39 protein-coding genes and 3 pseudogenes are annotated in these 46639 nt (G+C 67.0%); 22 read left to right on the top strand and 20 right to left on the bottom strand.

Annotation, left to right across the window (positions count from 1 at the left end; all coding sequences use genetic code 11):
* Positions 1–1417, bottom strand: a 1417-nt coding sequence (locus A5636_RS27575) for a PE family protein (protein ID WP_155763726.1), incomplete at its 3' end; no start/stop codon positions are given.
* A gap of 222 nt (positions 1418–1639) precedes the next feature.
* Between A5636_RS27575 and A5636_RS09750 the strand changes: the two are divergent.
* Both A5636_RS09750 and A5636_RS09745 read left to right on the top strand, forming a co-directional pair.
* Positions 1640–2135: pseudogene (locus A5636_RS09750) on the top strand (adenosine deaminase); the annotation flags it as partial.
* Positions 2136–2481: 346 nt separating this feature from the next.
* On the top strand, positions 2482–2994 hold the full coding sequence (locus tag A5636_RS09745; RefSeq protein ID WP_172827198.1) for a PE family protein: 513 nt from the start codon (positions 2482–2484) through the stop codon (positions 2992–2994).
* Between the two features lie 925 nt (positions 2995–3919).
* Here the strand turns inward: A5636_RS09745 and A5636_RS09740 are convergent.
* From A5636_RS09740 to A5636_RS09730, 3 genes are all read right to left on the bottom strand, one after another.
* Positions 3920–4528 (bottom strand): PE family protein, encoded by a 609-nt coding sequence (locus A5636_RS09740; RefSeq protein ID WP_065158434.1) that lies wholly within the window; start codon positions 4526–4528, stop codon positions 3920–3922.
* Between the two features lie 66 nt (positions 4529–4594).
* Positions 4595–5917 (bottom strand): protein export chaperone SatS, encoded by a 1323-nt coding sequence (gene satS, locus A5636_RS09735; protein ID WP_065158433.1) that lies wholly within the window; start codon positions 5915–5917, stop codon positions 4595–4597.
* A gap of 33 nt (positions 5918–5950) precedes the next feature.
* Positions 5951–6805, bottom strand: coding sequence for an alkaline phosphatase family protein (locus tag A5636_RS09730; RefSeq protein ID WP_081287706.1), 855 nt, complete (start codon positions 6803–6805; stop codon positions 5951–5953).
* An 81-nt stretch (positions 6806–6886) separates the two neighbouring features.
* Here A5636_RS09730 and upp point away from each other — a divergent pair, with 81 nt between their 5' ends.
* Positions 6887–7510 carry a uracil phosphoribosyltransferase gene (upp, locus tag A5636_RS09725; protein WP_065158432.1) on the top strand — a complete coding sequence of 208 codons (624 nt, stop codon included), beginning with the start codon at positions 6887–6889 and terminating at the stop codon, positions 7508–7510.
* Between the two features lies 1 nt (position 7511).
* Here upp and A5636_RS09720 read toward each other — a convergent pair whose 3' ends face one another.
* Together A5636_RS09720 and A5636_RS09715 are read right to left on the bottom strand one after the other, a co-directional pair.
* On the bottom strand, positions 7512–9077 hold the full coding sequence (locus A5636_RS09720) for a phospho-sugar mutase (protein ID WP_065158431.1): 1566 nt from the start codon (positions 9075–9077) through the stop codon (positions 7512–7514).
* Positions 9074–9883, bottom strand: coding sequence for a purine-nucleoside phosphorylase (locus tag A5636_RS09715; RefSeq protein ID WP_065158430.1), 810 nt, complete (start codon positions 9881–9883; stop codon positions 9074–9076). The genes A5636_RS09720 and A5636_RS09715 overlap by 4 nt, the downstream gene beginning before the upstream one ends.
* A 34-nt stretch (positions 9884–9917) precedes the next feature.
* Here A5636_RS09715 and A5636_RS09710 point away from each other — a divergent pair, with 34 nt between their 5' ends.
* Together A5636_RS09710 and A5636_RS09705 are read left to right on the top strand one after the other, a co-directional pair.
* Positions 9918–11099, top strand: a complete 1182-nt coding sequence (locus A5636_RS09710) for a M20 family metallopeptidase (protein ID WP_065158429.1) — start codon at positions 9918–9920, stop codon at positions 11097–11099.
* Positions 11096–12265: a M20 family metallopeptidase gene (locus A5636_RS09705; RefSeq protein WP_065158428.1), complete on the top strand. Its 1170-nt coding sequence runs from the start codon at positions 11096–11098 to the stop codon at positions 12263–12265. Before A5636_RS09710 ends, A5636_RS09705 begins: the two co-directional genes overlap by 4 nt.
* A 1311-nt stretch (positions 12266–13576) precedes the next feature.
* On the opposite strand, the gene A5636_RS09700 is transcribed toward A5636_RS09705, so the two are convergent.
* A complete protein-coding gene (locus A5636_RS09700; RefSeq protein WP_065158427.1) occupies positions 13577–14056 on the bottom strand; it encodes a gamma-glutamylcyclotransferase in 480 nt (159 codons plus the stop codon).
* 57 nt (positions 14057–14113) lie between these two features.
* Between A5636_RS09700 and A5636_RS09695 the strand changes: the two are divergent.
* From A5636_RS09695 to A5636_RS09680, 4 genes and pseudogenes are all read left to right on the top strand, one after another.
* Positions 14114–15606, top strand: a pseudogene (locus A5636_RS09695) (NAD(P)H-quinone dehydrogenase); the annotation flags it as partial.
* Between the two features lie 18 nt (positions 15607–15624).
* Entirely contained in the window at positions 15625–17364 is a 1740-nt protein-coding gene (locus A5636_RS09690) for a glycerol-3-phosphate dehydrogenase/oxidase (protein WP_065158425.1), read from the top strand.
* 7 nt (positions 17365–17371) lie between these two features.
* A complete protein-coding gene (locus tag A5636_RS09685) occupies positions 17372–18238 on the top strand; it encodes a pseudouridine synthase (RefSeq protein ID WP_065158424.1) in 867 nt (288 codons plus the stop codon).
* Entirely contained in the window at positions 18235–21138 is a 2904-nt protein-coding gene (locus A5636_RS09680) for an arylsulfatase (RefSeq protein ID WP_065158423.1), read from the top strand. The genes A5636_RS09685 and A5636_RS09680 overlap by 4 nt, the downstream gene beginning before the upstream one ends.
* On the opposite strand, the gene A5636_RS09675 is transcribed toward A5636_RS09680, so the two are convergent.
* Positions 21135–21470 carry a DUF732 domain-containing protein gene (locus A5636_RS09675; protein ID WP_065158422.1) on the bottom strand — a complete coding sequence of 112 codons (336 nt, stop codon included), beginning with the start codon at positions 21468–21470 and terminating at the stop codon, positions 21135–21137. The two genes, A5636_RS09680 and A5636_RS09675, sit on opposite strands and share 4 nt — an antisense overlap.
* Positions 21471–21766: 296 nt before the next feature.
* On the opposite strand from A5636_RS09675, the gene pstS reads away from it, so the two are divergent.
* The 3 genes from pstS (at position 21767) to A5636_RS09660 (ending at position 25105) form a co-directional block, all read left to right on the top strand.
* A complete protein-coding gene (gene pstS, locus A5636_RS09670) occupies positions 21767–22879 on the top strand; it encodes a phosphate ABC transporter substrate-binding protein PstS (protein WP_065158421.1) in 1113 nt (370 codons plus the stop codon).
* A 120-nt stretch (positions 22880–22999) separates the two neighbouring features.
* Positions 23000–24160 (top strand): PPE family protein, encoded by a 1161-nt coding sequence (locus A5636_RS09665; RefSeq protein ID WP_065158420.1) that lies wholly within the window; start codon positions 23000–23002, stop codon positions 24158–24160.
* A gap of 27 nt (positions 24161–24187) precedes the next feature.
* The gene (locus A5636_RS09660) at positions 24188–25105 is read left to right on the top strand and encodes an extracellular catalytic domain type 1 short-chain-length polyhydroxyalkanoate depolymerase (protein ID WP_065158419.1); all 918 of its coding nucleotides are present in this window, start codon (positions 24188–24190) and stop codon (positions 25103–25105) included.
* A gap of 12 nt (positions 25106–25117) precedes the next feature.
* On the opposite strand, the gene nei2 is transcribed toward A5636_RS09660, so the two are convergent.
* Genes nei2 through A5636_RS09645 form a run of 3 tightly spaced genes read right to left on the bottom strand, consistent with a single transcriptional unit; the run spans position 25118 to position 31174 of the window.
* Positions 25118–25885: an endonuclease VIII Nei2 gene (gene nei2, locus A5636_RS09655; RefSeq protein WP_065158418.1), complete on the bottom strand. Its 768-nt coding sequence runs from the start codon at positions 25883–25885 to the stop codon at positions 25118–25120.
* Positions 25886–25887: 2 nt separating this feature from the next.
* On the bottom strand, positions 25888–30456 hold the full coding sequence (locus A5636_RS09650) for an ATP-dependent helicase (RefSeq protein ID WP_065158417.1): 4569 nt from the start codon (positions 30454–30456) through the stop codon (positions 25888–25890).
* 40 nt (positions 30457–30496) lie between these two features.
* The gene (locus A5636_RS09645; protein ID WP_065158416.1) at positions 30497–31174 is read right to left on the bottom strand and encodes a TetR/AcrR family transcriptional regulator; all 678 of its coding nucleotides are present in this window, start codon (positions 31172–31174) and stop codon (positions 30497–30499) included.
* Between the two features lie 174 nt (positions 31175–31348).
* Between A5636_RS09645 and A5636_RS09640 the strand changes: the two genes are divergently transcribed.
* The 4 genes from A5636_RS09640 (at position 31349) to A5636_RS09625 (ending at position 33834) form a co-directional block, all read left to right on the top strand.
* Complete coding sequence (locus A5636_RS09640) at positions 31349–31732, top strand: hypothetical protein (RefSeq protein WP_065158415.1); 384 nt, start codon at positions 31349–31351, stop codon at positions 31730–31732.
* A gap of 121 nt (positions 31733–31853) precedes the next feature.
* The gene (gene usfY / locus A5636_RS09635) at positions 31854–32165 is read left to right on the top strand and encodes a protein UsfY (RefSeq protein ID WP_065158414.1); all 312 of its coding nucleotides are present in this window, start codon (positions 31854–31856) and stop codon (positions 32163–32165) included.
* A gap of 435 nt (positions 32166–32600) precedes the next feature.
* Positions 32601–33038: an ATP-binding protein gene (locus tag A5636_RS09630; RefSeq protein ID WP_065158438.1), complete on the top strand. Its 438-nt coding sequence runs from the start codon at positions 32601–32603 to the stop codon at positions 33036–33038.
* Positions 33039–33045: 7 nt separating this feature from the next.
* The gene (locus A5636_RS09625; protein ID WP_065158413.1) at positions 33046–33834 is read left to right on the top strand and encodes an RNA polymerase sigma factor SigF; all 789 of its coding nucleotides are present in this window, start codon (positions 33046–33048) and stop codon (positions 33832–33834) included.
* Here the strand turns inward: A5636_RS09625 and A5636_RS09620 are convergent.
* From A5636_RS09620 to A5636_RS09585, 8 genes and pseudogenes are all read right to left on the bottom strand, one after another.
* Positions 33805–34212, bottom strand: a complete 408-nt coding sequence (locus tag A5636_RS09620; protein ID WP_065158437.1) for an STAS domain-containing protein — start codon at positions 34210–34212, stop codon at positions 33805–33807. The two genes, A5636_RS09625 and A5636_RS09620, sit on opposite strands and share 30 nt — an antisense overlap.
* A 185-nt stretch (positions 34213–34397) precedes the next feature.
* On the bottom strand, positions 34398–36182 hold the full coding sequence (locus A5636_RS09615; RefSeq protein WP_253900549.1) for an acetyl/propionyl/methylcrotonyl-CoA carboxylase subunit alpha: 1785 nt from the start codon (positions 36180–36182) through the stop codon (positions 34398–34400).
* 106 nt (positions 36183–36288) lie between these two features.
* A complete protein-coding gene (locus tag A5636_RS09610) occupies positions 36289–36708 on the bottom strand; it encodes a SufE family protein (protein WP_065158411.1) in 420 nt (139 codons plus the stop codon).
* Entirely contained in the window at positions 36705–37598 is an 894-nt protein-coding gene (locus A5636_RS09605; protein WP_065158410.1) for a sulfurtransferase, read from the bottom strand. Before A5636_RS09605 ends, A5636_RS09610 begins: the two co-directional genes overlap by 4 nt.
* A 14-nt stretch (positions 37599–37612) precedes the next feature.
* The gene (locus A5636_RS09600; protein WP_065158409.1) at positions 37613–38101 is read right to left on the bottom strand and encodes a pyridoxamine 5'-phosphate oxidase family protein; all 489 of its coding nucleotides are present in this window, start codon (positions 38099–38101) and stop codon (positions 37613–37615) included.
* A 9-nt stretch (positions 38102–38110) separates the two neighbouring features.
* Positions 38111–38767: a Maf family protein gene (locus A5636_RS09595; protein ID WP_065158408.1), complete on the bottom strand. Its 657-nt coding sequence runs from the start codon at positions 38765–38767 to the stop codon at positions 38111–38113.
* Positions 38764–39136 (bottom strand): annotated as a pseudogene (locus A5636_RS25375) (acyl-CoA carboxylase subunit epsilon); the annotation flags it as partial. The gene A5636_RS09595 and the pseudogene A5636_RS25375, both read right to left, overlap by 4 nt.
* Before the next feature lie 24 nt (positions 39137–39160).
* Positions 39161–40801 (bottom strand): acyl-CoA carboxylase subunit beta, encoded by a 1641-nt coding sequence (locus A5636_RS09585; protein ID WP_065158406.1) that lies wholly within the window; start codon positions 40799–40801, stop codon positions 39161–39163.
* Between the two features lie 73 nt (positions 40802–40874).
* On the opposite strand from A5636_RS09585, the gene A5636_RS09580 reads away from it, so the two are divergent.
* The 3 genes from A5636_RS09580 to A5636_RS09570 are packed head-to-tail and all read left to right on the top strand — an operon-like array spanning position 40875 to position 43861.
* Positions 40875–42455 carry an FAD-binding protein gene (locus tag A5636_RS09580; protein WP_065158405.1) on the top strand — a complete coding sequence of 527 codons (1581 nt, stop codon included), beginning with the start codon at positions 40875–40877 and terminating at the stop codon, positions 42453–42455.
* 9 nt (positions 42456–42464) lie between these two features.
* Positions 42465–43292 (top strand): biotin--[acetyl-CoA-carboxylase] ligase, encoded by an 828-nt coding sequence (locus tag A5636_RS09575; RefSeq protein WP_065158404.1) that lies wholly within the window; start codon positions 42465–42467, stop codon positions 43290–43292.
* A 41-nt stretch (positions 43293–43333) separates the two neighbouring features.
* Positions 43334–43861, top strand: a complete 528-nt coding sequence (locus A5636_RS09570; protein WP_065158403.1) for a PH domain-containing protein — start codon at positions 43334–43336, stop codon at positions 43859–43861.
* On the opposite strand, the gene A5636_RS09565 is transcribed toward A5636_RS09570, so the two are convergent.
* Positions 43807–44490: a GtrA family protein gene (locus tag A5636_RS09565; RefSeq protein WP_065158402.1), complete on the bottom strand. Its 684-nt coding sequence runs from the start codon at positions 44488–44490 to the stop codon at positions 43807–43809. The two genes, A5636_RS09570 and A5636_RS09565, sit on opposite strands and share 55 nt — an antisense overlap.
* Positions 44491–44589: 99 nt before the next feature.
* On the opposite strand from A5636_RS09565, the gene A5636_RS09560 reads away from it, so the two are divergent.
* The 3 genes from A5636_RS09560 to A5636_RS09550 form a co-directional block, all read left to right on the top strand.
* Positions 44590–45855: a 5-(carboxyamino)imidazole ribonucleotide synthase gene (locus A5636_RS09560; RefSeq protein ID WP_172827197.1), complete on the top strand. Its 1266-nt coding sequence runs from the start codon at positions 44590–44592 to the stop codon at positions 45853–45855.
* A 49-nt stretch (positions 45856–45904) separates the two neighbouring features.
* Positions 45905–46420: a 5-(carboxyamino)imidazole ribonucleotide mutase gene (gene purE, locus A5636_RS09555; RefSeq protein ID WP_065158401.1), complete on the top strand. Its 516-nt coding sequence runs from the start codon at positions 45905–45907 to the stop codon at positions 46418–46420.
* 22 nt (positions 46421–46442) lie between these two features.
* Positions 46443–46639 (top strand): acyl-CoA dehydrogenase family protein (locus tag A5636_RS09550; RefSeq protein WP_172827196.1); only part of this gene is annotated, 197 nt, incomplete at its 3' end.

Genomic DNA, 46639 nt, shown 5'->3' with positions numbered 1-46639 from the left:
CGGCACCACCAGCACCCCCCGCTCCACCAGTAATGAAGCCATGGTTGTCAATGCCGACTAAAGTATCGCCGACGCTGCCGGGGCTGGTGCTGTCACCGGTGATCGTGCTACCGGCGCCGCCGTGGCTGGCGGCCCCGCCGGCGCCACCAGCTCCACCGTCACCCCACAGGAGTCCGCCGGTACCACCGGCACCCCCCACACCGCCGGCACCACCAGCACCCCCCGCTCCACCAGTGATTATGGAGCCAGACGTGTTGAAAATGCCCCTGGGAGAATCGTCGACGACGCCGCTGCTGTCACCGGCGATCGTGCTACCGGCGCCGCCATGGCTGGCGGCCCCGCCGGCGCCACCAGCTCCGCCGTCACCCCACAGGAGTCCGCCGGTACCGCCGGCACCTCCCGCACCGCCGGCACCACCAGCACCCCCCGCTCCACCAGTGATGAAGCTGGAGTTGTTAATGCCGGCTATAAAATTGCCGGTGGCGATGCTGCCGTCGCCGGTGCCGGTGATCGTGCCACCGGCGCCGCCATGGCTGGCGGCCCCGCCGGCGCCACCAACTCCGCCGTCACCCCACAACAGTCCGCCGGTACCACCGGCACCTCCGGCACCGCCGGCGCCACCAGCACCCCCTGCTCCACCGGTGATGGGACCGTAGTAGTTGTTAATGCCGTACTCGGCGCCGCTGCCGGTGATGGTGCCGCCGGCGCCACCTACGCCACCAACGCCACCGACACCGCCAGCGCCACCATGACCCCACAACAGCCCGCCGTTGCCGCCGGCGCCGCCAGCACCACCGATCCCGCCGGCACCACCAGCGCCAGCAACCACCGTGCCATTAACGACAGACACTATGACGACATCGGTGCCGGCGACGCCCGCTGCTCCTGCAGCGCCCCCACCCCCGACGCCACCATTGCCGATCAGGCCTGCCGCACCACCTGCACCGCCAGCGCGCCCGGCCGCGGTGCTGGCCCCGCCATTGCCGCCGTTGCCGAACAGCAAACCCCCCGCACCACCAGCAGTCCCAATGCCCTCAGCGTTGGTAAACCCATCCGCGCCATCCCCGTACAACGGCCGCCCCAACACCGACAGGAACGGAGCGTTGATCGCAGCATGAAGGCTCTCCAGAGAAGCCGCTGCACTGGTCTCGGCAACGGCATAACGTTGTGCGCCCGCGCTGAGCAATCCGACGAACTCCCGATGAAAAGTCAACGCCTGCACATTGAGCGCTTGGAACGCCGCCCCGTGCAGCCTGAACAGGTCCGCGATCGCCACGGACACCTCATCAGCAGCCGCGGCAGCCACCGCAGTCGTCGGAACACCGGCCCCCGCTGCAGCCCGATCAATCCCCGAGGCGATACCAGCCAAATCCGCCGCCGCGCTAGTGACAAACTCCGGCGTAATCATCAACGACATCACGAACCCCTGCCAAACCGATGTGGCCAACTCATCATCGACGCCCTACGCCGCCGCCGACGTGGCGCACATGCTGCCACGCCAATAACTGACCTGTCAGTCAATTACACAGACTCATACAATTGGCGCCGCGGTTCGGGGAAGCGCGGCCCTGTCCGGGCTGATGCCCTCCATCGGCACCGTTGGGGACGCCTTCGATAACGCTCTGACCGAAATAACGACATGCGAGACCGCAACGCGCGCTTCACGATTCATGTTGGCGAGGCCTTCGGGCTACCGTCCATTAACGTGGCGATCGCGTTCTGCGGTGCAGACCGGCTGGGTCACGGGGTACGCATCGACGACGACATCATTTGGGCCGGACGGTGTCGCTTCTCTGGGCAGGCTCGCAGCGGTATTGCGGGACAAGCGAATTCCGCTGGAGTTGTGCCCCAGCTCGAATGTGCAGACCGGCGCGGTGAACAGCATCGCCGAGCGCCCGTTCGACCTGCTGGCCCGCAGCCGCTTCCGGGTAACGGTGAACACCGACAACCGGCTGATGAGTGATACGACGATGAGCCAGGAGATGCAGCGGCTGGTTGAAGCGTTCGGCTACGGGTGGAGCGATCTGGAACGTTTCACGATCAATGCGATGAAGTCGGCGTTCATCCCGTTCCTCGAACGGCTGGAGATCATCGACGAGGTGATCAAGCCGCGCTACGCGGTGCTGATCGGCTGAGTGTCAGCGATACTACGTAGCGACACTGGGCGCCTCTGAGTTCGCCTACGACTTGGTCGCTGGAGAATTACGCATTCCAACCGATGGTTGCCGCGGTCAGCAAGAGCACAGTCGAAGTGTTCAATCTGGCGTTCCCGAGGAGCTCGACATGAAGTATTTGACCCGCAACCCAGCCCCGTCCACCCGGCGCAACCGTTCACCCGAGCGGGTGGCACGGCCCAGGCGCCACTCCTTTCTGGACGACTCCTGCATGTCCCGTGCGATGAACCGTCGTTGGTGCTGACCCGCCTGGAGAAGTTCGCGAATACCGAAGCGTCATTCGACCGAATGGGGGATGGTATTGGACATGTCGGACGTGATGGTGACGCCGGAATCGATGCAGGCGGCGGCAACGGAATTGGCGGCCATCGGTTCGCATCTCGACGCCGCGCACCTCCAAGCGGCGGCCCCCACCCTGGCCATTGCGCCCGCAGCCGCCGACGAGGTTTCGTCGGGCATCGCGCAGCTCTTCTGCCGCGACGCCGAGGAATATCAGCAGCTCGCCGGGCAGGTGGCAGCATTCCATGAGCAGTTCGAACAGCGCCTGACCAGCGGCGCAGCTGCCTATGCCAGCGCCGAAACCGGCAATGCCGCGCACCTGCAGGACTTCGTCACGTCGCCGGGTGCACCGGGCAGCGCCGCCGCGTCCCTGTTCGGACTGACATTTCCCACCACGCTCGAGGAAATAACCGCCCCGTTGTTGGGTGCCCTTCTCACGATTCTCGTCGGGCCGCCGCTTTTACTGTTTCTCGCCGGTCTCGTCTATTTCGCCCCCGGCATTTTGCAGGGGTTGGCCGGCCTCGCGAATGGCATGGGTTAGCGCCGGGTCACTGCCAAGCCAGCGCGGACCGATACCTATCCCGAGCCGTCTCGACAGTCGCCGATGCGCCGCATCGGTGCAGAATGTGCCGCCTGGGCGCCCAACATGCCGCGTCTATTTCGGCTGCGTAGTCGCCGACTCAAGACTTGAACGGTTCGCTAGGGGCCGCAGCAAATGAAGCAGCTTCCGTCGGGCAGGCGCGGCGGGCAGGGGTGGTCGTTGTGGTACGGCACGCATCTGTTTCCATCCCACACGGGCGCACTGCGGGGGCATCCTTGCGGCGGCGGCGGATCTGCGGTTGCCACCGGAGCAGCGAACAACAACGCGAAGGCGGTCACCGTAACTCCGATACCGATTCTTGAGAGTCGTTTCCTCATTCAGTTCCTATCGTGGTGGCGTTGCCCCGGCGCCCCGCGGGTTCGCGGGACTCCTAGGCAGGAGTAGTCGGATCGGTTGCGGGTTCCACTGGTGCGTGATGTCCGAGAACTGCTGCAGTTCAAAGGAATATCCACTAAACATAGGTGTGTTGACGGGACCGTTCGTCGTCGTGGGACGGCCCGCTCAACGTACAAAACGTTCACTCAACTTCGCAACCAAAATGCAAGCCTCTAGCCGGTCAACGCCGCATCAGAGAGGGCCTGCTACCTGGTTTCCGCGGGCTGCCTCGCCCTGCCGGAAGCGCATGACCTTTGCCCGCCTCTGAGCGACAACGGCGCCGGCAGCGACACTCGATGGTCGGTTGTCGCTCAGAGAATGCCGCGTCTGCGGAAGGGCATGACCTTTGCCCGCCTCTGGGCGACAACGGCGCCGGCAGCGACACTCGATGGTCGGTTGTCGCTCAGAGGCGGGCAAATACCTGTGTCTTCCCAGCGCGTACCTGTGTCGTCCTAGCGCGCACCTGTGTCTTCCCAGCGCGTCCAAAAACTTAGAGCGGTAACACCGAACTCAAGAACGCCAGCGGCAGCCAAATGGCCAGCGCAAGAAAAATGGGCGGCAACAGGATCGGGAACAGCAAGTAGTAGGCCCCCGCGGCTACCTGAAAAAACAGCGTCGTCACATTGGCCACCAGCGGATCGAACGAGGGGAGGCCGGCGGCCGCGGTCCCCAAGGCAGAAGCGTTCGCGATCCCCAACGCAGAAGCGTCGGCGGCTGCGGTCCCCAACGCAGAAGCGGCCGCGGTCAGGTAAGCGTCGGCGGCTGCGGTCCCCAGCGTAGAAGCGTTGGCGGCGTCGACGCCGCCATAGGAGCGAGCGGCCAACGCCAGGTGCTCGACGAATTGCTGGAGGTAGGCCGCCCCGTGTCCGGCCGTCCGCTGATATTCGCGGGCCTGCTGGGAAAACAGCTGCGCTACAGCGCCCGACACTTCGTCGGCTGCAGCGGGTAGCACGTTGCTGGTGGGCCCGGCCGCGGTCATCCGGGCCACGGCGAGAGTACGGTCAATCGTCGCCAAATCCGTTGCGGCCGCGGCGATCAGCTCCGGTACCGCTACAACGGCTGCTACACCGGCGGACATGTCGTCATCGAACAGTGCCACGCCGGCCCTGGCAAGCGTGGCGGACGAGCTGTGCCGAGACTGACACCTGCCCGAGACGCCGTCGTCCTACTCGCGCCGCAGCCGGCTATCCACGAAGGCTTCCAGCTTCTCCCAAGCCCGCACCGCGGACGCATACGGTCCGGTGGGCTTGCTAGCCGATTCGGGCTCCAGCACGTACGCGATCAGCTTGCCCAGCGGCTTGCTCGGCTCCAGCGCCTTGTCGACGGTCCGTTCCTCGGAGTAGTCGCCGATGTCGCGCAACAGTTCGACCGCGAGGTCGAGTTGCTCGCGATCCACGGCCTCCGGCCCGTCTGCGAAGTCGTCGGCCAGCCCGCTGAGCACGTAGACGTTCTCGTCGGTGATATCGACTTTCAGTGACCCGTCGGTGGCGGCGGTGCGGATGTCGGCGTAGGTGGCCAACTCGGACAAGTCATGGTCGTGCTCGTCGGCGAGGTAGCGGGCCAGCGCCCGCTCAGAGCTGAACACGCTGATCCGGCCGTTGCGACCCAGGAAGATGGGACGGTCGTCGAGGTAGCACCGCAGCGTGTAGAAGGTGCCCGATCCCGTCATGATCCGGATGGGATCGATACCCACCTCTACCCAGAAGTCCTCGTCGCTGCCGAGCACGACGGTGTCGCCTTCCGCGCGGTCCTCTCCGTCTTCGGAGTCCTCATCGTCAGACTCGTCAGACTCCGCAGCGGACGCCTCGTCGACGACTTCGTCGGCATCATCGGAGGCATCGTCGGCTCCTTCGACTTCGGCGGCCGCGTCCTCCTCTTCCTCTTCTTCGACCTCTTCCTCGAGTTCCTCGGCGGCCTTCGCGGCCAGTTTTTCATCGACCGCGGGGATGGTGGCGATGCCGTCGATGGCCTCGACCACGTCGTCCCAGCTGCGACCGATTATCTCGGCGATCGCGTTCCAGCGCTTCTGACCAGCCCTGCCGCTGAAATGGTCGATGCCGCCGGAGACGGTCCCCAGGCTGGGATTGCCATTGAAGAACTTCGAGATCGGCGCCAACTCGCACACCGATCCGATGGACGACACAATCGCCAGCGTTGCGGCCAGCGCGGTCACCGACTTCTCGGTCGGCTTCTCGGCCACCAACTCCTCGACCGCCACCAGGTCGAAATGCTTGTCTTCGGCCGGGTCCAGCTTGTGGGCGTGCACCTCGGTGATCTCATTCCACGCCGGGTGGTCGACCAGATCGTGCTCACCGCCGCCGCGCACGAACGCAGCAAGGTCGGCGACACTCTCGAAAACGTAGAGGTCCTCGTCCTTGCCCAGGAACGCTTCCCACTCGTCCCCGGAGTCACGCCAGCGGGGCGCCCACAGCGTGTAGCGGTCGCCCTCAGACAGGCTCAAGCGGATCGGCACGAGGTCAGCAGCCATGCGGCACACAATAGCGACCCGGACCGTTCGCGCTTATCCGCCCCAAATACTCGAGATGACGGGAGCATTGGCCGCGTAGCCGGTTTTGGGTAGTCCGTACATCTCTTCCAGCGTGGCGAGCAGGTTGTAGTGGTTGATGGTCTCGTTCGATGTGCCGGGCAACACGTGCGCCCCGTAGAACACCGTCGGGATCTGGTTGCGGGGTCCGCCGTCGTCCTCGTCCCAGGTGACGATCAGCAGGCTGTTGTTGGCTTTCGCCCAGTTCGCATAGGGCGTCATCTGGCGGTTCAGCCAGGCGTCGCCCTGGGCGATGGATCCGTCGTGCATGTTGTTGTCGTTGTTGGGGATGACGAACGAGACCGTCGGCAAGCTCGCATAGTTCGCAGGACTGGGGAACGCCGAGAACGGCACGGACACCGTTGGCGGCACATTCGTGAAGTTGACCCAGGGCACGTGCTTGCGGCCGTACTTGCCCGCACTGCACACCGTCGACCCCACCGCGGGCAGGTCCTCGGAGAAGCCACCGAAGGTGCGGCCCGATGCCAGCAGTTCCGAAGCCAGGTTGGGCGCGGCGCCGGCGTTCACCGGGCAGCTGTCCTTGGTCACGCCGAACGTGCTGCCGGCGAATAACGCCAGGTAGTTCGGTTCGCTGGGATGGGTTTCGGCGAACGACTGTGCCATCATCGCTCCGCCCGCAGCCAGCGCGTTGATGAACGGTGCTTGCTTGCTGCCGATGATGTTGGCCTGCGAGCGGTTCTCCTCGACCACGATCACCACGTGGGCATAGGCAGGCAGCGCCGCCGCGGCCCGGACGGGCGGGACCGGCAGCGCACTCAGCGCCGCCAACGCGCAGAAAAAGCTGGTCAGATATCGTCGCAACCCCTGCACGCCCGGAGTATATGGCTGGGATTTGCCGGTTGCCCGGACGAAAACGCGCGGGTGAACCCGATCGTTATATAGGGTCGCGCCGTGGACGTCCACGTCATCGACCACCCGCTGGCGGCGGTCCGGTTGACCGCGCTGCGCGACGAGCGGACCGACAACGCCGTGTTCCGGGCCGCGCTGCGTGAATTGACGTTGATGCTGGTCTACGAGGCCACTCGCGACGCGCCTATCGTGCCCGTGCCCATCCGCACGCCAGTCGCCGAGACCACGGGGTCGCGCCTGGCCAGCCCGCCCCTGCTGGTGCCGGTGCTGCGGGCCGGGTTGGGGATGGTGACCGAGGCGCACGCCGTACTACCCGGGGCGCACGTCGGCTTCGTCGGTGTCGCGCGCGACGAGGAGACCGCCCGCCCGGTGCCTTATCTGGCGTCGTTACCCGACGATCTGGCAACAATGCCGGTCATGATCCTCGATCCGATGCTGGCCACCGGCGGATCGATGACCCACACCATCGGCCTGCTCCAAGAGCGAGGAGCCACCGACATCACCATGCTGTGCGTAGTGGCGGCGCCGGAAGGCATCGCCGCGGTGCAGGAAGCCGCGCCGAACGCGCGACTGTTCACCGCGGCCGTCGACGACGGGCTCAACGAGATCGCCTACATCGTGCCGGGCCTCGGCGACGCCGGCGACCGTCAGTTCGGGCCGCGCTGACTCACCACTGACTAATCGCAGCGACGAGTTCATCGCGCCGGTGGCGGGCGCGCTGCCGCGCTGAGTCCACGTCAGCTGTCGGCGCGCACCGAATTTCCAAGTAGCACTTGAGCTTCGGTTCGGTGCCGGATGGTCGCACTACCACCCGCATCGACGTGGCGTCGTCGCCGCCGGTGAAAAGCAGCGCATCGGTGATATCGGTGACTGTTGCGGTGAAGCCGCCCAGCCGCCCCGGCGGGTTGTCGCGCAGCCGGCTCATCAGCGCGACGGCCTCGTCGACGCTGGCGACGCGACGCGGCACCGCGGCGACTTCGTGCACGCCGTAGCGCCGGGCGAGGTCGTCGAGCAGTTCGGGCACCGGACGGCCCCGCAGGGCGGCCACCAGATCGCAGAACAACACTGCGGCGCTGATGCCGTCCTTGTCCCGCACAGCGGCCGGGTCGACGCAGTGACCGATCGCTTCTTCATACGCGTAGACCAGCGTCCCGGGTTCCTTCGCGTCCGCGCGCGCCAGCCACTTGAAGCCGGTCAGCGTCTCGACATGGTTTGCGCCGTGGTGTGCCGCGATCGCGGCAAGCATGCGCGAAGACACCACGGTGCTGGCTACCGTCCGGCTCCGCGCGGCGGGGTGGGAAAGGATGTAATCGCCCAGTAGCCAGCCAGTTTCGTCACCGGAGAGCATGCGCCAGCCGGTGCGGTCGGGTATCCCGACCGCGCACCGGTCGGCGTCGGGGTCCAGCGCGATCGCCACGTCGGCCCCGACGTCGGCGGCCAGCGCGAGCAGCGCATCCGTGGCGCCCGGTTCTTCGGGGTTGGGGAACGCCACGGTCGGGAAGTCGGGGTCCGGCGCGAACTGGGCGGCGACAGTGTGCACGTCGTCGAAGCCGGCCCGCCGCAGTGCCTGGACGGCCAGCGCGCCGCCGACGCCGTGCATCGGCGTCAAAGCCACCCGGACGTTGCCGCTCGCCCGCCTCACCCCGGCCGCGCGGTGCAGGTAGCGCTCTACCAGATCGGCGCCGCCGCGCCGCACGGCCTGCCGTGGGATTTCGTCGGCGGGAGGAGCCTTGGCCATCGCAGCTTCGATGCGGCGGTCCACAGGTGACACGATCTGCATCCCGCCGTGCAGATACACCTTGTAACCGTTGTCCGTGGCCGGGTTGTGGGAGGCGGTGATCTGCACTCCGGCCGCGGCGCCGGTGTGCCGCACCGCGAACGCGACCACCGGAGTGGGCACCGGGCCGTCGTAGAGCAACACCGAGAACCCTTGCGCAGCAAACACTTCAGCCGCCGCTGTGGCGAATTCCGCGGAGCCGTGCCGGGCGTCGCGGCCCACCACCACTGTCGCCGGCCCGTCGGCCTCGAGGATCTGGGTGAGCGCCCAGGTGGCCCGCAACACCACCGCGAGATTCATCGCGTCCGGTCCGCCGCGCACCGGCCCGCGTAAGCCGGCGGTACCGAAGGTGAGTGGACGGGCGAACCGGGCGGCGAGTTCGTCGGGACTCAGCGCGGCGAGTTCGGCCGCCGTCCGCGGATCGGGGTCGTGGGCGATCCATTCCTCCGGTGTCACTGGAACCGAGCTATCACGTCGGCCAGCAGCGATCCCATGCGCTCGGCCGATGCCGCCCCGGCCGCCAGCACCTCGGCGTGGTTGAGCGGCTCGCCGGTGATTCCGGCTGCCAGGTTCGTCACCAGCGATATACCCAGCACCTCGGCACCGGCCGCCCGCGCGGCGATCGTCTCGTGCACCGTCGACATCCCAACCAGGTCAGCACCCAGTATTCGCAGCATCCGGATCTCGGCAGGTGTCTCGTAATGGGGTCCGGGCAGGCCGGCGTAGACGCCCTCGGCCAACTCGGGATCCGATTCCCGGGCCAGCACCCGCAGTCGGGGCGCGTACGCGTCGGTCAGATCGACGAACTGCGCGCCCACCAACGGTGACCGCGCCGTCAGATTCAGGTGATCGCTGATCAGTACCGGCTGGCCCACCCGCATGTCCGGTCGCAAGCCCCCGGCGGCGTTGGTGAGCACCACGATTCGCGCTCCCGCCGCACACGCCGCCCGGACGGGGTGCACGACGTGCCGCAGGTCATGCCCCTCGTAGGGATGAATGCGTCCGGCCAGCACCAGCACTCGATGCCCGCCGACCGGCACCGACAACAGCTCACCGGTGTGGCCCGCCGCCCGCGGCGGCGCGAATCCGGGAACATCGGCCTGCGGCAGGACCGCGGTCGGGGTGCCCAGCGCCGCGACGGCCGGCGACCACCCCGAGCCCAGCACGACTGCGACGTCGTGCTCGGCTATCTCGGTCCGCTCCGCGATGACCTCGGCAGCCTGCGCCGCGAGTTCGTCGGACTCGGGCGTCAGGCTGGTCACATTGGCCGAGCCTAGGCGATGAGATACTGCGAAGATGCCCGCACTAAGCCCCTTGGACAGCGTCGAGGCGACGGTGCGGCGCCGGGGTGGGGATCTGGTCGAGCTTTCCCACGCCATCCACGCCGAGCCGGAGCTGGCCTTCGACGAACACCGCAGCTGCGCCAAAGCCAAAGCGCTGGTCGCCGAACGTGGGTTCGCCGTCGCACCGGCGGCCGGACTGGACACGGCCTTCCGCGCTGACTTCGGCAGCGGACCGCTGGTGGTCGGGGTGTGCGCGGAGTACGACGCACTGCCCGAGATCGGCCACGCCTGCGGGCACAACATTATTGCGGCCTCGGCGGTCGGCACCGCGCTGGCGCTGGCCGAGGTGGCCGACGACCTCGGTCTGACGGTCGCCCTGCTGGGCACCCCCGCCGAGGAGTCCGGCGGCGGCAAAGCCCTGATGCTGCGTGCCGGGACTTTTGACGACGTCGCGGTGGCGGTGATGGTGCACCCGGGACCGTCAGACGTCGCCGGAGCGCGGTCGCTGGCGTTGTCCGAGGTGACCGTGCGCTACCGCGGCAAGGAGTCCCACGCCGCCGTGGCCCCGCACCTCGGGGTCAATGCCGCCGACGCGGCGACCGTCGCCCAGGTTGCCGTCGGACTGCTGCGCCAGCAACTCGCGCCCGGCCAGATGACGCACGGCATCGTCACCGACGGCGGGCAGGCGGTCAACGTCATCCCCGGTCAAGCGGCGCTGAAATACGCGATGCGCGCGCTGGAATCAGACTCGTTGCGCGAACTGGAAGGCAGGATGTACGCCTGCTTCGCCGCGGGCGCACTGGCCGCCGGCTGCGAATACGAGATCGACGAGGCCGGGCCGGCGTACGCCGAGCTCAGACCGGACCCGTGGCTGGCCGACGTGTGCCGGGCGGAGATGCGTCGGCTGGGGCGCGAACCGGTGGCCGCCGACATCGAAGCGGCGCTGCCGTTGGGCAGCACCGATATGGGCAATGTGACGCACGCGCTGCCGGGGATCCATCCGATCATCGGCGTCGACGCGGGTGGGGCGACGGTCCACCAGCGCGCCTTTACCGCCGCAGCGGCGGGTCCCAGCGCCGACCAGGCGGTGGTCGACGGCGCGATCATGCTGGCCAGAGCGGTCGTCGCACTCGCCGAGGACCCCGCCCAGCGGGACCGGGTGCTGACCGCTCAGCAGCGCAGGGCGGCGTCATGAGCCTGGTCGACAGCGCCGAATCGTGGCTAGCCGCGCACTACGAAGACATGGTCGCGTGGCGGCGGCACATCCACCGCTATCCCGAGTTGGGCCGTCAAGAGTTCGCCACCACCCAGTTCGTCGCGGAGCGGCTGGGTGACGCGGGGCTGAATCCCAAGGTGCTGCCCGGCGGAACCGGCTTGACCTGTGACTTCGGACCCGAGCATCAGCCCAGGATCGCCCTGCGGGCCGACATGGACGCCTTGCCGATGGCGGAGCGGACCGGTGCTGCATACGCCTCGACGATGCCGAACATCGCGCATGCCTGCGGTCACGACGCGCACACCGCGATCCTGCTGGGCACGGCGCTGGCGCTGGCGTCGGTGCCCGAACTGCCGGTAGGGGTGCGGTTGATCTTTCAGGCCGCCGAGGAGCTGATGCCCGGCGGTGCGATCGATGCGATCGCAGCCGGCGCACTGGCCGGGGTGTCGCGGATCTTCGCGCTGCACTGCGACCCGCGGCTCGAGGTGGGCAAGGTCGCGGTGCGGCTGGGACCGATCACTTCCGCGGCAGATCAACTGGAGATCACCCTGTACTCACCGGGCGGTCATACCTCGCGCCCGCATTTGACGGCTGACCTGGTGTACGGGTTGGGAACCCTGATTACCGGCCTGCCCGGCGTGCTGTCCCGCCGCATCGACCCGCGCAACAGCACCGTGCTGGTGTGGGGTGCGGTCAATGCCGGTGTGGCGCCGAACGCCATTCCGCAGAGCGGGGTGCTGGCCGGGACCGTGCGTACCGCCAGCCGCCAGACGTGGATCGACCTCGAGGGGCTCATCCGCGAGTCCGTCGGGGGGTTGTTGTCGCCGCTGGCGATCGAGCACACGATGCAGTACCGGCGTGGCGTGCCGCCAGTGGTCAACGAGGATGTCTCAACGCGCATCCTCACCCACGCCATCGAAGCCGTCGGGCCTGATGTGCTGGCCGATACCCGGCAGTCCGGCGGTGGCGAGGACTTTTCCTGGTATCTCGAGGAAATTCCGGGTGCGATGGCGCGGCTAGGAGTGTGGTCGGGGGAGGGGCCGCAGTTGGACCTGCACCAGCCGAACTTCGACCTCGACGAGCGCGCGTTGGCTATTGGAGTGCGGGTGATGGTCAACATCATCGAGCAGGCCGGCGCCATCTAAGCGCGAGACCGTTATTCCGCCCGCGAGCGCGCGGGGTGTTCGCCCGAGCGCGAGGGTGCGTAGATGTATGGCGACACTGTGTGTGCCCTGGCATTTTGCGCACGTTCGCGCGGTGATGGAGGTTCGCGGGTGTTCGCCCGAGCGCGGGGGTGCGTAGATGTATGGCGACACTCTGTGTGGACTGGCATTTTGCGCACGTTCACGCGGTGATGGGGGCGCGCGGGTGTTCGCCCGAGCGCGGGGGTGCGTAGATGTATGGCGACACTCTGTGTGCCCTGGCGGTTTGCGCACGTTCGCGCGGTGAATTGTGCGCAGGTCACGACGTCCCGACGATGTCCGGGATGAGTGCTGAACTCGACCAATTGCTCACCGCGCAGGCCGGAGTCGTGACCGCGGCCCAACTCCGCAAGTTTCTAACCCGCCGCGAGCTGGAAGCGCGACTGAGATGCGGTGCGTTGGAGAGGATTTGGTACGGCGTTTATTGCCGTGACAACCCGACGCTGGCGCATCGGTTGCGCGGGTTGGACTTGGTAACAGGCACGACAGTTGCGGCCTGCATGGGTACCGCCGCCGCAGCGCACGGCTTTGACACCGAGCGGACCGCAGACGTGCACGTGCTCAATCCCGTTGGTCGACAGTTGCGATCAACCGCGGGCCTGATTGTGCATCGGCGCGAAGGTGCACCCCTGAAGTTGCTCGCGGGGCGGCCCGTCACCACACCGGCGTGGACGGCGATCGAGGTGGCCCGCTCGCTGCGCCGGCCGCGAGCACTGGCAACGCTGGACGCCGCGGTGCGTACCAGGACCTGCAGCGTCGACGAACTCAAGCAAATTGCGCACCGGCAATCCGGACGTCGGGGCATCGTCAGCGTTCGCGAGCTACTCACCCTGGCTACCCCTTTGGCGGAATCGCCGATGGAAAGCGAAGCTCGGCTGGTCATGCTCGACGGGGGATTACCGCCGCCGGTGTTGCAGTACGAGATCGTGGACCTCAGCGGCCGGCTATGGCGGTTTGACTTCGCGTGGCCGCAATACCGCCTCGTCGCTGAATACGACGGCGTCGACTGGCACGCCGGTCCACGGGCGTTTTTCCATGACCGCGAACGCTGGACCGCAATCCAGGACCCCAACTGGACCGTAGTGCCCATCGTCGCCGAGGACGTGCGACGCTACCCCGGCGATCTCGTGCAGCGGTTAGCGGCGCGTATGCACGGGCGCGGGCAGCGTAGCCCGGTGTTCGCCGAAGGTGCGCAGAATGCCGGCAGCGGCGGCGCGTCGTTGTACTGCTGTGCACGCTCGCGGGAAAAACGAATCAGCCGCCGGTGCCAGGGCCGATATTGCGGGCCGGGCGTGTGCGCAAGTCGTGCACATAATCCGCCGGCGCTCCGGCGATTTCGGCGGCGTCGGCCATCACTCCCAGATAGCGTGCCGACGGCAGCCCACCCTCCCAGGCGTCCAGCACATACAGCCATGCCAGCACCGGATCAATGTCGGTGTCCGACGACTCCCGCTGCACCCGGCAGCGGATCTTCTTGTGCACGCCGAACTCCGAACCTTCCCAACGGTCCAGGTTCATCTCGTCGGCCGGAGTCATGTCGTAGAGCACGACGAACACCCGCGAGTCCGGGTCCTCGACCACCGTCGCCAGCGCGCCCTCCCAGCCGATGTCCTCACCGCCGAACGTCAGCCGCCAGCCCGGTAACCAGCCAGTTCCGGCCATCGGCGAGTGCGGTGCACGCTGTTGCATCTGCTCGGGATGCATGTTCGATCCGTACGCGGCGTAGAGCGGCACGGGGAAAGCTTAATCGCCGCGCTGCAGCGGCAGCAGGAGCCAAGCTAGGTTAGGGCTGTGGCGACCCGCATCGTGATCCTTGGTGGAGGCCCAGCCGGATACGAAGCGGCGTTGGTGGCCGCGAATGCTCGTCCCGACGTCCAGGTCACCGTGATCGACTCCGACGGCATTGGTGGCGCCGCGGTCCTCGACGACTGTGTGCCGTCCAAAACCTTCATCGCATCCACCTGGCTGCGCACCGAGCTGCGCCGCGCCCCGCGGCTTGGCTTCGAGATCGACATCGACGACGCCAAGATCGACCTCCCGCAGATCCACGCCCGGGTCAGGCGGCTCGCCGCAGAGCAGTCCGACGACATCGCCACCCAGCTGCGCAACGTCGGGGTGCAGCTGGTTGCCGGCCGCGGCGAGTTGGTCGACCCGGTCCCCGGCCTGGCGCGGCACCGCATCAAGGCGACGGCCGCAGACGGCACCGTCAGCGAACACGATGCCGACTTCGTGCTGATCGCCACTGGTGCCAGCCCCCGGGTGCTGCCATCGGCGCAACCCGACGGAGAGCGCATCCTGACCTGGCGCCAGCTCTACGACCTCCAGCAGCTGCCGGAACACCTGATCGTGGTGGGTTCGGGCGTCACCGGCGCCGAGTTCGTCCACGCGTACACCGAGTTGGGTGTGCAGGTGTCGGTGGCCGCCAGCCGGGACCGGGTGCTGCCCTACGAGGACGCCGACGCGGCGGCAGTGCTGGAAGAGTCGTTCGCCGAACGCGGGGTTCAGCTGTTCAAGAACGCGCGCGCGGAATCGGTGACCCGAACCGACACCGGTGTGCTGGTGAAAATGACGGACGGCCGCACCGTCGAGGGCAGCCACGCCCTGATGACCATCGGCTCAGTGCCTAACACCAGCGGCCTGGGACTGGACCGCGTCGGCATCGATCTGGCGCCGGGCGACTACTTGAAGGTCGACCGGGTATCGCGGACCTCTGTTCCCGGCATCTACGCCGCCGGCGACTGCACCGGGCTGCTGCTGCTGGCGTCGGTGGCGGCAATGCAGGGCCGCATCGCGATGTACCACGCGCTGGGCGAGGGGGTCAGCCCGATCCGCCTGCGCACCGTCGCCGCAACGGTTTTCACCCGGCCGGAGATCGCCGCCGTCGGCGTCCCGCAATCGGCGATCGACGACGGCTCATTCAGCGCGCGCACCATTATGTTGCCGCTGCACACCAACGCCCGCGCGAAGATGTCCGGGCTGCGGCAGGGCTTCGTCAAGATCTTCTGCCGAAAGTCCACCGGCGTGGTGATCGGCGGGGTGGTGGTGGCGCCGATCGCCTCCGAGCTGATCCTGCCCATTGCGGTGGCCGTCCAGAACCGCATCACCGTCAACGAGTTGGCGCAGACTTTGGCCGTCTACCCGTCGCTGTCCGGGTCGATCACCGAGGCGGCCCGCCGCTTGATGGCGCACGACGATCTGGATTAGGCCGAATTCAAAGAAGGAAGGCCGACTCACGGGCCGCAAAGCAACTAGCCTTGGCTGAGCAACGCTTACCGACGAGTAACCGACAGGAGTCTGTTGTCGTGAGCAACCCGATCGAGAACGAGCCCCCCGCCTGGCTGGGACCCGAGCAACGCGCGGCGGCCTGGCAGCGACTCGGCACCGAGCAGTTCGACTTGGTCGTCATCGGAGGCGGGGTGGTCGGCTCGGGTTGCGCGCTGGACGCGGCCACCCGCGGGCTGAAGGTGGCGCTGGTGGAGGCCCGCGATTTCGCCTCGGGCACCTCGAGCCGCTCGTCGAAGATGTTCCACGGCGGTCTGCGCTACCTCGAACAACTGGAGTTCGGGCTGGTCCGTGAGGCGCTCTATGAACGCGAGCTCTCGCTGACCACGTTGGCGCCGCATCTGGTCAAGCCGTTGCCGTTCCTGTTCCCGTTGACCAAACGCTTATGGGAGCGCCCATATATCGCCGCGGGCATCTTCCTCTATGACAGCCTCGGCGGCGCGAAATCCGTTCCGGCGCAAAAACATATGACCCGCGCCGGAGCGCTGCGGCTGAGTCCCGGCCTCAAGCGCAGCTCGCTGATCGGCGGTATCCGGTACTACGACACCGTCGTCGACGACGCCCGGCACACAATGACGGTCGCGCGCACCGCGGCCCACTACGGCGCGGTAGTGCGGTCCTCCACCCAGGTGGTGGCGTTGCTGCGCGAAGCGGACCGCGTCACCGGCGTACGGGTGCGCGACTCTGAGGACGGTGGGATCACCGAGGTACGCGGCCACGTGGTGATCAACGCGACCGGCGTCTGGACCGACGAGATCCAGGCGTTGTCCAGGCAGCGCGGCCGGTTCAAGGTGCGTGCGTCCAAGGGCGTGCATGTGGTGGTTCCGCGGGACCGGATTGTCAGCGACGTGGCGATCATCCTGCGTACCGAGAAGTCGGTGATGTTCGTCATCCCGTGGGGGACGCACTGGATCATCGGGACCACCGACACCGACTGGAACCTGGATCTGGCTCACCCGGCCGCGACCAAGGCTGACATCGACTACATCCTGAGCACGGTCAACACCGTGCTGGCCACCCCGCTCACCCACGCCGACATCGACGGCGTCTACGCCGGCTTGCGGCCGTTGCTGGCCGGAGAGAGTGAAGAGACGTCCAAGCTGTCGCGGGAACACGCCGTCGCAGTGCCCGCGGCCGGCCTGGTCGCCATCGCGGGCGGCAAGTACACCACTTACCGGGTGATGGCGGCCGACGCCGTGGACGCCGCGGCGGAATTCATCCCGAACCGGGTGGCGCCATCGATTACCCAGAAGGTGCCGTTGATGGGTGCCGACGGCTACTTCGCGCTGATCAACCAGACCGAGAACGTCGGCGCGATGCGCGGCCTGCACCCGTACCGCGTGCGCCACCTGCTGGACCGCTACGGATCGCTCATCGACGAGGTCCTGGCGCTGGCGGCCAAGGATCCCAGCCTGTTGGGCCCGATCACGGAGGCGCCGGGCTATCTCAAAGTAGAGGCTCTCTACGCCGTCGCGGCCGAGGGCGCCCTGCATCTCGAGGACATCCTGGCCCGGCGGATGCGGATCTCGATCGAGTACACCCACCGGGGCGTCGACTGCGCCCGCGAGGTGGCCGAACTCGTCGCACCGGTGTTGGGCTGGAGCCCCGCCGACGTCGACCGCGAGGTCGCGAACTACACCGCACGCGTGGAGGCCGAGGTGCTGTCCCAGGCGCAGCCCGACGACGTCTCCGCCGACGAGTTACGCGCCAGCGCACCTGAGGCGCGCGCTGAGATCCTCGAGCCGGTGCCCCTCAATTGAGGGCGCCTTGAGGCAGGCGCCTCTTCCGGTTCGCGACGGGTTGGGGCCGGCGCGGGTCCGGCTGTACGGCGGTGCGGTGCTGACCGAGCTGGCCGCCCGGTTCGGTGCCCCGGCACGCGCGAAAGTCCTTGCCGGAGAAGTGGTCACCGCTGACGGCATGGTTGTCGACGACACGACGGTGTTGCCCGCCGGGGCCAGCGTCTACCTGTATCGCGACCTGCCCGATGAGGTGCCAGTCCCGTTTGCGATCGACGTGTTGCATCAGGACGCCGACATCGTTGTGATCGACAAACCACACTTCTTGGCCACCATGCCGCGAGGCCGCCACGTCGCGCAGACTGCACTGGTGCGGTTGCGGCGTGAGCTGGCACTGCCCGAACTCAGCCCGGCGCACCGGTTGGACCGGCTGACCGCCGGGGTGTTGCTGTTCACCACCCGGCGCGAGTTAAGGGGCAGGTACCAAACGCTTTTCGCGCGCGGTGAGGTGCGCAAGACCTACATTGCCCAGGCCGCGGCCGACCCGGGCCGGGTGCTGCCACTGGTGGTGCGCAACCGGATCGTCAAGCGGCGCGGCCACTTGCAGGCCGTGGTCGAACCGGGCGTGCCGAACGCCGAGACGCTGGTGGAGTCGCTCTCCCCGGTTGGTCTGTATCGCCTGACGCCGCGCACCGGGCGTACCCATCAGCTGCGGGTGCACATGGCGTCGCTGGGTCTGCCGATAGTCGGGGATCCGTTGTATCCCAACATCGTTGATGTGGCTGAGGATGACTTCAGCTCGCCGCTGCGACTGTTGGCGCAGCGCATCGAATTCGACGATCCGGTCAGCGGGTCGCGCCGTCAGTTCATCAGCCGACGAGAGGAAGGGTGGATATGAGTGAAGAGCACGCACTGGTCATCGTGGCGGGGTATCAGGATCTCGACGCGGCGCGCGGCGACTTCGAGAACCTGACCGGACAGGCCAATGCGGACACTTTTCCGTTGCGGGGCGCGGTGCTGGTGGGCAAGGACGCCGACGGTAAGGACGTGGTGCTGGACACCGGCAACAAGCTGGGTCGGCGGGGCGCGGCACTGGGCGCGGGAGCGGGACTGGCAGTCGGGCTGTTCTCGCCCGCGCTGTTGGCATCCACCGCGGTAGGCGCCGCCGCCGGAGCCGTGGCCGGCACCTTCGCCCACCATCGGATCAAGAGCGGACTGGCCGACAAGATCGGCCAGGCACTGACGGCCGGCAATGCCCTGATCATCGCTGTGACACCGGCGCAGGGCCGCCTGCCGGTCGAACAGACGTTGGCCGGTTCACCGATAAAATCCGTTGCAGAGCTGAGCCATTCGTCGTTGCGAGCGTTGGGTTCCGCGTTGGAGCAGGCGATGGGCAAATTCAATCCGGACCGCACCCGGCTGCCGATCGCGCCACGCAGCTTCGGTGGCACCGTCGGGCGTACCGTCGCAGAGTCGGTCGGTGACTGGACGATCGTGCCCGGGCCCGCCGCCCCCGCCGACGCGCCCAACGTGTTGATCGTGCTCATCGACGATGCCGGGTTCGGCGGCCCGGACACTTTCGGTGGCGGCATCAACACCCCGACGTTGTCCCGGGTGGCCGAAAATGGATTGGCCTACAACCGTTTTCACGTCACCGCCGTTTGCTCACCCACCCGTGCGGCGCTGTTGACCGGACGCAACCACCACCGCGTCGGCTTCGGGTCGGTCTGTGAATTCCCCGGCCCGTATCCCGGCTACTCCACGGTCAAGCCACCCAGTTGTGCCGCGCTGCCGCGGATTCTGCGCGACAACGGCTACGTCACCGGTGCTTTCGGCAAGTGGCATCTCACCCCGGACAATGTTCAAGGTGCGGCAGGGCCGTTCGACAACTGGCCGACCGGCTGGGGATTCGACCATTTCTGGGGCTTCCCGTCCGGTGCCGCCGGCCAGTATGACCCGATCATCAGCCAGGACAACACGGTGATCGGCATCCCGCAGCGCGAGGACGGCGGCACCTACTTCTTCCCCGACGACCTCACCGACAAAGCCGTCGAATGGTTGCACACGGTGCGCGCGCAGAACGCCACCAAGCCGTGGATGCTGTACTACTCGACCGGTGCCACCCACGCCCCGCACCACGTGTTCAAGGAGTGGGCCGACAAGTACAAAGGGAAGTTCGACGAAGGCTGGGATGCCTACCGGCAGCAGACATTTGAGCGTCAGAAACAACTCGGGATCATCCCACCCGACACTGAGCTCACCGAACGACCCGACCTGTTCCCGGCGTGGGACAGCCTGTCGGACAGCCAACGCAAGCTCTACGCGCGCCAGATGGAGGTGTTCGCCGGGTTTTCCGAGAACGCCGACTGGAACGTGGGGCGGCTACTGGACGCGATCGACGACCTCGGCGAGTCGGACAACACGCTGGTGTTCTACATCTGGGGGGACAACGGTGCCAGCATGGAAGGCACCAACACCGGCTCGTTCAACGAGATGACGTTCCTCAACGGTTTGGATCTGGACGCAGACCGGCAGCTGGAACTGATCGAGCAGTACGGCGGCATCGAGGCACTCGGTGACGAGTTCACCGCCCCGCATTTCGCCAGCGGCTGGGCGCACGCCAACAACACGCCCTTCCAGTGGGGCAAACAGATGGCCAGCCACCTCGGCGGCACCCGCGACCCGATGGTGGTGGCCTGGCCCAGCCGCATCCCGCGCGGCAGCGGGATTCGGGGCCAGTTCACCCACTGCATCGACATCGCACCCACGGTGCTCGAAGCCATCGGCCTACCCGAACCGGTCAGCGTCGACGGCTTCGACCAGGAACCGATGGACGGAACCAGCTTCCTGCATACGTTCGCCGACGCGGCCGCGGCGGAGCGCCACACGCTGCAGTACTTCGAGAACTTCGGTAGCCGGGCGCTCTACCAGGACGGCTGGTGGGCGGGTGCCCGGTTGGACAAGGCACCGTGGGACCTCTCACCGGAGACCATGGCGCGGTTCGCGCCCGGCGTCTACAACCCCGACAACGACGTGTGGGAGTTGTACTACCTACCCGACGACTTCTCCCAGGCCAGGAATCTGGCGGCCGAGCACCCCGAGAAACTGGCCGAGTTGCAGCAACTGTGGTGGGCCGAAGCCGAACGCAATCGGGTGCTGCCGCTGCTGGGCGGGCTTGCGGTGATGTTCGGCGATCTGCCGCCGCTGCCGCCCACCACCCGATTCACCTTCCGGGGCGACGTGCAGAACATCCAGCGCGGCATGGTTCCTCGTGTCTTCGGCCGGTCCTACGCGATCGAGGCGCAGCTGGTTGTGCCCGACGGAGGCGCACAGGGTGTCATCGTCGCCAACGCCGACTTCATGGGCGGCTTCGCACTGTGGGTCGACGAGGCGGGTCTGCTGCACCACACCTACTCCTACCTAGGCATCGAAAGTTATCGGCAGGTCTCCACCGAGCCGATTCCCACCGGCGCGGTCACCGTTGCGATGCAGTTCGAAACCGACCGGCCCGTCGTCGGCTCGGGTGGCCGAGTGACGTTGTGGGCCAACGGTCGTCGCATCGGCGAGGGTGAGCTGCCCCAAACCGTGAGCCTGGCCTTCACGTCCTACGCCGGGTTGGACGTCGGACGCGACAACGGCCTCGTCGTCGACCGGGAGTACGAAGACAAGGCGCCGTTTGCGTTCACCGGGACCGTCAAGGAAGTCGCCTTCGAACTCCAGCCTGCTACGCCGGACGCCGAGCAGGCGCTGCACGAGCACGCATCGGTGCAGGCTGTGGGTCGGGGCGCGGCGGGCTAGCCGGCGTGATGCCGGGGGCAGAAAGCCGCGATGCTCAGGCCGACGAAGTATCCGGCGTGATAACCGTCCAGGTTGCTGGTGTTGGTCAGGTCGGTCGCGACTTCGCTTTTGACCCGACCCTGATCGAGTTCGTTGCAGACCTGATGACCGGCAACGAGCGCGCTTTGCGGCGAGGCGAAGTTGATGTCTTTGGACTTCACCGCGTTTAGGAACGCTTGGTCGACGCCGTCGGCATGCCCGATCGGCGCGGTGAGTCCCGCCAAACTCAGCAGGACAGCGCCGGAAAGCGCCGTCGGCACGGAGGTGCGCCAGAAAACGTGGCTGTGTGCCATGGCTGAACCCCCTCGCTCAGAAACGTTGGCGTCACACGATGCTTACATTTCGATCATTGCACGTCACGACCGGGCGAGGGACAGGATTGACTCTCGCCGAACCGGTTTTAGCGGGCCAGTCGGACGTGCCGGTGTGGGACGTCTGTCGGGGCGGTGAATCAGCCGGAAACGACGGTTGAATTCACTTATCCAAGGATTCGGTCGTCGGGCGCAATTACTCGAGCGTGATTAATATGGCCGATGGTTGAGGGCAGGCACGGCAAGCATTCCATTTGCACCATTCGAGGAAATGACATTTGAGACCGGTCAGGTTAATTGCCGCGCACAGCGTCGTGGCCATCGGTGCACTTTTGCTGGCCGGGTGCCACAGCGGCCACAATGCGGGTAGCGGGACCACCAGGACTCCCACACCGTCGGCCAGTGCGGACTGCGGCGGAAAACCGACTCTGGTCGCCAGCGGTTCCACCGCCCAGGAGAACGCCATGAGCGGTTTCGTCAAGGCGTTCGAACATGCCTGCCCAGGTCAGTCGGTGCACTACACCGCGACTGGATCTGGCGCGGGAATCGGCGAATTTCTCGATAGCCGAACCGATTTCGTCGGTTCGGATTCGCCGCTGGGCAAAGACGAGTACGCCAGGGCCGAACAGCGATGTGGATCGCCAGTGTGGAACCTGCCCACGGTCTTCGGCCCGATTGTGATCGCCTACCACTTGCAGGGCCTGACCACGCTGAACCTCGACGGGCCCACCGCGGCCAGGATCTTCAACGGCGCCATCACCAGCTGGAACGACCCCGCTATCCAAGCCCTCAATTCCGGCGTCGTCCTGCCCGCGCAGCCAATTCACGTCGTAGTTCGCAGCGATGAGTCCGGGACGTCGGATAACTTTCAGCGGTATCTCGATACCGCGTCCAACGGCGAATGGGGTAGGGGAGCCGGCATGCGGTTCAACGGCGGTGTCGGGGAAGGCGTCAAGGGCAGCCAAGGCGCGGCGGCCGCCGTCAAAGGCACCGAGGGCTCGATTACGTACGTCGAATGGTCGTTCGCCCTGGACCACCAGTTGAATGCGGCGAAAATCATCACCTCCGCCGGTCCGGAACCGGTAGCCGTCAGTGCGGATTCGGTGGGCAGAACAATCGCGGCGGCGTGGGTGCTGCGGGAGGGCAACGACCTCGCGCTTGACACGATCTCGTTCTATCGGCCCAACCTGCCGGGCGCATATCCGATCGTGCTCGCCACGTATGAGATTGTCTGCTCGAAATATCCGGACGCGCAGGTGGGTGCGGCCGTGAAAGCGTTTATGCGCAGCGCGATCGGCGCGGGCCAGAGCGGGTTGGCGGACACGGGCTACGTTCCTGTTCCTGATGATTTTAAGTCGCGGCTCTCGATTGCGGTCAACGCCCTTACCTGAGCTAAGGTCTCAGGGCCTGTCCCGTTGGGGCGGGGCCGAACCGCAAAGTTCCAGGGTTTTTCCCGCCCCGGTCAGGCCAATGTTTCCAAAAATTCCCCCGCAACGTCATATAAAGATGCCATGGAGTTCACAGCTTTGCCCCCCGAGGTCACCTCGGCGCTGATTCACGCCGGCCCCGGCGCTGAGTCATTGATTGAGGCCTCCGGTGCGTGGCAGCGGCTGGGTACCGACTTGGAAGAGGCGGCAGGCAGTTATACCGCGGTGTTGTCGGCGCTGGCCTCGGACTGGCACGGGCCCTCGACGCTGAAGATGGTCGATGCCGCCGTGCCCTACCTCACCTGGCTGCACGCCACCGCGCTGCAGTGCCAGCAGCTGGCGTCTTCGGTGCAGGCTGCGGTGACCGCATACGGCACCACTGTTGCGGCAGTCGTTCGACCCGCCCAGGTGGCCGCGAACCGTACCCAGCTGGCGCAGCTGCTGGCCACCAACGGACTGGGCCGCAATGTGGCAGCCATCGCCGAAACCGAAGCGCAGTACGAGCGGATGTGGGTGAACAACACGGCGGCGATGTATCGCTACGAGGCCGCATCGGCGCAGGCCACCGCATTGCCGCAGTTCTTGTCGCCGCCCTCGATCGCGGATCCGACCGCTGCGGCGGCACAGGCCCAGGCGGTAGGGGCGGCCGCGGCGGTGGGGCCCGCGGACGCGGTTCCGCCGCCGGTGTCTCCGGTGGATGCGGTGCTGCAGGCCATCGGCGTCGTCTTCGACCCCAACCAGGGCTGGTTCGGGCTGGCCAACACCTACGCCAACCAGTTCGTCTCGTCGGGTTTCCCGATCAACCTGCTCAGCTACATGGCGCAGAGCAGCTCCGCCCAGGCATTGCAGTCCGTCGCCCCGGATATCGCCGAGGGCCTCTCAGAGGGCGAATCGGCGTTGGGAAGCGCGGCCACCAGCCTGTCCAGTGCCGCGGGAGCGCTCGGCGCGGTAGAGGCGCCGACGGCGGCGATGGGTGTGGCGGTGTCGATGGGCAACCTCTCGGCGCCGCCTGCGGCGACCGGCGTGCTGGCGGCTGCGCACACGCCGGTCCAGCTGGCGTCCGCGGTGTCCCCGCTACCAGCCGGAGATACCGGTTCCGGGTTCCCCATGCTGCCGCCGCTGATGGCGCCGCCGATCGCCGCGGGCAGCGGTTGGCGCAAGCGGAAAGAACAAAAGTACGAGGATCTCGCGATGGGCTTGGAGCTCAAGGGCACGTTCATGCCGCGCCCGCCCTCGGCGGGCTGATCGAGGGTGGTCGGTACTTTTGACGTCATGCCGTGGTCGCGATTGCTGTCGCTGGCTGTTCTCGTGGTCCTGCTGGCCGGTTGCAACGAACGCCAGGTTCAGGCGGAGCGACCCCGGGACCAGGCGGGAATATTCCCCTACGGCGGCCTGAACCGTACCTATCTGGTGCACGTGCCGCCCGGGCCGCCCGTCGGGCTGGTGCTCAACCTGCATGGAGGCGGGGGCACCGGCGCCGGGCAGCGGGGCTTGTCCAATTTCAACTCCATCGCCGATGCCAACGGATTCCTGGTGGTCTATCCCGACGGTTACGACAAAAGCTGGGCCGATGGGCGGGGGGCGGCGCCGGCCGATCGCAAACGCCTGGACGACGTGGGCTTTCTGGTTTCGCTGGTGAACAAGATGCGCGGCGACTACAACGTCCCCGCCGGGCACGTCTTCGCAACGGGGATGTCGAACGGCGGTTTCATGTCCAACCGGTTAGCGTGCGATCGCGCCGACATCTTTGCCGCGGTCGCGCCGGTCTCGGGCACGCTCGGGGTCGGCGTCGGATGCAACCCGTCGCGGCCCGTTTCGGTTCTCGACGCGCACGGCACCGGCGATTCGGTGGTGCCCTATAACGGCGGCACTGTCCGTGGCCGCGGCGGCTTGAGCCGTGCCATCTCGGTGAACAGCATGCTCGACCGCTGGCGTGCCGTGGACCGCTGCCAGGGTGACCCGACGTCCCAGGAGCTGCCGAATGTCGGCGACGGCACCGTCGTGCGCCGGTTCGAGTCCCAGTCGTGTGCCGACAACACCGAAGTCGTGCTCTACCGGATCGAAAAGGGCGGACACACCTGGCCGGGCGGCAAGCAGTATCTGCCCAAGGCGGTGATCGGGTCCACCACCCGTGCGTTCGACGGCTCGGAAGTGATAGCTGAATTCTTCCTGCGCCACGGCCGCGACTGATCCGTAGCCGGCTCAGCGTTGGCAGACCGGGCACCAGTACTGCACCCGTTCGGTGCTCCCGTCGGGTGGGTCCCGGTGGGCGATGGGCGTGCCGCAGCGTCGGCAGGGTTGCCCAGCGCGCCCGTACACCCACATCAGCCGGCCACCCCGGGTGTCGCCCGTGGTGCAGCGGTTCCACCGAAAACGGTTGACCCACAACATGTCCCGGGCGCGGGACACCAGCCGCAAGGGGTCTGCCACGGAGCTGACCGGTGCGGTGGGCAAATGCCCGGTGACAAAGCACAATTCATTGGCGTAGACGTTGCCGACCCCGGCCAGCACACGCTGGTCCAGCAGCGCTTCGGACAGTGGACGATCCGGGTCGGCGGTCAGGTTCGCCACGGCCAGCTTCGGGTCCCAGTCGTCACCCAACAGGTCCGGGCCCAGGTGTGCGACGACGGCGACGTCGTCGTCGCGTTCGAGGATCTCCAGTACTCCCAGGTCGACGCCGACCGCGCGAACATCGCCTGCTTCCAGGATGATTCGAGCCCGGTGATCCACCCTCATCCTGCGGTTGCCGACCCGCCAGGTGCCGTCCATCTTCATGTGCGAGTGGATACTGGCCCACCCCACGCGGATGAACAGGTGCTTGCCTCGGCTGAGCACCTCGTCCACCACCTGCCCCGTCAGGTCGACGGTGGCGTAGCGCGGCACCCGGACGTCGCAGCGGGTCAGCGTCAGACCGACCAGCTTCTCTCGCAGTGTCGCCGCAGTGTGAAAGACGGTGTCACCTTCGGGCATGGCTATCGCAACCGCATGCCGCGGGGGGTCCGGGAGAAACCAGCGTCGACAAGTGCTTCGACCACCGCGCTCGGCCCGTCCGGCTGCAGCACAGACATGCCGTCGACCCGCTCGACCAGAATCGAAGCCACCCGTCGCGCGGCCACCAGATCGGCCAGCGCGACGGCCGCTGCTCGACTGGCGCCGGCGTCGTCGGTGAACGTCAGCATCGACCGCCCGCCGCGCTCCAGGAACCAGGCCAGCTCGCCGTCCACCAGTACCACCAGCGCCCCCGCTTTGCGGCCAGGACGGGCGCCGGCATTGGCGCCGTCGCCTTTGGCGGTGGGCCAAGACAGTGCCGCACCGTAGGGGTTGGCCGGGTCGGCCGCGGCCAGAACTACCGCCCGGTATTCCGGGCGCTGCGGGTCGACACCGTCGAGGTAACTGCGCAGCCGGTCCACTGTCGACGCGACAGCGAACTGCGCCCCGCCGAGCGACTCGACGAAGTAGCCGCGCTGGCACCGGCCGGCGTCCTCGAACGCGCTCAACACCTTGTACAGCGTGGCGAACCCACCTGGCACACCCTCGGCGGCAACGGCGCCCTTGGTCAGCACGCCGTGGCGGTTCAACAGCAACTCGGCCTGGAAGTGGGCACGCAGGGTGGAGTCCGGTTCGGCTGGCGGGAGCGCCGACCACCGGCCCGCTACAGTCGCGTCGGCCGCGCGGGTCTGGGCGTGCGTGACGCTGTAGCGACTCAGCCGGGGCGCGCGATGCGTCCGGTGCGCCGGTGCGGCGCGCTTGCGCGCTCCGGGGCCGCCGCCCAGCAGTGCGCGGACCGGCGCGAAGGTGTCGCCGGTGATCCAGCCGGCCCAAACCAGCTCCCACAGCGCTTCTTTGAGCGCGGTCTCACCCTGGCCGCCCTGAGCGAGCTGGCGAAAGAAGTACGCGCCGCCGCCGGACAAGCTGTCCAGGATCGACCGATGGGCGTCGGTGAACTCGATCTCGGCGGGTGGGGCCAGCGTCATGGTGACGGAGTCCGCGTGGTGGAACGCGATCCAGCCGTCGCTGCCCGAAATCGACCCGGCACCCGACCAGGTGACCTCCCCGGAGGCGAGCAACTCGTCCAGCATCGCGGGGGAGTAGTCACGTACCCGCGGTGACAAGACCAGCGGCTCGAGGGCCGACGCCGGTATCCGCACCCCGGCGAGCTGATCGACGACGGCTGCCAGCCCGTCCAAGCCGGATACCTGCGCGCCGTCGCCCACTTGGTGCCACGCCGGCAGGAATCTCCCGTAGGCCGCCGTGCTGACCGGCTCGACCTGCGCACGCAGCGCTGCCAGCGACCGTCGCCGCAGAATCCGCAGGACGTCGGCATCGCACCACTGCTCCGAACCCGCACCGGCCGACGCGGCGACGAACTCACCCCGCACCAGCCGACCGTCGCTCGCCAGGCGTCCGAGCACGTCGGCGGTCACCCGCAATCCCAACCCGAATCGGGCCGCCGCGTCTGCGGTGGTGAATGGCGGATGCGTGCGCGCGTAGCGCCCCAGCAACTCGCCCAGCGGATCGGCAACGCTCTCAGTGAAGGCAGCGGGCAAACCTACCGGGACCGCCGCGCCGACGCCGTCGCGCAGCCGCCCGATGTCCTCCACGGCCACCCACCAGCTGCGCCCGGCGAACGACACCGGCAGCGCGCGGCGGGCGGTGCGCAACCCCTCCAGCCAGCCCCCCACATCCGTGGTGGTGGCGCGGGCGGCCACCTCCTGCTCGGTCAGCGGGCCCAGCAATCGCAGCAGATCGGCGACGCCTTCAGCGTCCCGGGCGGCCCGGTCTTCGGACAGGTGCTGCAACTGGCGTCCGGTGCCCGCGATGACTTCCGGGTCGAGGAGCTCGCGCAGCTCGACGCGGCCGAGCAGCTCGGCCAGCAACGTGCTGTCCAGCGAAAGGGCCGCCGCGCGGCGCTCGGCCAGTGGGACGTCGCCCTCGTACATGAACGCCCCGACATAACCGAACAGCAGTGACGCGGCGAATGGGGACGGCCGGGCGGTCTCCGCTTCGGCTACCCGCACCTTGCGCTGGGCGATCTGCCCCATCAGCCCCGTCAGGGTGGGCACGTCGTACACGTCCTGCAGACATTCGCGGATCGTTTCCAGCACGATCGGGAAGTCGGGGTACTTGCGCGCGACCTCCAGCAGCTGGGCGGCACGCTGCCGCTGATGCCACAACGGCGACCGCTTGCCCGGGTGGCGGCGTGGCAGCAACAGCGCGCGCGCCGCCGATTCCCGGAACCGCGACGCGAACAGGGCGGACTCGCCGACCTCCGCGGTGACGATCGGGTCGATTTCGTCGGGGTCGAAGACGAACAGTTCGGCGCCCGGCGGACTGTCGTCTCCGACGGTGAAACCGGTGTCGGGCAGCCGCACCACGATGCCGTCGTCGGAGGCGGTCGGCTTCTCGTCGAGGCCGTAGCGTTCGCGCAGGCGTCGACCCACCGCCAGTGCGAGCGGTCCATGCACCTGCAGGCCGTAGGGCGAATGCAGGATCACCCGCCAATCGCCCAGCTCGTCGCGGAACCGCTCGACCAACAGCGTGGTGTCGGTGGGCACAACCTTGGTGGCATCGCGTTGCTCGTCGATCAACTGCCACAGGTTGTCCGTCGCGTAGTCATCGAAACCCCAACCGGCACAACGCTTGCCGAAGGCTTCCCGGTTCAGCGATGCCAGCTCGCCGGTGAGCGCGCCCAGGGCGGCGCCGAGTTCTGCCGGCCGGCCTACGTCGTCGCCGCGCCAGAACGGCAGCCGGGCCGGCTGACCTGGGGCCGGGATCACCAGCACCCGGTCGTGAGTGATTTCGACGATGCGCCAGCTGGTGGCGCCCAGCGAAATAACGTCACCGGGACGGGACTCGTAGACCATTTCCTCGTCTAGTTCGCCGACCCGGGACGGTTTCTCGGAATCGGTGGCCAGGTAGACGGTGAACAGTCCGCGGTCGGGAATGGCGCCACCGGAGGTGACGGCCAGCCGCTGGGCGCCCGGCCGCGCGGTCAGGATTCCGTTGTCGCGGTCATAGACCAGCCGCGGCCGCAACTCGGCGAACTCCGTCGACGGGTACTTACCGGACAGCAGATCCAGGGTCGCCTCGAACACGCTGCGCGGCAGCGTTGCAAACGGCGCACTGCGCCGCACCGTGTCGAACCAGCGGTCTGCGTCGATGGGCCCCAGGGCGGCCGCGGCCACGGTGTGCTGGGCCAGAATGTCCAGCGGGTTGGCGGGCACCCGCATGGTCTCGATCTGCCCGGTCAGCATCCGCTGGACGCTGACCGCGCAGCTGAGTAGGTCGGTGCGGTGCTTGGGAAAGAGGACGCCCCGCGAGACCTCCCCGACCTGGTGGCCGGCCCGGCCGATCCGCTGCAGACCACTGGCCACCGACGGCGGCGCCTCGACCTGGATCACCAGGTCCACCGCGCCCATGTCGATACCCAGTTCGAGGCTCGACGTGGCGACCACGGCCTTCAACTGCCCGCTCTTGAGGTCCTCTTCGACGATGGCACGTTGTTCCTTGCTGACCGAGCCGTGGTGGGCCCGGGCCAGCAGAGTGGGCGCACCGAAGGACTGACCGCTGGCCATCACATATGCCGGGGCGCCGCCAGCCACCTCGGTGTTGCCGCCGGTCGGCAGTTCGACGCCGGACCGTTCGGCGTGAATCTCGTTCAACCGGGCGGTCAATCGCTCGGCCAACCGCCGCGAGTTGGCGAAGACGATGGTGGAGTTGTGCGATTCGACCAGGTCGACAAGGCGCGCCTCGACGTCGGGCCAGATTGAGTTGTCGGCCAGGTTGGCCATGTCCGGCACCGGCACCTCGACGGAGAGCTCGACGGTCTTGGCCGAAGGCGGAGCGACGATGGTGGTCGAAGTAGTCGGGCCTGCACCGGATAGGAAGCGGGCCAGCTCCTCCGGTGGACGCACCGTCGCCGAGAGACCGATGCGTTGTGCGGGCGGCCCGTCGCGTAGCTCGTCAAGCCGCTCCAGCGAGAGCGCGAGATGCGCGCCGCGTTTGGTGGCAGCAATAGCGTGGATCTCATCAACGATGACGGTCTGGACGCCGGCCAGGGTTTCACGCGCGGCGGAGGTCAACATCAAGAACAGCGACTCGGGAGTGGTGATCAACACGTCGGGGGGCCGGGTGATGAGCTGGCGGCGCTCCGCAGGCGGGGTATCGCCCGACCGCACGCCCACGCTGATGGACGGCGGCGGCAGGCCGCGGGCTTCGGCAAGGCGGGTCAACCCGGCCAGCGGGGTGCGCAGGTTGCGTTCGACGTCTACCGCGAGTGCCTTCAGTGGTGAGACGTAAAGTACGCGGGTCCCGGCCGGCCGGTCGGGTGCTTCTGTGCGCGCCAGCTCATCCAAAGCCCACAAGAATGCGGCCAGCGTCTTGCCCGAACCGGTCGGCGCAACCACCAGAGTGTCGTCACCGTTGGCGATGGCGGTCCAGGCGGCGTCTTGCGCTGCCGTGGGCGCCGCGAAGGTGCTGGCGAACCAGTCGCGGGTGACTGCGCTGAACCGCGACAGCGCCTCGGGCGGGGAAGTGCTCACCTACCCATCGTGCCAAGCGGCACTGACAAAAAGCCTGCCGTCAGATCTGCGGCTTGAAACGTGCGGTCGCCATCGCCTCCGCGAGCTGCGGCGGGATCTCCGGAACACGGGCTATCGCGTCTAACAATGTGTGCGCGCAGGCATCGGCGAGCCGGTCGGCTTCCAGGGCCTGGTCCATGATTCGCTGCCGGCATATCTCGAAGGTGAAGGCGAGCCAGCCGTGCAGGATCACGCGCAGGTCGCGCTCGACTTCGGCTTCCAGCGCCGCCTGCCCGGGGATGCCGCCCACTACTTCGGTGATGCGGGTCATGACATGTTCCATCTGGCGGTTCTTGGCTTCATCGTCGATGCCCAGCAGAACCGGGTCGGAGCGCCCAAGTCCGACGTAAGCGGCCCACGCAGCTTCCGGGTTTTGTTCGTGGTAAGCCATGTACGCCAGCACGCCGGTGCGGATCTCCTCGAACATGGTCATGCCCGGGGACGGTTGGGTGTTGGTCGCGGCATACAGCCTGTCGGCCTCGTCCTTGACGACAGCGGCAAAGAATGCGCGTTTGTCGGGGAAGTAGTGGTACATCAGGGCGCGCGACACCCCGGCGCGCTCAGCGATCTCGTCGATCCGCACCTCGTCGTAGGGTCGCTTCCCGAAGACTTCCGCCCCCAGGGCGAGCAGTTCAGCGCGTCGGTCCTCGGGGGATAACCGCCTCCTGGCTGTCGCCATAAGCAGAGATATTACTCACGGCCGATTGGCCCTCCGCTACAGCGGAGCATTAGCCGCGCTTCGCCCGCTCTCCCGGGGACCGCGCTGTGAGCTGCGCCGCAGGCGTTTATCGCGCCTGATCAGCGGGTATTGCCACGCTCAGTTGTTGGGCGCAGGGAACGACGGGGTGCTCCGATGCAGAAGGCACATGAACGATTGCACGGCGATCGCCTGGGACAGGCGGACGGCGAGGTTCATGCTGCGATCCGGTTCGCCGTGTGCGCCGCCGCAGCCGGAGTGGGCTTCCTGGTCATGGCCGCGCTCTGGGTGAGCACTTGTCCGGGGGTGAATGTCGACACCGTCGCGTGTGGCGTGCCGGAACGGGCCACCCTTGCTCTTGTCGGGCCATTGATCCTCCTCGCGGCCGGGGGGTGGGCGTTTCTGCGCACCTACCGCGTCTGGCGCGAACGGGGAGTCTGGTGGGGTTGGCATGGGGCCGGCTGGTTCTTGCTGACCCTGATGGCGCTGACGCTGTCGCTGGGTGTCTCGTCGGTGTCCGGCCCGGTGCTGGCCCTATAACCATCCGGTGTCGGCCCGGCAATTAAAGTGATCTAGCTCTCCCTAAGTGGTGCCTGGAGTTCTACCGTTGGTGGTGATGCCTGGTGATGGGCAGAAACGGCAAGAGCAGTAGGAGGAGCCAATGGGGGACACCTTTCGCGACCCCGTCGACCACTTGCGGACGACGCGGCCACTTGCCGGGGAATCGCTCATCGATGTTCTGCACTGGCCCGGTTACCTCATGGTCTTGGCCGGGGTGATCGGCGGCGTCGCTTCCCTTGCCGCTTTCGGAAGCGGTCACCAGTCCGAAGGAATGACGGCCGGTACGGTCGCTGTCATTCTCACTCTCTGCGGCCTGGTCTGGTTGACCGTGGAGCACTGGCGAATCCGCAGGATCGCCAACCGCTGGTACGCCGAGCACCCCGAAGTGCGCCGGCAACGGCTCGCCAGCTAGGACACACAAAAACACTGCGCAATGGCGGTGCGCCGGTCGCCCCACCGCGTCGGATACCCCGCCGGAAATGTGAGCGATTGCGGGTTTTACGCTCTCCGGCGATGGGAATCAGGTGTAGACCATGATGAGTACCGGCAGTCTTCCGTCAGCGTGGTTACCACATCATGCGGGACGAAAACGCAGCACGACCCTTATACATACCTACTGCAACCACGATAAACACGACCAATATCACCCCGGCGCTTACCGCGACGGACTCGATGTAGCCCGCGCGGGCTGTGTCGGTTACGGCTGCCTCGCCAGCAACTGGTTGAATACCCGGTGGCGATCATGACCAACCGACTCGACCCCTTGGTGCGCAGCGGGCCGCAAGTCGGCGCCGCGGACCGGACCCTTGCCAAGGGTGGTGTCGGTCGAATATTGCCGGGAGGCCACATGAGCGATGCGGATCAGCGCACTGACGGGCGCCAACGCGGGTACCGCTCCGTCGAATTGACGGTTGCTGCGCGCCTGGAGAACCTGGCGATGTTGCGCACCCTGGTTGGTGCCATCGGCACTTTCGAAGACCTCGACTTCGACGCCGTCGCGGATCTGCGACTGGCGGTCGACGAGGCGTGCACTCGACTGATCCGCTCGGCGAGCGCCGGCGCGAAACTGATCCTGGTGGTCGACCCGCGCGAGGACGAACTCGTGGTGGAGGCCTCCGCCGCCTGTGACACTCACGATGTCGTGGCGCCGGGCAGCTTCAGTTGGCATGTTCTGACCTCACTGGCCGATGATGTCCAGACGTTCCATGACGGTCGCGAGCCCGACGCAACGGGTAGTGTCTTCGGAATCTCGTTGACAGCGCGACGGGCGGCCCCTAGTAAGTGACGGCCAGTTGACTGAGCAAACTGCCGGCGGTTCGAACACGCGACCCAATGAATACGCCGATGTCCCGGAGATGTTCCGTGAGCTGACAGCTTTTGCTGCCGGCTCGCCGGAATTTCAGCGGCACCAAGACAAGATCGTTGAACGCTGCTTGCCGCTGGCCGACCATATTGCGCGGCGGTTCGAGGGTCGTGGCGAACCGCGCGACGACCTGATCCAGGTCGCGCGGGTCGGATTGGTCAATGCCGTCGTGCGCTTCGACGTCGAAACCGGTTCGGATTTCGTCTCGTTCGCGGTGCCGACCATCATGGGCGAAGTTCGGCGCCACTTCCGCGACAACAGCTGGTCGGTCAAGGTTCCGCGCCGTCTCAAGGAGTTGCACTTACGGCTGGGCACCGCGACCGCCGAGCTGTCGCAGCGGCTGGGCCGAGCTCCCACCGCAACCGAGCTTGCTGCCGAACTCGGTATGGACCGAGCCGAGGTGGTCGAGGGTCTGGTTGCCGGCAGTTCCTACAACACTCTTTCCATCGACAGCGGCGGTGGCAACGAAGATGACGACGCCCGCGCTATCGCGGACACGCTGGGCGACGTAGATGCCGGCTTGGATCGAATCGAGAACCGCGAGGCGCTGCGTCCGTTACTCGAGGCGCTGCCCGAGCGGGAACGAATGGTGTTGGTACTCCGATTCTTCGAGTCGATGACCCAGACTCAGATTGCCGAGCGGGTGGGCATCTCACAGATGCATGTGTCCCGCTTGCTGGCCAAGTCCTTAACCCGACTCCGTGACCAGCTGGAGTAGCGACGCGTGTTGCGGGTCGGCCGTCGTCGTGGACTCAGCGACCGGCAGCACCCCGTCCGGGTCGCAGAGGCGCAACAGTCGCGCGACCACCGGGCTGGGCAGCATGGCCCACCGCACATCGGCCGCCGAGCACGCCACGTTGATCCGATGTAATGCCGAAAACCCTGCTGTGCCAATGAATGTCACGGCGGTCAGGTCCAGTGTGAGCCATCGGTGGTGCTCGGTGCAGCGACGAACGTACTCGGCGAACTGGTCGGCGTTGGCGGCATCAAGCTCGCCGTAGGCACGGATCACGCCATTCGACAGATCCCATCGGGCTCTGAAGTCGGCAGGTGGCCCCTTGGGCCATGGTTGTTTCACAGACATTGTGATTCCCATCAGTGAACGAAATTCGTTGCTGTGGATCACATCGAGTGTGCGAAGCCGTGGGTCCTATGACCCTAAACCGGGGAGATCACCGCGGCCCTCACGCACGTACAGGACGTTTTTCCAGGCGGCTGTGAACTCAACCTGCCTCGAACCCTACTCCGGGCAGTCATCGGACGCCAGGTTTCAGGCCGGACTCACTTGATCTCAGCGAGCACCGTTCCCTGCGTGATGGCTGCGCCAGGCTCGACAGCCAGGCCGGTGATGGTGCCGTCCTTGTGGGCGGTCACCGGGTTCTCCATCTTCATCGCCTCGAGGACCACCACCAGGTCGCCGGTGGAAACCTGTTGGCCTTCCTCGACAGCGACCTTGACGACGGTGCCCTGCATAGGAGCCGTGACCGCGTCACCGGAAGCAGCCGCGCCGGAATGCGCGCCCCGCTTCCGCGCCTTGGGCTTACGCCGAACAACCCCGACCGCGTCGGGTGCCCCGGTGGACAAGGCCAGGTCGCCGGGCAGCGACACCTCGAGCCGACGGCCGTTGACCTCGACGACCACCGTCTGCCGCGGGCGGGACTCTTCCTCGTCGATGGGCTCACCGGCCGTGAAGGGCTCGATGGTGTTGTCCCACTCGGTCTCGATCCAGCGGGTGTGCACGGTAAACCCGTTCTCGTCGCCGATGAACGCTGGGTCGGAGACCACCGCACGGTGGAACGGGATGACGGTGGCCAGGCCCTCGACCTGGAACTCGTCCAGGGCTCGCCGGGCGCGCGCCAGGGCCTCGTTGCGGTCGGCGCCGTACACGATGAGCTTGGCCAGCATCGAGTCGAACTGGCCGCCGATCACCGAACCGGTCTCGACGCCGGAGTCCAGCCGTACACCCGGGCCGCTGGGTGGGTTGAACTTCGTCACCGGACCCGGCGCGGGCAGGAAGCCGCGGCCGGCGTCCTCGCCGTTGATCCGGAACTCGATGGCGTGCCCGCGCGGCGTCGGGTCCTCAGTGATGTCCAGCTTCTCACCGTTGGCGATCTTGAACTGCTGCAGCACCAGGTCGATGCCGGCGGTCTCCTCGGTGACCGGGTGCTCGACCTGCAGCCGGGTGTTGACCTCGAGGAACGAAATCAGGCCGTCCTGTCCCACCAGGTATTCGACCGTCCCGGCGCCGTAGTAGTGCGCCTCTTTGCAGATCCGCTTGGCCGACTCGTGGATCTCTTTGCGCTGCGCGTCAGTCAAGAACGGCGCGGGCGCTTCCTCCACCAGCTTCTGGAACCGGCGCTGCAGCGAGCAGTCGCGGGTCCCGGCGACGATGACGTTGCCGTGCTGGTCGGCGATGACCTGCGCCTCCACGTGCCGCGGCTTGTCCAGGTAGCGCTCGACGAAGCACTCGCCGCGGCCGAACGCCGCGACCGCCTCGCGGGTGGCCGACTCGAACAGTTCGGGAATCTCCTCGATGGAGCGCGCCACCTTCATCCCGCGGCCGCCGCCACCGAACGCGGCCTTGATCGCGATCGGCACGCCGTACTCCTGGGCGAACGCGACGACTTCGTCGGCGTCCTTCACCGGATCGGGGGTGCCCGGTACCAGCGGGGCTTGCGCCCGGGCGGCGATGTGGCGTGCCGTCACCTTGTCACCCAGGTCGCGAATTGACTGCGGGCTGGGGCCGATCCAGATCAGACCGGCATCCAGCACTGCCTGGGCGAAGTCGGCGTTCTCGGACAGGAAGCCGTAACCGGGGTGGACGGCGTTGGCGCCGGATTTGGCGGCCGCATCCAGGAGCTTCTCGAAGTCCAGGTAGGACTCGGCAGAGGTCTGACCGCCCAAAGCAAACGCCTCGTCCGCCAGGCGCACGTGGGGTGCATCCGCGTCGGGTTCGGCATACACCGCCACGCTGGGCAGTCCAGCATCCCGGGCCGCCCGGATCACCCGGACTGCAATCTCGCCGCGATTTGCGACCAGAACCTTGGAGATCCTGGAGTTGGGCACTGCGCCTCCTGTATGGCCGGACGTCATCGTCTCTAAGAGAATCTCTTACAAGTCTGTCGGGGGAAGTTTATGCGCCGCACCCTCGGCCCGGTCACGCGGTTCCCCCTTACGGATTTTCGCGCAGGCGCCTCTTGATTCGTGCCAGCATGGCCGACATTCCGCGCAACCGCAGCGGACTGATCAGAGCCGCCAAACCCAGCTCCGTATAAAAATCCTCCGGCACCGCCAAGATGGCCTCGGCGGGTTGCTCGTCCAGTCCCGCCGCCAGGATCGAGGCGAAGCCGCGCGTAGTCGGTGCCTCGGCCGGCGCGCTGAAATGCAACCGCACCCGGTTGGGATCGCTGGCGTCGACGTGCAGAAAAAGCGGCGACTGGCACTCCGGCACGGGTTCCATGGCCGCCTCGGCGAGGTCGGGCGGCAGCTCTGGAAGGTCATTGGCGAATTCCAGCAGCAGCTGAAGCTTCTCCTGGCCTTGGACGTCGGCGAAATCTGACACAACTTCGGCCAGCGGTGCTGGCATGGTCATCGGGCCGGCACAGCTCCCGGCTCTTCGCCGCCGACGATCGGCACCCGTACGGTGTTGCCCCACTCCGTCCACGAACCGTCGTAGTTGCGCACGTCCGGTTTGCCCAGCAGGTGGGTGAGCACGAACCAGGTGTGGCTGGACCGCTCACCGATTCGGCAGTAGACGATTGTCTTGTCGTCCGGCGTCAAGAACCCGTAGAGCTCGTCGAGTTCCGCACGGCTGCGGAATCGGCCGTTCTCGTCGACAGCCTTGCCCCACGGGATCGACCGGGCGGTGGGGATGTGGCCACCGCGCAGTGCGCCTTCCTCCGGGTAGTCGGGCATGTGGGTGCGTTTGCCGGTGTACTCGTCCGGGGAGCGCACATCGATCAACGGCTGGCTGCCCAGCGCGCCGAGCACGTCTTCCTTGAAAGCCCGGATGGGCGTGTCATTCCGTTCCACAACCGGGTAGCCGGTCGAGGTTTTCTTCGGGACGTCCAAGGTGGTGTCACGGCGCTCGGCGAGCCACAGGTCCCGGCCGCCGTTGAGCAACCGCACGTCGGGGTGGCCGAACAGAGTGAACACCCACAGCGCGTAGGCCGCCCACCAGTTGCTTTTGTCGCCGTAGATCACGACCGTGTCGTCGCGGGCGATTCCTTTGCTGTCCATCAGCGCGGCAAACTGCTCGCCGGTTATGTAGTCGCGAACGCGGGGGTCGTTGAGGTCGGTGTGCCAGTCGATCTTGACTGCACCCGGGATATGACCGACGTCGTAGAGCAGTACATCCTCGTCGGACTCGACGATCGCCAGGCCGGACGCGCCGATATGGGCGGACAGCCAGTCGGCTGTGACGAGCCGTTCGGGGTGGGCGTAATCCGACAGGGTGGGGCTTGGATCTGTGGGAAGTGGCACGTCTGAAAGCCTACTCAGTGCTTCCGCACCGTTCGTTCGGGCTGGCCCGGCTTCCAGATGGTGATGTCCAAGTGCCCGTCATGGACCTGGACCGCCGACGCGCCGGTGATATCGACGCCGATGAGGTCGAACTCCAGCTCCCGCAGGTCGATCCCGACGTCTTCGAACAACGCCGCGGCAAAACGTCGGTGGAGTTCGCCGTAGGGCACCACATACGACAGTCCCCAGAGCTTCGCGTCGCCCTCGGTCACGGCGGTGTCGACCGTTGCGGTGTGCAGACACAACCGCGGATCGCGTTGCAGGTCACGGTATTTGCTGGTGTCCGGCATACCGGTGATCCACAGTTGGTCCTCGAAGATTCGCGGCTCCATCGGGCTGATGCGCGGGAATCCGTCGGATCGAAGTGTGGCCAGCATGCACAGGTTGCCGGCCGCGCGGTGCCGGTTGCTGAAGATGGTGGCGATGGCCGGCGCGCCGGCCGCGAACTCTGCCCAGGTGATCACGGCTTGACACTAAGACGAGCCACTGACGTTTCCGGCCCAGAGCGCGGCGACCGAGAGGCCGCACTGTGCCAGCAGGGAGCGCAGCAGTGGCAGGCTCACGCCGATCACGGTGGAGGGGTCGCCGTCGATGCCGTCGACGAACCAGCCACCCAGGCCGTCCAGCGTGAACGCCCCGGCGACCCGCAGTGGTTCGGCGCTGGCCAGGTACGCCTCCAAGTCGGTCACCGATGGGGAGCCGAAGCGCACCGACGTGGTCGACGTTTGGGCATGTACCTGCGCGACGCTGAGGTCCCGCACCCGGATCAGGCAGTGCCCGGTGTGCAGTTCACCGGCTCGGCCCGCCATCGACCGCCACTGCCGGCGCGCGTCGGGAATCGAGGCGGGCTTGCCGCACAGTTTGCCGTCCAGGTAGAGCATCGAATCACAGCCCAGCACAACGCAATCCGCGGCGACATCAGGGCGCTGATCGAGCAACATGGCCGTCACCTGCTCGGCTTTGGCCTGGGCCAACGCCCGCACCACCCGGTCGGGCGCGGCGTCTGGACCGAGCGCGGCGATCAGTTCGTCTTCGTCGACGCCGGAGACCAGCACCAGCGGATCCACGCCGGCCTGGCGGAGCACATTGAGGCGACCGGAGGAGGCCGACCCGAGCACCAGCCGGGTCATCGACGCATGTGCACCATTTCCTGCAGAGTGATGCGCTGCCAGCTGAAGACGGGATAGCGCAACTTGTCCACCGGCAGCCCCCAGCGGGCCGGCTCGGGTGGGGGTGGCGCGGTTCCGCCGCCGACGCTGCCCAGCACCGCGATCAACGCGCCCAGTTCCTCGACGGTCGGTTGCCCCTTGAGGATCTGGATGTGCGGCTGGGGCGGCTGGGCTGCCTCGTTCGTCTCGTTCCCGTCACTCACTGTCGTTCGTTCCGCTCACTCGACTCACAGGGGCTGCATCGTTCGTCTCGTTCCCGTCACTCGCTGTGCTCGTTCCGCTCACTCGACTCACAGAAGTTGCATCGTTCGTCTCGTTCCCGTCACTCACTGTCGTTCGTTCCGCTCACTCGACTCACAGGGGTATGTTCCCATGCTTCTTCGGCGGCAACTGAGCGATCTTGCGTTCCAGCAGACGCAGCGCCGTCCCGATGTACCCCCGTGTGTACGACGGCGGGATCACCGCGTCCACATACCCGCGTTCAGCAGCGATATAGGGGTTGACCAGCGTGTCCTCGTACTCCTGCTGCAGCTGCAAGCGCAGCGCCTCGACGTCCTCGCCGGCTTGGGCCGCTTCCTTGAGCTTCTGCCGGTAGACGAACCCGACCGCACCCGAGGCGCCCATCACCGCGATTTGAGCCGTCGGCCAGGCCAGGTTGACGTCGCATCCCATGTCCTTGGAACCCATGACGCAGTAGGCACCGCCGTAGGCCTTGCGGGTGATGACGGTGATCTTCGGGACGGTGGCCTCGCCGTAGGCGTAGAGCAGTTTGGCGCCTCGCCGGATGATCCCGTTGTATTCCTGACCGGTGCCGGGCAGGAAGCCCGGGACGTCGACGAGCATCACGATCGGGATGTTGAAGCAGTCGCAGGTCCGCACGAAGCGGGCTGCTTTCTCCGAGGCGTTGATGTCCAGGCAACCGGCGAAGTGCGTGGGCTGGTTGGCCACGATGCCCACTGGGCGACCGTCGACGCGCCCGAACCCGACCACGATGTTCTGGGCGTAACCCGCTTGTATCTCCAGGAACTCGTCCTCGTCGAGGATGCGGGTGATCACCTCGTGGATGTCGTAGGGCTGGTTGGGCGAATCCGGGATCAGCGTGTCCAGCTCGAGGTCTTCATCGGTGAGGTTGTCTTCGATGGCCCCGACCGGCAGCGGAGCCGGTTCCCGCGGCGCGTCGGTGGCGTTGTTAGGGGGCAGGTAGCTGAGCAGATCGCGCACATACTCGAAGGCGTCCTGCTCGCCCGACGCGACATAGTGCAACGTGCCCGACTTCGCCATGTGGGTGTGGGCGCCACCGAGTTCCTCCATGGTGACGTCCTCGCCGGTGACGGTCTTGATGACGTCGGGTCCAGTGATGAACATCTGGCTGGTCTGGTCGACCATGATCACGAAGTCGGTCAGGGCCGGGGAGTAGACGTGCCCGCCGGCCGCGGCGCCCATGATCAGCGAGATCTGCGGGATGACGCCGGACGCCAGGATGTTGTTGCGGAAGATCCGGCTGTAAAGGCCGAGCGAGACGACACCCTCCTGGATGCGGGCTCCGGCACCGTCGTTGATCCCGATCAGCGGGCGGCCGGTCTTGATCGCCAATTCCTGGACCTTGACGATCTTTTCGCCGTACACCTCGCCGAGGCTGCCGCCGAACACCGTGGCGTCCTGGCTGAAAATGCACACGTCGCGGCCGTCGATGGTGCCGTAGCCGGTGACCACACCGTCGCCAACCGGACGGTTCTTCTCCAGCCCGAAGTTGGTACTGCGGTGCTTGGCCAGCGCGTCGAGCTCGACGAACGAATCCTCGTCCAGCAGCGCGGTGATGCGCTCCCGCGCCGTCAACTTGCCCTTGGCGTGGACCTTGTCGACGGCGGCCTCACCGACCGGGTGCAGCGACTCCTCCCGGCGCTTGTGCAGTTCCGCCAGCTTGCCTGCGGTGGTGTGGATATCGATGGTGTGTTCGGCGGCCGGCTCTGCGGTGTGGTCGGTAACGCTTGTCATGGGAGTCGATGTTATCGGCAAGGGCCAGGGACCCTTCGCACGCCCTTAACGAGTCCTTAAGTAGTCTCCGCTGATGGGCGCCGGTATGGCCGTGGAGTGGACCGAAGAACACGACGTGCTGGTGGCCGGTTCTGGCGGCGGAGGTGTCACCGGCGCGTATACAGCGGCCCGGGAGGGCCTTGACGTGCTGCTCGTCGAGGCCACCGACAAGTTCGGCGGCACCACCGCCTACTCGGGCGGTGGCGGGGTGTGGTTCCCGTGCAATCCGGTGCTGATCCGCGCCGGCAACTGGGGCGGTCTCGAAGACACCATCGACGACGCGCTCACCTACTACCACGCCGTGGTCGGCGACCGTACTCCCCGCGAGCTGCAGGAAACGTTCGTCCGCGGCGGCGCCCCGCTGATCGAATATCTCGAGCAGGACCCGGAGATCAAATTCGTCCCGCTGCCGTGGCCGGACTATTACGGCAAGGCTCCGAAGGCCCGGTTGGACGGCCAGCGACACATCGCGGCCAAACCTTTGAAGGTGGCCGCCGCGCCGGAACTGCGGGACGCAATCCGCGGGCCGCTGGACACCGAGCGGCTCGGCGCGCCCACCCCGCCCGACTACTACATCGGCGGACGGGCCCTGATTGCGCGGTTCCTCAAAGCCATCGGCCGGTACCCGAACGCCACGTTGCGCCGCGACACGGCGTTGATCGAACTCGTCCTCGACGACGGGAAGGTGGTGGGTGCCGTCGTCGAGAACGACGGCCGACGCACCGCGATCCGGACCCGGCTGGGTGTGCTGCTCGCGGCCGGGGGCTTCGAGAGCAACGACGACCTGCGCCGCCAGTACGGCGTCCCGGGCGTCGCGCGGAACACCATGGGCTGCCCCGGCAGCCGCGGCCAGGCGTTGCAGGCCGGCATCGCGGCGGGCGCCGACACCGACCTGCTCGATCAGGCGTGGTGGTCACCGGGCATGACCCATCCCGACGGCCGCTCGGCCTTTGCGCTGTGGTTCACCGGGGGCATCTTCGTCAACCAGCATGGCAACCGGTTCGTCAACGAATCCCGGGCCTACGACCGCGCCGGCCGCGAGATCATCGCGCAACTGCAGGACGGTTCGATGACGTTGCCTTACTGGATGATCTACGACGACCGAGAAGGCGAGGTGCCGCCGGTCAAGGCCGCGAACGTCCCCATCGTGGAAACGCAGAAGTATGTGGACGCGGGGTTGTGGCACACCGCCGACACGCTGCCCGAGTTGGCCGCCAAGATCGGTGTGTCAGGTGATCGGCTGGTGGCGACGGTAACCCGATTCAACCGCTTCGCCGCCGCCGGCGTCGACGAAGACTTCGGCCGCGGCGACGAGGCCTTCGACCGCGCGTTCTCCGGCGGCGCGTCCCCGTTGGTGCCGATAGACCGGCCGCCGTTTCACGCCGCGGCGTTCGGCATTTCGGATCTGGGCACCAAGGGCGGGCTGCGCACCGACTCAGCCGCGCGGGTGCTGGACCGGTCGGGCGACCCGATCCCCGGCCTGTATGCGGCGGGCAACACCATGGCAGCACCCAGCGGCACCGCATATCCCGGTGGCGGCAACCCGATCGGTACCAGCATGCTGTTCAGTCATTTGGCGGTGCGGGACATGCTGGTGCCCGCGGCGAATCTTTAAGCTGGGCGGATGACCGACCGCGATCAGCTCCGGCCGCCGCTCGACGAGGCCGCACTGCGCGCCGGGGTGATCGGCGAGTCGTCGTACTGGCGGCAACTCGACATCGTTGCGCAAACGGGTTCCACCAACGCCGACCTGCTCGCGCGGGCGTCGTCCGGCGCCGACATCGACGGCGCGGTGTTGATCGCCGAGCACCAGACCGCCGGGCGGGGACGGCACGGCCGCGGTTGGTCGGCGTCGCCCCGGGCGCAGATCACGTTGTCGGTAGGTGTGCGGGTCGACGACATTGCGACCGCGGGCTGGGGCTGGCTGACCTTGGCGACGGGTCTGGCCGTCGTCGACTCGGTGGCGGGCGTCAGCACCGTCGAAGCGGGCCTGAAGTGGCCCAACGACGTGCTGGCCGGTGGCGGCAAGCTGGCCGGGATCCTCGCCGAGGTCGCGCAGCCGTTCGCGGTGGTGGGGGTGGGACTCAACGTGACCGAGGCTCCCGAAGACATCGAAGGGACCGGTGCCACATCGCTGCTTGACCAGGGCGTCGAGCATCCCGACCGCGATGTGCTGGTCTGCCGGCTGCTGCGGGAACTCGGGGACCGCATCACCGCCTGGCGCGCCGCGGGTGGTGCCGACCCCCAGCTGGCCAATGAATACCGGGCCCGCAGCCTGACCATCGGCTCCCGGGTGCGCGCCGAGTTGCCGGGCGGCCAGGCACTGGTCGGCATCGCCCGCGACATCGACGACCATGGCCGGTTGTGCCTGGAAACGTGGGATCCCGCCGACGAGAGCAGATCGGGTCGGACCGTGGTGGTATCCGCGGGCGACGTCGTGCATTTGCGCTGAAGACTGCGCTGCGAATCCGCACCTCGGATTAAGGTCACGTCATGAGCTATCCGGACAATGCCCTGGCCGCGGGCGAGAAAGTGGTCTTGCATCGCCACCCGCACTGGAAGCGGCTGATCCTGCCGGTCCTGGCATTGATCCTGTTGACCGGCCTGGCTGCCCTCGGGTCAGGTTTCGTCGAATCCACCCAGTGGCAGCCGATGGCGAAGAAGATCCTGCACGGGGTGGTCTGGGGCATCTGGCTGGTGATCATCGGCTGGGTCACCGTGTGGCCGCTCCTGAGCTGGCTCACCACTCATTTTGTGGTGACCAACCGCCGGGTGATGTACCGGCACGGCGTGCTGACCCGCAGCGGCATCGACATTCCGCTGGCCCGGATCAACAGCGTGGAGTTCCGGGACCGCATTTTCGAACGGGTCTTTCGGACCGGGACGCTGATTATCGAGTCAGCGTCACAAGATCCGCTGGAATTCTCCAACATTCCGCGCCTGCGCGAGGTGCATGCGCTGCTCTATCACGAAGTCTTCGACACCGGGTCTTCAGAAGACCCTCGCGCCCGGCCCAGCTGACCCCGTCCGCTGCCGGCCCTATTGCGCCACGACCGCAGCAGGGTCACGTTGCTGTCCTTGAAGCCATCCTCTATCGCGTCCTCGAATACCTCGGCGATGCCACCTGCGGTAAGCGCGGATTCCAGCGCCTTGTCCGGGTTGCGCGCGAACTGGTCGGGGAACACCCAGCGACGGAAGGCCCAGAACCGGAACGCCATCTGCAGCAGGTTCCCGATGATGTAGGCCGAGAGGAAGTCGGCCAGGTTTTCCACGGCCAACGACACGTGCGGCACCCGCAGCTCCAGCACGTAGCTGGAAAACCACAGCGGAGCCATGCTCAAAAGCACGCCCACGCCGCTGAACGCGAAGAACAGCAATGCTTCGTGGTGACGTTCGCGGCCACCGCGGTCCCGGAAGCTCCATTCCCGATTCAGCACATAGGACGCAATTACCGCGACGATGCCGGCGATCACCTTGGCGGTGACGGGTTTCGGCTCGAGAATCGTGAGCTTCAGTGTGTAGAAAATCACTGAATCAACGATGAAAGTGGTGCCGCCGACGATGGCGAATTTGATCAGCTCGTGGTGGCGCATCGCAAAGGGCTGAATTACCCCGGGGAGGCGCGCAATTGTGGCATCGGCAAAGGACACAGCACGCCAGTCTACGGTTGATCTCGAAAGCGACGCAAAATGGTACATAACAATTTGGCAGCATGGCCGGGAAACACGCCGGTCAGCCGTCGTGACAACATGACTGCCGTGCCGAGTTCCCGTCGCCCGCTTGTCGCCATGGTTGGCGGTGGTCAACTGGCCCGTATGACGCATCAGGCCGCCATCGCGCTCGGGCAGAGTCTACGCGTGCTGGCTAACTCCGCCGACGAGCCCGCCGCGCAGGTCGCTCCCGACGTGGTGGTGGGCTCGCACACCGATCTGGAGGATTTGCGACGCGTGGCGGCCGGGGCCGATGTGCTGACGTTCGACCACGAGCACGTGCCGTCCGAGCTACTGGACAAGCTGGTGGCCGAAGGTGTGAACGTGGCGCCGCCGCCGCAGGCGTTGCTGCACGCCCAGGACAAGCTCGTCATGCGGCGCCGGCTGGCTGACCTCGGCGCCCCGGTGCCGCGCTACCTGGGCATCGAGAGCCCCGACGGCATCGATGAGCTGGATGAATTCGCCGCGACCGTCGGCGTCCCGGTCGTTGTCAAAGCTGCCCGCGGTGGCTACGACGGCCGGGGCGTGCGGGTGGCGCAGGACCTGGCGCAGGCCCGTGACATCGCCCGCGATTACCTATCCGGTGGGGTGCCGGCGCTGGTGGAGGAACGGGTGGCGCTACGGCGGGAGCTATCCGCGCTGGTGGCGCGCTCGCCGTTCGGGCAGGGCGCGGCGTGGCCGGTGGTGGAAACCGTGCAGCGGGACGGTATCTGCGTCCAGGTGGTCGCCCCGGCACCGGAACTGACCGAGGCAGTGGCTGCCGAGGCTCAGCGGCTGGCGCTGCGGCTGGCCGGTGAACTGGGTGTGGTCGGTGTGCTCGCCGTGGAGCTGTTCGAGACCACCGACGGTGCGTTGCTAATCAACGAGCTGGCCATGCGGCCGCACAATTCTGGACACTGGACCATGGATGGCTCGCTGACCAGCCAGTTCGAGCAGCACTTGCGAGCGGTGCTGGACTACCCGCTGGGGGGTACCGACGCGGTGGCGCCGGTGACCGTGATGGCCAATGTCCTGGGCGCGGCCCAGGAACCAACCATGAGTGTCGACGAGCGCATGCACCACTTGTTTGCCCGGATGCCCGACGCCCGGGTGCACCTGTATGGCAAGACCGAGCGTCCCGGTCGCAAGGTGGGGCACATCAACTTTGTCGGTACCGACGTGGCCGGGCCCGAAGACCTCGCCAAGCTGCGGGAACGTGCCGAACTGGCGGCACACTGGTTATCGCACGCGCAGTGGACGGACGGATGGGATCCGCACGCCGGCGACGATGCAGAGCGTAGCGATGAGGAGGAGCGGCGTAGATGAATAACGCCGATGACGATGCAGAGCGTAGCGATGAGGAGGAGCGGCTTAGATGAATAGCGCGCCTCGCGTCGGGGTGATCATGGGCAGCGACAGCGACTGGACCGTGATGCAGGACGCCGCCGCAGCACTGGCCGAATTCGACATCCCGCACGAGGTGCGGGTGGTGTCGGCGCACCGCACGCCCGCGGTGATGTTCGACTACGCACGCACTGCGGCTGATCGGGGCATCGAGGTGATCATCGCCGGTGCCGGCGGGGCAGCGCACTTGCCGGGCATGGTCGCCGCGGCGACGCCGCTGCCGGTGATCGGGGTGCCGGTGCCGCTGGCGCGGCTGGACGGACTGGATTCGCTGCTGTCGATCGTGCAGATGCCGGCCGGGGTGCCGGTGGCCACGGTGTCCATCGGTGGCGCCCGCAATGCCGGTTTGCTGGCCGTGCGGATGCTCGGGTCCTCGGACCCGGAACTGCGGGCCCGCGTGGTGTCGTTCCAGGATCAGCTGGCCGAGACGGTTGCGGCCAAGGATGCGGCGTTACAACAGCTGCAGGGTAAAGTTACCCGCGAGTAGCAAGAGACTAGGAGGTCTCAAAATGGCTGGATGGGCCGGAAATCCGTCGTTCGATCTGTTCCAACTGCCCGAAGAGCACCAGGAGTTGCGGGCCGCGATCCGGGCGCTGGCGGAAAAGGAGATCGCTCCGCACGCCACCGACGTCGACGAGAACTCCAGGTTCCCGCAGGAGGCCCTGGATGCGCTGAACGCCTCGGGCACGTGCACGGCGTTGAAACC

It is taken from the genome of Mycobacterium asiaticum, assembly GCF_001673315.1.
Classification (GTDB): domain Bacteria; phylum Actinomycetota; class Actinomycetes; order Mycobacteriales; family Mycobacteriaceae; genus Mycobacterium; species Mycobacterium asiaticum_B.
Note: the sequence above shows the minus strand (reverse complement) of the source record. Positions and strands in the feature narration are given on the sequence as shown.

What these genes read in the sequence shown, in the direction of transcription:
- A5636_RS09675 (WP_065158422.1), bottom strand. Translation starts at nt 21,470, where the DNA reads ATGGCACACAGCCACGTTTTCTGGCGCACCTCCGTGCCGACGGCGCTT.
- A5636_RS09575 (WP_065158404.1), top strand. Translation starts at nt 42,465, where the DNA reads ATGACCGACCGCGATCAGCTCCGGCCGCCGCTCGACGAGGCCGCACTG.
- A5636_RS09745 (WP_172827198.1), top strand. Translation starts at nt 2,482, where the DNA reads ATGTCGGACGTGATGGTGACGCCGGAATCGATGCAGGCGGCGGCAACG.
- satS (WP_065158433.1), bottom strand. Translation starts at nt 5,917, where the DNA reads ATGGCTGCTGACCTCGTGCCGATCCGCTTGAGCCTGTCTGAGGGCGAC.
- A5636_RS09660 (WP_065158419.1), top strand. Translation starts at nt 24,188, where the DNA reads ATGCCGTGGTCGCGATTGCTGTCGCTGGCTGTTCTCGTGGTCCTGCTG.
- A5636_RS09620 (WP_065158437.1), bottom strand. Translation starts at nt 34,212, where the DNA reads ATGGGAATCACAATGTCTGTGAAACAACCATGGCCCAAGGGGCCACCT.
- A5636_RS09665 (WP_065158420.1), top strand. Translation starts at nt 23,000, where the DNA reads ATGGAGTTCACAGCTTTGCCCCCCGAGGTCACCTCGGCGCTGATTCAC.
- usfY (WP_065158414.1), top strand. Translation starts at nt 31,854, where the DNA reads ATGGGGGACACCTTTCGCGACCCCGTCGACCACTTGCGGACGACGCGG.
- A5636_RS09560 (WP_172827197.1), top strand. Translation starts at nt 44,590, where the DNA reads ATGACTGCCGTGCCGAGTTCCCGTCGCCCGCTTGTCGCCATGGTTGGC.
- purE (WP_065158401.1), top strand. Translation starts at nt 45,905, where the DNA reads ATGAATAGCGCGCCTCGCGTCGGGGTGATCATGGGCAGCGACAGCGAC.
- A5636_RS09680 (WP_065158423.1), top strand. Translation starts at nt 18,235, where the DNA reads ATGAGTGAAGAGCACGCACTGGTCATCGTGGCGGGGTATCAGGATCTC.
- A5636_RS09595 (WP_065158408.1), bottom strand. Translation starts at nt 38,767, where the DNA reads ATGACCCGGCTGGTGCTCGGGTCGGCCTCCTCCGGTCGCCTCAATGTG.
- A5636_RS09645 (WP_065158416.1), bottom strand. Translation starts at nt 31,174, where the DNA reads ATGGCGACAGCCAGGAGGCGGTTATCCCCCGAGGACCGACGCGCTGAA.
- A5636_RS09570 (WP_065158403.1), top strand. Translation starts at nt 43,334, where the DNA reads ATGAGCTATCCGGACAATGCCCTGGCCGCGGGCGAGAAAGTGGTCTTG.
- A5636_RS09710 (WP_065158429.1), top strand. Translation starts at nt 9,918, where the DNA reads ATGCCCGCACTAAGCCCCTTGGACAGCGTCGAGGCGACGGTGCGGCGC.
- A5636_RS09705 (WP_065158428.1), top strand. Translation starts at nt 11,096, where the DNA reads ATGAGCCTGGTCGACAGCGCCGAATCGTGGCTAGCCGCGCACTACGAA.
- A5636_RS09640 (WP_065158415.1), top strand. Translation starts at nt 31,349, where the DNA reads ATGCAGAAGGCACATGAACGATTGCACGGCGATCGCCTGGGACAGGCG.
- A5636_RS09630 (WP_065158438.1), top strand. Translation starts at nt 32,601, where the DNA reads ATGAGCGATGCGGATCAGCGCACTGACGGGCGCCAACGCGGGTACCGC.
- nei2 (WP_065158418.1), bottom strand. Translation starts at nt 25,885, where the DNA reads ATGCCCGAAGGTGACACCGTCTTTCACACTGCGGCGACACTGCGAGAG.
- A5636_RS09610 (WP_065158411.1), bottom strand. Translation starts at nt 36,708, where the DNA reads ATGACCATGCCAGCACCGCTGGCCGAAGTTGTGTCAGATTTCGCCGAC.
- A5636_RS09580 (WP_065158405.1), top strand. Translation starts at nt 40,875, where the DNA reads ATGGGCGCCGGTATGGCCGTGGAGTGGACCGAAGAACACGACGTGCTG.
- A5636_RS09585 (WP_065158406.1), bottom strand. Translation starts at nt 40,801, where the DNA reads ATGACAAGCGTTACCGACCACACCGCAGAGCCGGCCGCCGAACACACC.